Origin of the sequence: Microbacterium hominis NBRC 15708 (assembly GCF_001592125.1) — a bacterium.
GTDB classification, from domain to species: domain Bacteria; phylum Actinomycetota; class Actinomycetes; order Actinomycetales; family Microbacteriaceae; genus Microbacterium; species Microbacterium hominis.
The window spans coordinates 112,212-169,882 of sequence record NZ_BCWI01000006.1 but is presented as its reverse complement, the minus strand read 5'-3'; the positions used below and the strand labels follow the sequence as shown (position 1 = coordinate 169,882).

Annotated in this window: 50 protein-coding genes and 1 pseudogene (2 of these 51 cut by a window edge); 16 read left to right on the top strand and 35 right to left on the bottom strand. The window is 70.4% G+C overall.

All coding sequences use genetic code 11. The features are described 5' to 3' along the window. The 3 genes in view from MHO01S_RS07290 to MHO01S_RS07280 are tightly spaced (at most 52 nt apart) and all read right to left on the bottom strand, a layout consistent with a single transcriptional unit that may run on beyond the window. A protein-coding gene (locus MHO01S_RS07290) for a sensor histidine kinase (protein ID WP_060960909.1) crosses the window boundary here: on the bottom strand, positions 1–120 show its beginning. Its footprint begins 1,374 nt before the window's first position; the window shows 120 of its 1,494 coding nt (coding positions 1–120); its start codon is at positions 118–120; the stop codon falls past the left edge of the window. Between the two features lie 52 nt (positions 121–172). Continuing rightward, positions 173–1,414, bottom strand: a complete 1,242-nt coding sequence (locus MHO01S_RS07285) for a CpaE/TadZ family protein (RefSeq protein WP_061782071.1) — start codon at positions 1,412–1,414, stop codon at positions 173–175. Continuing rightward, positions 1,411–2,040, bottom strand: a complete 630-nt coding sequence (locus MHO01S_RS07280) for a hypothetical protein (RefSeq protein WP_060960910.1) — start codon at positions 2,038–2,040, stop codon at positions 1,411–1,413. The genes MHO01S_RS07285 and MHO01S_RS07280 overlap by 4 nt, the downstream gene beginning before the upstream one ends. A gap of 98 nt (positions 2,041–2,138) precedes the next feature. On the opposite strand from MHO01S_RS07280, the gene MHO01S_RS07275 reads away from it, so the two are divergent. Further along, complete coding sequence (locus MHO01S_RS07275; RefSeq protein WP_060960911.1) at positions 2,139–2,420, top strand: helix-turn-helix domain-containing protein; 282 nt, start codon at positions 2,139–2,141, stop codon at positions 2,418–2,420. Between the two features lie 16 nt (positions 2,421–2,436). On the opposite strand, the gene MHO01S_RS07270 is transcribed toward MHO01S_RS07275, so the two are convergent. Continuing rightward, entirely contained in the window at positions 2,437–3,039 is a 603-nt protein-coding gene (locus MHO01S_RS07270) for a hypothetical protein (RefSeq protein ID WP_061782070.1), read from the bottom strand. Positions 3,040–3,191: 152 nt separating this feature from the next. Here MHO01S_RS07270 and MHO01S_RS07265 point away from each other — a divergent pair, with 152 nt between their 5' ends. Beyond that, positions 3,192–3,632: an Rv3235 family protein gene (locus MHO01S_RS07265; protein WP_060960913.1), complete on the top strand. Its 441-nt coding sequence runs from the start codon at positions 3,192–3,194 to the stop codon at positions 3,630–3,632. A gap of 40 nt (positions 3,633–3,672) precedes the next feature. Here the strand turns inward: MHO01S_RS07265 and MHO01S_RS07260 are convergent, their stop codons facing one another. Together MHO01S_RS07260 and secA are read right to left on the bottom strand one after the other, a co-directional pair. Next, positions 3,673–4,896, bottom strand: a complete 1,224-nt coding sequence (locus MHO01S_RS07260) for a pyridoxal phosphate-dependent aminotransferase (RefSeq protein ID WP_060960914.1) — start codon at positions 4,894–4,896, stop codon at positions 3,673–3,675. A gap of 72 nt (positions 4,897–4,968) precedes the next feature. Then, entirely contained in the window at positions 4,969–7,764 is a 2,796-nt protein-coding gene (gene secA / locus MHO01S_RS07255) for a preprotein translocase subunit SecA (RefSeq protein ID WP_060960915.1), read from the bottom strand. A gap of 143 nt (positions 7,765–7,907) precedes the next feature. Here secA and MHO01S_RS07250 point away from each other — a divergent pair, with 143 nt between their 5' ends. Then, entirely contained in the window at positions 7,908–9,239 is a 1,332-nt protein-coding gene (locus MHO01S_RS07250) for a hypothetical protein (protein ID WP_060960916.1), read from the top strand. A 123-nt stretch (positions 9,240–9,362) separates the two neighbouring features. Here MHO01S_RS07250 and hpf read toward each other — a convergent pair whose 3' ends face one another. The 10 genes from hpf to MHO01S_RS07200 form a co-directional block, all read right to left on the bottom strand. Next, complete coding sequence (gene hpf / locus MHO01S_RS07245; RefSeq protein ID WP_060960917.1) at positions 9,363–10,025, bottom strand: ribosome hibernation-promoting factor, HPF/YfiA family; 663 nt, start codon at positions 10,023–10,025, stop codon at positions 9,363–9,365. A 90-nt stretch (positions 10,026–10,115) separates the two neighbouring features. Beyond that, on the bottom strand, positions 10,116–10,838 hold the full coding sequence (locus tag MHO01S_RS07240; RefSeq protein ID WP_061782069.1) for a ComF family protein: 723 nt from the start codon (positions 10,836–10,838) through the stop codon (positions 10,116–10,118). A gap of 100 nt (positions 10,839–10,938) precedes the next feature. Beyond that, positions 10,939–12,630 (bottom strand): LpqB family beta-propeller domain-containing protein, encoded by a 1,692-nt coding sequence (locus MHO01S_RS07235; RefSeq protein ID WP_060960919.1) that lies wholly within the window; start codon positions 12,628–12,630, stop codon positions 10,939–10,941. Beyond that, entirely contained in the window at positions 12,627–14,297 is a 1,671-nt protein-coding gene (gene mtrB / locus MHO01S_RS07230; RefSeq protein WP_060960920.1) for an MtrAB system histidine kinase MtrB, read from the bottom strand. The genes MHO01S_RS07235 and mtrB overlap by 4 nt, the downstream gene beginning before the upstream one ends. 10 nt (positions 14,298–14,307) lie before the next feature. After that, positions 14,308–14,988 carry an MtrAB system response regulator MtrA gene (gene mtrA, locus MHO01S_RS07225; RefSeq protein WP_061782068.1) on the bottom strand — a complete coding sequence of 227 codons (681 nt, stop codon included), beginning with the start codon at positions 14,986–14,988 and terminating at the stop codon, positions 14,308–14,310. A gap of 164 nt (positions 14,989–15,152) precedes the next feature. Next, positions 15,153–15,797 (bottom strand): MIP/aquaporin family protein, encoded by a 645-nt coding sequence (locus MHO01S_RS07220; RefSeq protein ID WP_060960922.1) that lies wholly within the window; start codon positions 15,795–15,797, stop codon positions 15,153–15,155. A gap of 150 nt (positions 15,798–15,947) precedes the next feature. Continuing rightward, positions 15,948–18,221, bottom strand: coding sequence for a catalase/peroxidase HPI (gene katG / locus MHO01S_RS07215; RefSeq protein ID WP_060960923.1), 2,274 nt, complete (start codon positions 18,219–18,221; stop codon positions 15,948–15,950). Further along, a complete protein-coding gene (locus MHO01S_RS07210; protein WP_060960924.1) occupies positions 18,218–18,688 on the bottom strand; it encodes a Fur family transcriptional regulator in 471 nt (156 codons plus the stop codon). Before MHO01S_RS07210 ends, katG begins: the two co-directional genes overlap by 4 nt. 135 nt (positions 18,689–18,823) lie before the next feature. Continuing rightward, complete coding sequence (gene ahcY / locus MHO01S_RS07205; RefSeq protein WP_060960925.1) at positions 18,824–20,305, bottom strand: adenosylhomocysteinase; 1,482 nt, start codon at positions 20,303–20,305, stop codon at positions 18,824–18,826. 40 nt (positions 20,306–20,345) lie between these two features. After that, complete coding sequence (locus MHO01S_RS07200; RefSeq protein WP_005048283.1) at positions 20,346–20,552, bottom strand: DUF3499 family protein; 207 nt, start codon at positions 20,550–20,552, stop codon at positions 20,346–20,348. Between the two features lie 101 nt (positions 20,553–20,653). On the opposite strand from MHO01S_RS07200, the gene MHO01S_RS07195 reads away from it, so the two are divergent. Beyond that, positions 20,654–21,088: a metallopeptidase family protein gene (locus tag MHO01S_RS07195; protein ID WP_061782067.1), complete on the top strand. Its 435-nt coding sequence runs from the start codon at positions 20,654–20,656 to the stop codon at positions 21,086–21,088. A 30-nt stretch (positions 21,089–21,118) separates the two neighbouring features. Here MHO01S_RS07195 and MHO01S_RS07190 read toward each other — a convergent pair whose 3' ends face one another. The 4 genes from MHO01S_RS07190 to manA form a co-directional block, all read right to left on the bottom strand. After that, on the bottom strand, positions 21,119–22,564 hold the full coding sequence (locus MHO01S_RS07190) for a DUF5719 family protein (RefSeq protein ID WP_061782066.1): 1,446 nt from the start codon (positions 22,562–22,564) through the stop codon (positions 21,119–21,121). Continuing rightward, on the bottom strand, positions 22,561–25,395 hold the full coding sequence (locus MHO01S_RS07185) for a glycosyltransferase (RefSeq protein ID WP_061782065.1): 2,835 nt from the start codon (positions 25,393–25,395) through the stop codon (positions 22,561–22,563). The genes MHO01S_RS07190 and MHO01S_RS07185 overlap by 4 nt, the downstream gene beginning before the upstream one ends. A 66-nt stretch (positions 25,396–25,461) precedes the next feature. After that, a complete protein-coding gene (locus MHO01S_RS07180) occupies positions 25,462–25,779 on the bottom strand; it encodes a WhiB family transcriptional regulator (protein ID WP_082734289.1) in 318 nt (105 codons plus the stop codon). 156 nt (positions 25,780–25,935) lie between these two features. Next, positions 25,936–27,099 (bottom strand): mannose-6-phosphate isomerase, class I, encoded by a 1,164-nt coding sequence (gene manA / locus MHO01S_RS07175; RefSeq protein ID WP_061782064.1) that lies wholly within the window; start codon positions 27,097–27,099, stop codon positions 25,936–25,938. A 42-nt stretch (positions 27,100–27,141) separates the two neighbouring features. Between manA and MHO01S_RS07170 the strand changes: the two genes are divergently transcribed. Together MHO01S_RS07170 and MHO01S_RS07165 are read left to right on the top strand one after the other, a co-directional pair. Continuing rightward, a complete protein-coding gene (locus MHO01S_RS07170) occupies positions 27,142–28,545 on the top strand; it encodes an O-antigen ligase family protein (protein ID WP_060960929.1) in 1,404 nt (467 codons plus the stop codon). After that, complete coding sequence (locus tag MHO01S_RS07165) at positions 28,542–29,870, top strand: O-antigen ligase family protein (RefSeq protein ID WP_061782063.1); 1,329 nt, start codon at positions 28,542–28,544, stop codon at positions 29,868–29,870. Before MHO01S_RS07170 ends, MHO01S_RS07165 begins: the two co-directional genes overlap by 4 nt. A gap of 1 nt (position 29,871) precedes the next feature. On the opposite strand, the gene MHO01S_RS07160 is transcribed toward MHO01S_RS07165, so the two are convergent. Together MHO01S_RS07160 and MHO01S_RS07155 are read right to left on the bottom strand one after the other, a co-directional pair. Next, positions 29,872–30,612, bottom strand: a complete 741-nt coding sequence (locus MHO01S_RS07160; RefSeq protein WP_060960931.1) for an ABC transporter ATP-binding protein — start codon at positions 30,610–30,612, stop codon at positions 29,872–29,874. Beyond that, a complete protein-coding gene (locus tag MHO01S_RS07155) occupies positions 30,612–31,406 on the bottom strand; it encodes an ABC transporter permease (protein WP_060960932.1) in 795 nt (264 codons plus the stop codon). Before MHO01S_RS07155 ends, MHO01S_RS07160 begins: the two co-directional genes overlap by 1 nt. A 95-nt stretch (positions 31,407–31,501) precedes the next feature. On the opposite strand from MHO01S_RS07155, the gene MHO01S_RS07150 reads away from it, so the two are divergent. Next, entirely contained in the window at positions 31,502–32,503 is a 1,002-nt protein-coding gene (locus MHO01S_RS07150) for a glycosyltransferase family 2 protein (RefSeq protein ID WP_060960933.1), read from the top strand. A 36-nt stretch (positions 32,504–32,539) separates the two neighbouring features. After that, positions 32,540–34,462, top strand: a complete 1,923-nt coding sequence (locus MHO01S_RS07145) for a glycosyltransferase (protein ID WP_060960934.1) — start codon at positions 32,540–32,542, stop codon at positions 34,460–34,462. Between the two features lie 39 nt (positions 34,463–34,501). Here the strand turns inward: MHO01S_RS07145 and glf are convergent, their stop codons facing one another. The 4 genes from glf to MHO01S_RS07125 form a co-directional block, all read right to left on the bottom strand. Beyond that, complete coding sequence (gene glf, locus MHO01S_RS07140; RefSeq protein WP_060960935.1) at positions 34,502–35,638, bottom strand: UDP-galactopyranose mutase; 1,137 nt, start codon at positions 35,636–35,638, stop codon at positions 34,502–34,504. A gap of 61 nt (positions 35,639–35,699) precedes the next feature. Continuing rightward, complete coding sequence (locus MHO01S_RS07135; protein WP_060960936.1) at positions 35,700–36,929, bottom strand: lipopolysaccharide biosynthesis protein; 1,230 nt, start codon at positions 36,927–36,929, stop codon at positions 35,700–35,702. Beyond that, positions 36,926–37,828 (bottom strand): glycosyltransferase, encoded by a 903-nt coding sequence (locus MHO01S_RS07130; RefSeq protein WP_060960937.1) that lies wholly within the window; start codon positions 37,826–37,828, stop codon positions 36,926–36,928. The genes MHO01S_RS07135 and MHO01S_RS07130 overlap by 4 nt, the downstream gene beginning before the upstream one ends. Before the next feature lie 50 nt (positions 37,829–37,878). Beyond that, positions 37,879–39,069, bottom strand: a complete 1,191-nt coding sequence (locus MHO01S_RS07125) for a glycosyltransferase family 4 protein (RefSeq protein ID WP_060960938.1) — start codon at positions 39,067–39,069, stop codon at positions 37,879–37,881. Between the two features lie 86 nt (positions 39,070–39,155). Between MHO01S_RS07125 and MHO01S_RS07120 the strand changes: the two genes are divergently transcribed. The 3 genes from MHO01S_RS07120 (at position 39,156) to MHO01S_RS07110 (ending at position 42,209) form a co-directional block, all read left to right on the top strand. After that, entirely contained in the window at positions 39,156–40,022 is an 867-nt protein-coding gene (locus tag MHO01S_RS07120) for a glycosyltransferase family 2 protein (protein ID WP_060960939.1), read from the top strand. Continuing rightward, positions 40,015–40,902 (top strand): glycosyltransferase family 2 protein, encoded by an 888-nt coding sequence (locus MHO01S_RS07115; RefSeq protein ID WP_060961034.1) that lies wholly within the window; start codon positions 40,015–40,017, stop codon positions 40,900–40,902. Before MHO01S_RS07120 ends, MHO01S_RS07115 begins: the two co-directional genes overlap by 8 nt. Positions 40,903–41,072: 170 nt before the next feature. After that, positions 41,073–42,209, top strand: coding sequence for an NAD-dependent epimerase/dehydratase family protein (locus MHO01S_RS07110; protein WP_060960940.1), 1,137 nt, complete (start codon positions 41,073–41,075; stop codon positions 42,207–42,209). On the opposite strand, the gene MHO01S_RS07105 is transcribed toward MHO01S_RS07110, so the two are convergent. Genes MHO01S_RS07105 through MHO01S_RS07095 form a run of 3 tightly spaced genes read right to left on the bottom strand, consistent with a single transcriptional unit; the run spans position 42,202 to position 45,376 of the window. After that, positions 42,202–42,666 carry a DUF2304 domain-containing protein gene (locus MHO01S_RS07105; protein WP_060960941.1) on the bottom strand — a complete coding sequence of 155 codons (465 nt, stop codon included), beginning with the start codon at positions 42,664–42,666 and terminating at the stop codon, positions 42,202–42,204. The genes MHO01S_RS07110 and MHO01S_RS07105 overlap by 8 nt on opposite strands. Beyond that, complete coding sequence (locus tag MHO01S_RS07100; protein WP_060960942.1) at positions 42,663–43,409, bottom strand: glycosyltransferase family 2 protein; 747 nt, start codon at positions 43,407–43,409, stop codon at positions 42,663–42,665. Before MHO01S_RS07100 ends, MHO01S_RS07105 begins: the two co-directional genes overlap by 4 nt. Positions 43,410–43,432: 23 nt before the next feature. Beyond that, positions 43,433–45,376: a DUF6541 family protein gene (locus MHO01S_RS07095; protein ID WP_157553755.1), complete on the bottom strand. Its 1,944-nt coding sequence runs from the start codon at positions 45,374–45,376 to the stop codon at positions 43,433–43,435. 144 nt (positions 45,377–45,520) lie between these two features. Here MHO01S_RS07095 and rfbA point away from each other — a divergent pair, with 144 nt between their 5' ends. From rfbA to MHO01S_RS07070, 5 genes are read left to right on the top strand one after another with little or no spacing between them, the layout of a single operon-like run. Next, complete coding sequence (gene rfbA, locus MHO01S_RS07090) at positions 45,521–46,390, top strand: glucose-1-phosphate thymidylyltransferase RfbA (protein WP_060960944.1); 870 nt, start codon at positions 45,521–45,523, stop codon at positions 46,388–46,390. After that, positions 46,390–47,391 (top strand): dTDP-glucose 4,6-dehydratase, encoded by a 1,002-nt coding sequence (rfbB, locus tag MHO01S_RS07085; RefSeq protein ID WP_060960945.1) that lies wholly within the window; start codon positions 46,390–46,392, stop codon positions 47,389–47,391. Before rfbA ends, rfbB begins: the two co-directional genes overlap by 1 nt. 59 nt (positions 47,392–47,450) lie before the next feature. Beyond that, positions 47,451–48,362, top strand: coding sequence for an ABC transporter permease (locus tag MHO01S_RS07080; protein WP_082734293.1), 912 nt, complete (start codon positions 47,451–47,453; stop codon positions 48,360–48,362). A 7-nt stretch (positions 48,363–48,369) separates the two neighbouring features. Further along, positions 48,370–49,593: an ABC transporter ATP-binding protein gene (locus MHO01S_RS07075; RefSeq protein WP_060960947.1), complete on the top strand. Its 1,224-nt coding sequence runs from the start codon at positions 48,370–48,372 to the stop codon at positions 49,591–49,593. A 38-nt stretch (positions 49,594–49,631) separates the two neighbouring features. Continuing rightward, a complete protein-coding gene (locus MHO01S_RS07070) occupies positions 49,632–51,143 on the top strand; it encodes a polysaccharide pyruvyl transferase family protein (RefSeq protein ID WP_157553754.1) in 1,512 nt (503 codons plus the stop codon). 9 nt (positions 51,144–51,152) lie between these two features. Here the strand turns inward: MHO01S_RS07070 and MHO01S_RS07065 are convergent. The 6 genes and pseudogenes from MHO01S_RS07065 to MHO01S_RS07040 all read right to left on the bottom strand — a co-directional run. Further along, positions 51,153–51,713, bottom strand: a pseudogene (locus MHO01S_RS07065) (dTDP-4-dehydrorhamnose 3,5-epimerase family protein); the annotation flags it as partial. Beyond that, complete coding sequence (locus MHO01S_RS07060; RefSeq protein WP_060960950.1) at positions 51,710–52,579, bottom strand: NAD-dependent epimerase/dehydratase family protein; 870 nt, start codon at positions 52,577–52,579, stop codon at positions 51,710–51,712. The gene MHO01S_RS07060 and the pseudogene MHO01S_RS07065, both read right to left, overlap by 4 nt. Positions 52,580–52,583: 4 nt before the next feature. Further along, entirely contained in the window at positions 52,584–53,816 is a 1,233-nt protein-coding gene (locus MHO01S_RS07055) for an acyltransferase family protein (protein WP_060960951.1), read from the bottom strand. Between the two features lie 7 nt (positions 53,817–53,823). Beyond that, on the bottom strand, positions 53,824–54,951 hold the full coding sequence (locus tag MHO01S_RS16865; RefSeq protein ID WP_060960952.1) for a glycosyltransferase family 2 protein: 1,128 nt from the start codon (positions 54,949–54,951) through the stop codon (positions 53,824–53,826). Further along, entirely contained in the window at positions 54,948–55,214 is a 267-nt protein-coding gene (locus MHO01S_RS07045) for a hypothetical protein (protein WP_060960953.1), read from the bottom strand. Before MHO01S_RS07045 ends, MHO01S_RS16865 begins: the two co-directional genes overlap by 4 nt. Positions 55,215–55,428: 214 nt before the next feature. Further along, a protein-coding gene (locus MHO01S_RS07040; protein WP_060960954.1) for an LGFP repeat-containing protein crosses the window boundary here: on the bottom strand, positions 55,429–57,671 show its 3' portion. It continues 88 nt past the right edge of the window; the window shows 2,243 of its 2,331 coding nt (coding positions 89–2,331); its start codon lies beyond the right edge, outside the window — the gene reads right to left on this strand; its stop codon occupies positions 55,429–55,431.

Sequence of the window (57,671 nt, the reverse complement as noted above, 5' to 3'; positions counted from 1 at the left end):
GATGTCGGCGAAAGCGAGGTCCGCGAGCAGCTGGCCGTCACCGGCGAGCCGGTGCAGCCACTCGATGTCCGCGCCCGTCGAGCGGCCCTGGGCATAGACGAGATCGCTGAGCGTCGACACGCACCCAGCCTAAGCGACAACGACGTGCCGGCCACGCGGCGCCGGCCGCGCCTCAGGCCGCGCCGCGGACGGCCCGTCGCGTCCGCGTGCGACCGCCGCTGTCGTCGACGGCGACGTCCGCACGCGCGTTCGCGCGGGTTCGCGCGGCGGCGGGGCGGGCGGAGGGAGGGGGTTCGATCGCCTCCCCGACGAATCGCCGTACGGCGGAGCAGAGCGCCGAGCGCGGAGCGACGCGACCGACCGGTTGCGCCTGCAGCACCGCGGCATCCGCTGCCTTCGGATCCCAGGGGATGAACCAGCACTCCGCGACGCCGGTGTACCGCGCCAGCGTCCGGCGCATCTGCGTCCGGGCGTCGATGCCGAGGGTCGAGGAGCGCGTCTTGTTCACGACGACATGGATCGGCGCGGCGCCGGCCGTCGCGCGCAGGTCCGGGTAGGCCCGCACGAATCGCGCCACCCCGACCGGATCGGCCGCCACCACGGCGATCACGACGTCGGCCGCGGCCAGCGCGGCGAGCGTCGCCGCGTTTCGCCGGGGTCCGTCCAGGTCGCTGACGATCTCCTCGTCGCGCTCGAGCGGCGCCGCGAGGTCGACGACGAGATCGTCCACCCACGCCCGGCCGCGGCGGAGCGCCTCGTCGACCCTCGTGGCGGTCAGCTCGGGCCAGCGTCCGGGCCGGTTGATGCCGGTGAGCACGCAGACGTCTCCGAGCGGCAGGGAGATGCGTTCGAGTTCGGCGACCGTGAGCGCCCCGCGCTCGGCCGCGCGGCACGCGGCGGCGAACCCCGGCCCCTCGTCGGGCAGGCCCGCGAGCATCGCCAGCGACGGCGCGTGGGTGTCCGCGTCGACGAGGCCGACGCGACGCCCATCGCGGGCGAGCTCCCCCGCGACCTCGATCGCCATCGTCGTGCGCCCCGGCGCGCCGTGCGGACCCCAGACGGCGATGACACGCCCCCGCGGCGGCACGGGCACGGTGCGGGCGCGCGGGGCCAGGATCTCGTGCACGGCATCTGCCGCGTCGACCGCGGTGACGCCGAACATCTCGGCGAGGCGCCTGTCGGCGACGCCGTCGCAGAGCGCGACGATGCGCACGCCGAATCGGTCGCACGCGGCCACCACGCCGGGGGTGAGCGTGCGGCGCCCGGCATCCACCGCCAGCACGTCCGCCCCGGCGAGGGCGCCCCGCACCTCGGCGGGCTCCACTCGGCGCACCTCTGCATCCGCCTCCCGGAGCCGGTCGGCGAGCGCCGCCGCGTCGGCACGGCCGGATGCCAGCACGACGTGGAGCGTCATGAGCGCGGCCCGCCGATCGGGACGATGGCAAGACTCGACCCGTCGGCGATCGCCGCGAGCGCGGCGGCGACGTCGGCGCGCTCGATCACGATCTCCACCGCGGCGCCGGCGGAGCCCATCATCGATCTCTCGCGATCGACCGAGGCCACCGTCGCCGCACCGACGAGGATGCGGGGCGTGTCGAACGTCCCGCGCTCGAGCGGAGACGCGGCCCACACCTCCACGGCCGAGCCGGTCACCACCGCCGCGGGCACCTCGCTCGCGGTGCGGACCACGATCGTCGTCGTCCGGGCGCGCGAGGGCTCCCCCACGGCGTCGCGCGGGACGAGCTCGCCCGCCGCCACCGTCCGCGTGACGACCGCGCCGGGCTGCAGCGTCGCCGGCGACGCGTACGAGTCCTGCACCGCGCCGAGGGCGACCTCCACGACCCGCAGATCGCCGGCGTCGACGTCCTGGCCGGGCACGAGCGTGCTCGCCGCGGCAAAGACCGGCACCGTCTGACGCGCCGCCGCCACGACGAACCACACGCCCGCGACGGAGACGACGATCAGCGCGATGCCGAGCAGGAATCTCAGGTCGGCCCAGAACGCCCGCGGACGGGGTCGGGCGGTGACGAACTCGCTCATCCGGACATGGTGTCCGAACGCTCCGCGGCCCCGCGCGGGTTATCCACAGCCCGGCGTGGGCCGGTGAGTCGCCCACGAACGGAACGCATAATGTCCTCATGCCCGAATCGCCCCTCGACGGCGCACGCCTGCTCGCCCCCGCACAGGTGGCGGAGATGCTGCAGCTCGCCGTCGACGAGGTCATCGCGCTCGTCATCGACGGGCGGCTGCGCGGGGTCAGGGCGGGCGCGCCCCCGCGCTGGCGCGTCGACGCCGACAGCGTGGCGGAGTATCTCGACGACCAAGCCGAGGACGCCCGCCGGATGGCGCTGTGGCGGGAGTCGAACGCCGCGAGCTTCCCCGAGCTGTGGGGACGGGGAACGGTCCGAAACCCCGACTGACCGCGGCCGTCCGCGCTCAGATCAGGTCGGCGACGGCATCCAGCCGCACCGCGGCGACCGCCGCGAACGGCACGAGCCGGAAGCCGCGCACCTGGTCGGCCCGCCGCGGCGCGCCGAGGTCGTGGACGGCGAGGTCGAGGTGGTCGGCCCCGGCTCGATCCACCGTTCCCGACAGCGCCTGACCCGACACGAGCCGCACCGTGACCGGCACCCGGCGACGCACGAGATCGCGCAGCAGGAAGCCGAGCGGCATCCGCTGACCGAGCGCGCCGCCCGGACCCGCGTCGCGCACGGTGGACAGCACCTCCTCCGCGTCCAGGACGATCATCGCCACCGCGGGCAGCGGGACGATCCACACGGTCGGGCCCTCACCGGCATCCGTGCGCAACGCCGCCCAGTCGGCGCCCACCCGTCCGACGGCCCCGACGAGCACGGTCCCCTCGACGAGGTGGACGGCGCACCGCGCAGCGTCGGCGTCGGCGAGGGCGACGAGGCGGTCGCGCAACGGCACCCGCGACAGGCGCAGTCGCTCCGCCTCGGTGTCCAGGGCCGCACGCTCGGCCTCCCATTCGGAGTCGAGTTGGTCTTCCAGATCCTCGAAGAAGCGGTCCCAGCGCACGCCGCGACCCTAGGAGAGGGATGCCGCGACGCGCGGGATCTGTCCACAGGCGACCTGTCCACACGTTGGAGGATTCTCATCCACGCCTCGTGACCGCTGTGCTGTACTCGTCAGACGCCCGCCCGGGCCGACGCCGCCAGAGGAGGTACAGCATGGTCCCCACCTCCGCCGACGCTCCCCGGCCGGCGTCACGGCTCGGCTCGGCGCTCGAGGTCGCCGACTACTTCGCCCCGCAGCGCACCGGCACCGACGCGCTGCCCGAACCGGAACCGCTGCTGAAGAACCTGACGATCGGCGTCCTCGAGGTGCTCGCGGGGGTCCGCGAAGTGGACCAGCTGGCCCGGTGGTTCGGCGAAGACGCCTTCCGCGCCCTGCTCACCCGCTCCAACCTGTCCGCCCGCGCCCGCAGCGCCCGCGGGGTGCCCCCGGCCCGGCCGGTGCACCGCATCCTGTCCACCCGGTACTCCTCCCCCGCCGACGGCGTGGTCGAAGGCGTCGTCGTGGTCGCAGGACCCGCCCGCACGCGCGCCGTCGCGATGCGTCTCGAGGGCTGGGACGGACGCTGGCGCGCGACCTCGCTGGGACTGCTCTGACCGCGGCGACGGCGCCGGCCGGGGCATCCCTGCCCTATCGCTACTGGCGGTAGGAGGACAGGAAGTTGCCGAGCCGCTCGATGGCCTCGGTCAGCACACGCGCCTCGGGCAGCGTCACGATGCGGAAGTGGTCGGGCGTGGGCCAGTTGAAGCCCGTCCCCTGCACCAGCAGCACGTGCTCGGCCACGAGGAAGTCGTAGACGAACTTGGCGTCGTCGTGGATCTCGTACACCTCGGGATCCAGCCGCGGGAACGCGTACAGCGCGCCGCGCGGCTTGTGGCACTGCACACCGGGAATGGCCGTCAGGGCGTCGAAGGCGGCATCCCGCTGCTCGTGCAGGCGACCGGTGGGGGCGATCAACGCGTCGATCGACTGCACCCCGGACAGCGCCGCCTGGACGGCGTGCTGGGCCGGGACGTTGGGGCACAGCCGCGTCGAGGCCAGCAGCTGGATGCCCTCGAGGAAGCCGGCGGCGTGCTTCTTCGGACCGGTGATGACCATCCAGCCCGAACGGTAGCCCGCCACGCGATACGTCTTCGACAGCCCGTTGAAAGTCAGGCAGAGCAGATCGGGTGCCAGGGTCGCGAGCGGGATGTGAACGGCATCGTCGAAGAGGATGCGGTCGTAGATCTCGTCGCTGAGCAGCAGGAGGGAGTGCTCGCGCGCGATCTCGACGATGCCCTCCAGGACCTCACGGGAGTAGACCGCGCCGGTGGGGTTGTTGGGGTTGATCACGACGATCGCCTTCGTCGCCGGGGTCACCTTGGCGCGGATGTCGTCGAGGTCGGGCTGCCAGCCGTTCTCGTTATCGCAGAGATAGTGCACCGGAGTCCCGCCGGCGAGGCTCGTCATCGCCGTCCACAGCGGATAGTCCGGCGCGGGGATCAGGACCTCGTCGCCGCTGTCGAGCAGCGCTTGCATGGTCATGGTGATCAGCTCGGACACGCCGTTTCCGAGGTAGACGTCGTCCGGGTCGAACTTCGGGAAGCCGGGCACCTGCTCGTACCGGGAGACGACGGCGCGGCGCGCCGACATGATGCCGCGGCTGTCGCTGTAGCCGTGCGCGTGCGGGATCGCCTCGATCATGTCGCGCACGATCTGGTACGGCGCCTCGAACCCGAAGACGGCGGGGTTGCCCGTGTTGAGCTTCAGGATGCGGTGCCCGTCGGCCTCGAGCCGGTCGGCCTCCACCAGGGCGGCTCCACGGATCTCGTAGAGGACGTCCTTGAGCTTGGATGACTGGTCGAGGATGCGGGGACTCATCGGATCAGGATATCGCCGCCCGGGCAGGGCCAATCGACGGCCGGTGGCCCGACCGTCCCGCGCCCGATCGACCTACTTCTTCTTGCCGGCGGCGCGACGGTCGGCACGGTTCTGCGGCGCGGGAGCGGATGCCGCGGCATCCGTCCGCTGTCCGAACGCCCCGCGCGGGGCCTCGGCGGCGGGCTGCGCCGGAGCCTGCGCAGCGGACTGCTGACGGACCTTGTTGGTCGCCGCCTGCTGCACCTGCCCGCGCTCGTTGCGCACCTCGACCTCGCCCGCGTCGTTCGCCGCGGTGTACTGGAGCTTCTGGGCCTCGACGGCGGGCGCCGCCTGCAGTCCCTTCGCCTCGACCTCGCCGTCGCCCGACGCGCGCACCTCGACCTCGAGGTTGTAGAGGAAGCCGACCGACTCCTCCTTGATCTGGCCCATCATCGACTGGAACATCTGGTAGCCCTCGCGCTGATACTCGATCAGCGGGTCGCGCTGGGCCATCGCCCGCAGGCCGATGCCGTCCTTGAGGTAGTCCATCTCGTACAGGTGGTCGCGCCAACGACGGTCCAGCACCTGCAGCACGACACGGCGCTCGAGCTCGCGCATCGCGGCCTCGCCCAGCTTGTCCTCGCGCGCGGCGTAGGCGATCTTGGCATCGGAGAGGATCTCGCGCTTGAGCACCTCCGGCGTCACCCGGCCCTTGCTGCCGCTCTCGGCGACGACCTCGTCGATCGTGACGGAGACGGGGTAGAGCGTCTTCAGCTCGGTCCAGAGGGCGTCGAAGTCCCAGCTCTCGTTGTGGCCGCTGCCGGTGTGGTCGTCGATGATCGCGCCGATCGCGTCCTCGATGAAGTGGTGCACGCGGTCGGAGAGGTCGTCGCCCTCGAGCATCTGCCGGCGGTCGGCGTAGATGGCCTCGCGCTGGCGGTTGAGGACGTCGTCGTACTTCAGCACGTTCTTGCGGATCTCCGCGTTGCGCGCCTCGACCTGCGACTGCGCGCTCTTGATCGCGCGAGAGACCATGGTCGACTCGATCGCCACGTCGTCGGGGAAGTTCGTCCGGGCGAGGATCGCCTCGGCGGCTCCCGACTGGAACAGGCGCATGAGGTCGTCGGTCAGCGACAGGTAGAAGCGGCTCTCGCCGGGGTCGCCCTGTCGACCGGAACGGCCGCGCAGCTGGTTGTCGATGCGGCGCGACTCGTGCCGCTCGGTGCCGAGCACGTAGAGCCCGCCGGCCTCGACGACCTTCGCCGCCTCCTCGGCCACGACGTCGCGCATCGCGGTGTAGGTCTCGCTCCAGGCGGCGTCGTACTCGTCGGGGGTCTCGACGGGGTCCAGCCCCTTCGCCTTGACCTCCTGCACGGCGAGGAACTCGGCGTTGCCGCCGAGCATGATGTCGGTGCCGCGGCCGGCCATGTTGGTGGCCACGGTCACGGCCCCCAGGCGCCCGGCGCGGGCGACGATCTCGGCCTCGCGCGCGTGGTTCTTCGCGTTGAGGACCTCGTGCTTGATGCCCTTCTTGGCCAGCAGTCGCGAGAGGTACTCGCTCTTCTCGACGCTGACCGTGCCGACGAGCACCGGCTGCCCAGTCTCGTGGCGACGCGCGATGTCCTCCACGACCTGGGCGAACTTCGCCTGCTCGTTCTTGTAGACGAGGTCGGGCTGGTCCTTGCGGATCATCGGCTTGTTGGTCGGGATGGGCACGACGCCGAGCTTGTACGTCGACATGAACTCGGCCGCCTCGGTCTCGGCGGTACCGGTCATGCCGGCCAGCTTCTCGTAGAGACGGAAGTAGTTCTGCAGCGTGACGGTCGCGAGCGTCTGGTTCTCGGCCTTGACCGGGACGCTCTCCTTGGCCTCGATGGCCTGGTGGATGCCCTCGTTGTAGCGGCGTCCGACGAGGATGCGACCCGTGTGCTCGTCGACGATCATCACCTCGTCGTTCATGACGACGTAGTCGGTGTCGCGCTTGAACAGCGCGAGCGCCTTGATCGAGTTGTTCAGGAACGAGATGAGCGGGGTGTTGGCCGACTCGTACAGGTTGTCGATGCCGAGGTAGTCCTCGACCTTCTCGATGCCGGGCTCGAGCACGCCGATCGTGCGCTTCTTCTCGTCGACCTCGTAGTCGACGCCGGCCTCGAGCGTCTTCGCGATCTTCGCGAACTCGACGAACCAGCGGTTCGCCTCTCCCGACGACGGTCCCGAGATGATGAGCGGCGTGCGCGCCTCGTCGATGAGGATCGAGTCGACCTCGTCGACGATCGCGAAGAAGTGGCCGCGCTGGACGAGATCCTGCTTCTGCCACGCCATGTTGTCGCGCAGGTAGTCGAAGCCGAACTCGTTGTTCGTGCCGTACGTGATGTCGGCGTTGTACTGCTCGCGGCGCACCTCGGGCGTCTGGCCCGCGATGATCGTGCCGGTCGTCATGCCGAGGGCACGGTAGACGCGCCCCATCAGCTCGGACTGGTACGACGCGAGGAAGTCGTTCACGGTGATGACGTGCACGCCCTTGCCGGCGATCGCGTTGAGGTACACGGCGAAGGTCGCGGTCAGGGTCTTGCCCTCACCGGTCTTCATCTCGGCGATGTTGCCGAGATGAAGCGCCGCTCCACCCATGATCTGCACGTCGTACGGACGCTGTCCGAGCGTGCGCTTGGCCGCTTCCCGGACGGCCGCGAACGCCTCCGGCATGAGCTTGTCGAGGCTCTCGCCCGCCGCGTGCCGGGCACGCAGTTCGGCCGTCTCGCCGCGCAGTTCCTCGTCGGTGAGCTGTGCGTAGTCCTCTTCGAGGGCCCCGACCGCTTTCACGACCTGCTGAAGCCGCCGCAGGATGCGTCCTTCGCCGGCGCGGAGCAGTTTCTCGAGAGGGTTGGCCACGGAGCATCTCCATCTATCGTGTGCGGGTGACGCGCGACGCCACCGGAGCCGCGCACGGGGGCACGGCATACGGGGCCATGTTACCTGGCTGTGACTTTGCTTACCTGCGCGAGTCCTCGAAAGGGCACGCATAGGATCGTGGCATGGCGGGATTCTGGGGCGCACGCAAGCAGGAGCGGCAGCAGAAGGCCGCGGAGGACGCCGAACTCGGCCGCCGCGCCGACGCCGCCCTCGTCTCGATCGACGAGCGGCTGCGCACGACCGAGGACGAACTCGTGTTCGCCGAGATCGAACTCGGCCGCGAGGCGACCTCGGGTCTGCGCGATGCCCTGGCGGCCGTCCGCAGCCACATGGGCGAGGCCTTCCAGCTCAATCAGCTCAACCACGACCACATCCCCGACACGGCGGAGGAGCTGCGCACCCGCAACGCGCGCATCATCCAGCTGTGCGACTGGGCCGAGGATCTGCTGGACGACCGGCTGCAGGCGCTCGCCGAGCCGGTGGAGCGCGCCCGGCGGGCTCCCGAGATCATCGACGGCATCCGCGCCGACGTCGCGCGCGGCGAGCAGCGCCTGGCCCGGGCCGAGGCGACCCTCGACCGCGTGCGCGCACGCTACTCGCCCGACGCGGTGCGCCGCATCGAGAAGAACGCCGCGGAGGCCGCGCAGCTGTTCGCGTTCGCCACCCACGGGGCCGACGTGTCGACGGCGCGGCGCGAATCGGGTCAGCGCGAACAGGCGAACCTCGCCCTGGAGACCGCGATGGAGGCCGTGCGACGCGGGACCACGCTGCTGGACGCCGTCGACGCGTTCGAGGTCGAGGCCCTGCGTGCGGAGTCGACGCTCGACGCGATCGTGGAGGACTCGCGCGACGATCTCGTCGTCGCCCGCGACCTCGCGCACGTCCCCGCCGTCGCGGCGGCGATGTCGACCCTCGAGAAGGAGCTGATGGCCCTCACCCCGGCCGGCGGCCTCCCCGATCCCTTCGGCGAGCTCACCCGGCTGCGCGAGGCGAACGCCGCGCTGGATGCCGCGGTCGCGAAGGCCCGCGCCCGGCTGGCCAATCCGGCGCCGCCCGAGACGCACGTGCGGCATGCGATCGACGACGCGGACCGCCAGCTCGGGGTGGCGCGCAGCGTCATCTCCGGCCACCGCGGATGGATCGGCGCCGATGCGCGCACCCGCCTGGCCGAGGCCGAGCGCATCCGCCTGGACCTCGCCGCGCTCGCCGCCCAGCCCATCGCCGAGGACGATCGCGAGCAGGCACTGGCCGACGCGCGGCGCTGCGGTCAGCTCGCCGCCGAGGCCCTGCAGCTCGCTCAGCGCGACATCGACTCGTCGCGTCCCAACGACGGCGGCTGGGGCAACGGCGGCGGGTGGGGCGGCGGACGGCGCGGCGGAGGCGGCGGCGACATGGTCGGCGGCATCCTGGGCGGTCTCGTCATCGGCAGCATCCTGGACGGCATGTTCGACTGACCCCGCGCCCGCGGCGCGCCCGCGCCCGCCGCAGATTCGGTCCGCGCAAACAGAATCGGATGCCGCGCGTCGCGGCATCCGATTCTGTTCACTCCCTCCGATTCCGGGAGTCGATGGCGTCGCTCAGGACGCGAGCTCTCGCGCCGGCGGCGCACTGGCCGTCAGCGAGATGACGCCGTAGTCCCAGCCCTTGCGGCGGTAGACGACGCTCGGGTGATCGGTGCGCGCGTCGATGAAGAGGAAGAAGTCGTGGCCCACGAGCTCCATCCGGTCCACGGCCTCCTCGACCGTCATCCACTCGGCGTCGAAGTTCTTCGTGCGGATGACGACGGGGGTGTAGTCGTCCTCGCCCTCGTCGCCCACGGCGATCGGGATCTCGCCGGTCGCGACGGCACGCAGCGTCTCGACCGAGGCCGGCTGCAGATCGATGCCGGAGAGCGCGCCGCTGCCCTTGTCCAGCTTGGCTCCCCGCGGGTGGTTACGGGCATCCACCCTCTTGTCCTTGGCACGCCGCAACTGCTCGGCGAGCTTGTCGACGGCCATGTCCAGCGCCGTGAACTTGTCGCCGTCGGTGGCCTCCGCACGCACCAGCGGGCCCTTGCCGGTGACGGTGAGCTCGACGGTCTCCTCCTCGCGACTGCCGTTGTGATAGGCGCGGTGAGTGACCTTGACGTCGAGCCGCTGCGCCCGCGGCGCCAGCGTTCCGATGCGAACGGACTTCTCTTCGGTGACGGTGCGGAAACGATCGGAGATGCTCACGCCCACGCCGACGATGCTAGTTTCCATCCTGACCTCCTTGTTCCGGGTCCGGCCGGTCAAGGGCGGACCCTGAGTTCGCCTTGGTCCCTCCCACGCTATCGGGGTGCCGCGCCCGTGTCACCTGCGAATCGCCGTCGCGATCCGTGAGCATCCGCGATGAATCCGGGCTAACCGGGCGTGTCGGGCCGTGGCGGCCACCGTCGCCGCTCCCACGACCCGCGCGCCGGCGTCGGTGAGGGCCCGCGCGGCCTCGCGCAGGGTCGCTCCCGTGGTGACGACGTCGTCGACGATCAGCACCGGAGCCCCCTCGACGCCGCGGGCGCACATCGTGCCCGAGACGTTCTGCGCACGGGCCGCCCTTCCCAGACCGCGCTGATCCGCCACCGCGCCGACCGTCCGCAGCGCCCGCAGCGGTCGGAGTCCGCCGCGGCGCGCGATCAGCCCCGCCACCTCGTGGCCGCGACGCCGGAACGCGGCCCGGGACGAGGGGACGGGAACCACCAGGACGTCCTCGACCGGGCCCCCGGCGGCGGCCTCTGCCGCGGCCGCGAGGGCGGCCCCCAGCGGTCGTGCGAGTGCGGTGCGGCCCTCTTCCTTGAGCGCGCGCAGGACACGCGCGGGCACGCCCGAGAACTCCCGCGCCGAGAAGACGGCCAGGCCCGCGTCGAGCCGGCCGCGACGGACGCGCGGAGCGAGCTCGTCGCGGCAGGCCGGGCACAGTCCGACGTCCGGGACGTCGCAGCCGGCGCACCGGGTCGGCAGCAGCAGGCTCAGCGCCTCGGCACCCGCATCGCGGAGGACCGCGCCCAGCCCGCCCGGTGCTCGTGGGGATGCGCTCACGCCCCTCAGCCTCGCCGTCGCGTGCGCGCCGCGGGGCCCGGAGCGCACCATCGGGGGGATGCCGCGCGCCCGCGCTCCGTGGGGAGGAGCCGGCGCGGGATCAGCGGGGCGCGCCCTGCTGGATCGCGAGCACGCGGACGTCGCCGACCAGCTGCTGCCAGTTGGCGCCGCGCTGGGCGTACACCTCGCCGTCGGCATCCCGCACGCGCGCGCTGTCTTTCTGCCCGGCGACGGTCGTGGTGTCGCCCGGGGTGCGGCTCGCTGAGGCGAACCCGCCCACGGTGAGCGTCTCGAGGTACTGGTCCTCGCCGTCGCTCGTGAGCACCCCGAGCGTGCTGCCGTCGAGCCAGGTGAGGGCCGTCGCCGGTCCGGGCAGGGTGTCGAGCACCTTCTCGGGCGACTCGATCGAGGTCGGCACACCGTTGCGATCGCGCTGGATCCCCGCGCCCCAGATCGCGTAGCGGTCGCCGTCGCGGACCGCCGCGACCAGGCGCGTGCCGTCGCGGGACACGCGCTGCGCGAGGATCTGCGAGGCGCCCGACCACCCGCCGGCGACCGTGACGATCGTGCCGTCGGGGGCGTAGGCCCGCACGGCGCTCGGGGCGTCGGTGGGCACCGTCCAGATGTACCCCGACGGGTCGATCGAGGGCGCGATGAGGCCGGCGCGCTGGTCCAGCCGCTGGGTGGGCGCATCGGCGTGCACCGCGAGCACGGCGCCCGACACGTCGCGGACCGCGGCCGTCGTACGATCCGCATTGACCTCGATGTCGGTCGTCGCGATGTTGAGGATCGCGTCGGACAGCCCGGCGATCGGCGTCACCGTCGAGCCCGACGCGAATCCGAAGGCCGCCTCCGTGCGGACGACCGGGTTGGAGGCGACGGCGGTCGAGCGCACGTCGACCTTCTGCGCCATCAGCGCCTGCCCTCCCGGCAGGATCATGTCGACACCGCTGATACCGGCCGTGTCGAGACTCGCCTCGAGTTGCGTCTGCATGCGGTCCAGCGCCACCTGGTCGAGGTTCCGCGCGCCGTCCTGCAGCGTCACCTGCGCGACGTTCGACTGACGCGGCACCGAGGTCAGCTCCAGGCGGGCGCCTTCGGTGAAGGCGCTCACGACCGCACCGCGCAGCCAGGGCGCCGGTGAGCCGTCGACCAGTCCCTCCGCGATGTTCGTGGCGGCGTAGTAGCGGGGGAACCACCGCACGTCGGGGACCAGGTAGGTCCACGTGGGGTCGAAGTACATGAGCGAGTACGCGTCGAACACCGTCGCGAACCGCGTCTGGTCGAGGACGATGCCGTCCGGCGCCTGCGTGATGCGCCACTGGCCGTCCGTCTGCTGCGCCAGTTTGAACGACAGGGGGATGTCGCCGTCGTCGGATGCCGGGGTCAGCTCGCCCGTGGCATCCACCGTCGCCACCGGCGCGACGGTCAGCACGAACTCCGCGGCGCCCGTCTGCTGCAGCGTCCGCTGCCCGGCCGCGTACACGGTGACACCGGCCTGCGGCTTCCACGTGCCCTTGAAGCTCGGCGCGAGGAACTGCTGGGCCGTCTCCCAGTTGTTGCTGGGACCGGTGCCGGCGGCGATGAAGCCCTCGACGATCTGCTGGGGCGTCGCATCCTGCACGGGCCCCTTGGGGATGAACGCGAAGTCAGCGGAACCGTCGTCGTCGACGATGCGCACGCCCGGGTTGACCGGGCCCGAGGTCGGCAGGCCGGCGCACGCGACGAGCGCCGTCAAGAGCAGAGCGGCGAGGAGGGCGGCGACGCCGCCGCGCAGGCGGATACGCATCATGGGCGACTCCCCCGGTCGAACACGGTGATCGGCTGCGTGAGCCCGAGGTCGTCCAGCGAGACCCCGTCCTCGACGGGATCGACCGGGATCGGCGAGGCCCCGTCGAGCGGCTGGCCCTGACGCGGCAGCGTGAGCACGAAGTTCGTCCCGCGGCCGAGCTCGGACCAGACCGCCAGGCTGCCGCCGTGCAGCTTGGCGTCGCCGAGCGCGATCGACAGGCCGAGGCCCGTGCCGCCGATGGTGCGCTTGCGCGACGGGTCGGCGCGCCAGAACCGATCGAACACCCGCTCCGCATCGGCCGCGCTCATCCCGAGACCGTAGTCGCGCACGCCGATCGCCACGGCCCGCTGATTGCTGTCCACCGTCACGACGATGGGGCGTCCCTCGCCGTGCTCGATCGCGTTGCCGAGGAGGTTGCGGACGACGCGGCGTACCCGCCGCGGATCCATCTCGACGGGCGAGTACCCGCCGGGGGCGACCAGCCGCACGTCGGTGCCGTGCTGCTCCGCGAGCTGCTGCATCGATGCGATGACGTCCTCCGCGAGGTGGGCCAGGCTCGTGGGCTCGTACTCGAGCTGCACGGAGCCGGCGTCGTATCGGCTGATCTCCAGGAGGTCGGTCAGCAGCGTCTCGAAGCGCTGCACCTGCGCGTGCAACAGCTCGGCGGCGCGGGCGGTCGTCGGATCGAAGCTCTCCCGCTGGTCGTTGAGCATGTCGCTGGCCAGACGGATGGTCGTCAGCGGGGTGCGCAGCTCGTGGGAGACGTCGGAGACGAAGCGCTGCTGGACGAGGGACAGCTCCGCCAGCTCCTTGATCTGCGCCTCGATGCTGTCGGCCATCGCGTTGAAGGACCGGCCCAGCGTCGCGAACTCGTCCTCGCCGCGAACCGGCAGCCGTACGGCCAGGTCGCCGGCGGCGAGCGTGGCGCTCGTCTCCGCCGCCTCGGCGATCGGCACCGTCACGGAGCGCAGGACGAACCACGAGATGGCGGCGATGAGGACGACCAGTCCCGCGCCGACCAGCCAGAGCGTCACCTGCACGAACTGGAGGGTCTGCTGCTCGGGGGCGAAGTCGTACGCGAAGTAGAACTCGTAGGCTCCGACCTCGGGGAACACGAGCTGCTGGCCGATCACGACGCCGGGCACCGTGCTGCCGTCGGACTCGGCGAGCCCGACCGACTGCCACCAGCGCTTCTCGGCATCCCCCTGCACGGCGCTGCGCAGCCCCGGCGTGATGAGACCGACGTTGAGGCCGCCCTTCTGGAAGTCCTGGGGCGCGATCGTCGACGGGGCGTCCGAGATGCGGAAGGCGGCGATCATGTCGGTGCCGGCCTGTCGCGCGATCGAGTCGGTCACGTTGTTCCACAGGGACTGGAGCGCGGCGCCGTCCCCGTCGACCTGCGCGGCGTTGAGGGTCTGCTGCGTGGACTGCGTCGCCCGCTGCACCGACTCCTGCACCTGCTGGACGCGCGACTCGAAGAGGTCGTTCTGGATCGCGAGGGCCATCGCGACGAACGCGATCAGGATCGCGAACGCCGTGGCGCCGATCGTGATGACGAGCGTCCGGAACCGCAGCGAACGCGTCCAGGCGTAGGCCACGCGACGCGGCCAGGTGCGCCAGTCGCGCCACCCGGTCATCGTCGGCACGGTCGCCGTCTGCGGCGTCATCGTGGGCCGATCAGACCACCGCGCCGGCGCGGTAGCCGACCCCGCGCACCGTCATGACGATCCGCGGGTTGTCGGGGTCGATCTCGACCTTGGCGCGCAGACGCTGCACGTGCACGTTCACGAGGCGCGTGTCCGCCTTGTAGTGGTAGCCCCACACCTGCTCGAGGAGCATCTCGCGGGAGAACACCTGCTGCGGCTTGGAGGCCAGTGCCACCAGCAGCTCGAACTCGAGCGGGGTGAGCGCGATCACCTCGTTCCCCCGGCGCACCTCGTGCGCGGCCACGTCGACGACGACGTCGCCGATGCGCAGGTCGCCGCCCGCCGGCTCGGCGGCGGGGCGCAGCCGCGTGCGGATGCGTGCGACGAGCTCCTTCGGGTTGAACGGCTTGACGATGTAGTCGTCCGCGCCCGATTCGAGCCCGCGGACGACGTCGGCGGTGTCGGTGCGCGCGGTCAGCATGATGATCGGAACGCCCGACTCGGAGCGGATGCGCGTGCAGATCTCGATGCCGTCCATGCCGGGAAGCATGAGGTCGAGCAGCACGAGGTCGGGGCGCTCCTCGCGCCACACGTCGACGGCGACGGTGCCATCGGCGCAGAACAGCGGTTCGAAGCCCTCGGTGCGCAGCACGATGCCGATCATCTCGGCGAGCGCGACGTCGTCGTCGACAACGAGGATGCGGGAAGTCATATGGCCTGGTTCGTCCTTCGGGTGGGCCGGATGCCGCCGACGCGGCAGGGCGCAGGAACACAGTATCGGACGCTCCTGGGATGGCACCGAGTGCCGCGCAGACGATGACGGGTCCGGGACGCTGTCCCGGACCCGTCATCGTCGACGTCCCGCCGCGGCGACCGCTACTGCAGAGCGGGCAGCTTGTCGTCGCTGTTGAGGGCGCGGAACAGGAGCGCGGCCAACGCGCCGCCGACCAGCGGGGCCAGGAAGTACAGCCAGTAGGCGCCGATGTCGAAGATGCCCGTGATGGACAGCCCCAGCGCGACGGCCGGGTTGAAGCCGCCGCCGGAGATGCCTCCCACGGCCACGGCGCCGACGAAGACCGTCGAGCCGATCGCGAGACCGTAGAACGAGTTGTGGACGTTGGACTTGGTGGTCGCGACGTTGAGCACGACGTACACGAGCACGAAGGTCCAGAGCGCCTCGACGAGGAACGCGGGGCCGATCTCGATCTTGGCGGGCTCGTCCGCGACGGGCCAGAGTGCGAAGCTGACGGCCGCCGCGAGCGCTCCGGCCGCGAGCTGGGCCACGACGTACGAGACGAACCGCGTCAGGCTGATGGCGCCGCGCAGCCAGGCGCCGAGCGAGACCGCCGGGTTCAGGTGGGCGCCGGAGATGTGGCCGGTCGCGAACACCATGATCATGAGTGCGAAGCCGATGGCGAGGGGGGTCAGGGCGCTGCCGCTGTTGACGGCGCCGATGATGGCGAACACGAAGATGAACGTGCCGATGAACTCGGCGAGGGGGTTGCGCAACGAATCCTTCATGATGAGCTCCTGTGGTCATCGCCGGTCCCTTCCGGCTCAGCACGACCATAGTGCACTCCCAGCGCTTTCCCAGGCAGCCGCGCGAGAACTCCCTCCACGCCGAACCGGGCCCCCTCCGATCGGAGAGGGCCCGGCATGCGCGCAGCGCGGTCAGCGGTGCAGGTCGAACCGGTCCAGCTCGGTGACCTTGCCCCACGCGGCGGCGAAGTCGCGCACGAACTTCTCGGTGGCGTCGTCCGAGGCGTACACCTCGGCCAGCGCGCGCAGCTCGGAATTCGAGCTGAACAGCAGGTCGACGCGGGTGCCGACGCCGACCTTCTCGCCGCTGCCGTCCTTCGTCCCCGCGAACGCGTGGGCTCCGGGATCCAGCGGCTTCCAGGTCGTGCCGAGATCGAGCAGCGTGACGAAGTAGTCGTTCGTCAGCACGCCGACGCGGTCGGTGAACACGCCGTAGGGCGAGCCGTCCCAGTTGGCCCCGAGCACGCGCAGACCGCCGACGAGGACCGTCATCTCCGGCGCCGTGAGGGTGAGCAGGTTCGCCTTGTCGAGGAGGTGGTACTCGGCGGGCATCGCCGCCAGCGGACCCTGGTAGTTGCGGAACCCGTCGGCCGCGGGCTCCAGGTAGCCGAAGGACTCGACGTCGGTCTGCTCCTGCGACGCGTCGGTGCGCCCCGCGTGGAACGGGATCTCCACCTCCACGCCCGCGTCGGCGGCCGCCTTCTCGACCGCCGCGTTGCCCGCGATGACGATCAGATCGGCGAGGGAGACCTCGATGCCCGCCTGTGCGGCGTCGGCCGCGATGCCCCCGAGCACGCCCAGGACGCGGTGCAGCTGCGCGGGGTTGTTGACCTCCCAGTCCTTCTGCGGGGCGAGGCGGATGCGGGCGCCGTTGACGCCGCCGCGCTTGTCGCTGCCGCGGAAGGAGGATGCCGCGGCCCACGTCGTGGCGACCAGCTCGGACACCGTGAGGCCGGAGGCGAGCACCCGAGCTTTGAGGTCGGCGACCTGGTCGGCCCCGAGCGGGGCGCCGGTCGGCGCGGGGACGGGGTCCTGCCACAGCAGTTCCTCGCCGGGGACCTCGGCGCCCAGGTAGCGGGCGACCGGACCCATGTCGCGATGCGTCAGCTTGAACCAGGCGCGCGCGAACGCGTCGGCGAAGGCGTCCGGGTCGTCCTTGAACCTGCGCGAGATCTTGTCGTAGGCGGGGTCCACGCGCAGCGCGAGGTCGCTGGTGAGCATGCGGGGCTCGCGCTTGCCGTCGCTGTGGGCGAGCGGCACCATGTCGGCGCCGTGGCCGCCCGTCGGCCGCCACTGGTGCGCGCCGGCCGGGCTCTTCATGAGCTCCCACTCGTACGCGTAGAGGATGTGGAAGAACTCGTTGTCCCACCGGGTCGGGTGGTAGGTCCACGTCACCTCCAGGCCCGACGTGATCGTGTCGTCGCCGCGGCCGGTGGCGTGGTTGTTCTTCCACCCGAGGCCCTGCATCTCCAGCCCCGCGGCCTCGGGGTTGTCCTCGAGGTTGGCGTCGGGGGCGGCGCCGTGCGTCTTGCCGAAGGTGTGGCCGCCGGCGATGAGGGCCACGGTCTCCTCGTCGTCCATCGCCATCCGGGCGAACGTCTCGCGGATGTCGCGGGCCGAGGCGAGCGGGTCGGGGTTGCCGTTGGGCCCCTCGGGGTTGACGTAGATGAGGCCCATCTGCACGGCCGCGAGAGGCTTCTCGAGCTCGCGGTCGCCCGAGTAGCGCTCGTCGCCGAGCCACGTGGTCTCGGGGCCCCAGTACACGTCGTCGTCCGGCTCCCACACGTCGGTGCGTCCGCCGGCGTAGCCGAAGGTGCGGAAGCCCATCGACTCCAGCGCGACGTTGCCGGCCAGGATCATGAGGTCGGCCCAGGAGATCGACTGCCCGTACTTCTTCTTGACGGGCCAGAGCAGGCGCCGGGCCTTGTCGAGGTTGACGTTGTCGGGCCAGCTGTTCAGCGGAGCGAAGCGCTGCTGTCCCGCTCCCGCGCCGCCGCGGCCGTCCGTCACGCGGTAGGTGCCGGCGGAGTGCCAGGCCATGCGGATCATGAGGGGCCCGTAGTGGCCGAAGTCGGCGGGCCACCAGTCCTGGCTCGTGGTGAGGAGCTCCGCGATGTCCGCCTTGACGGCGGCGAGGTCGAGCGACTCGAAGGCCGCCGCGTAGTCGAAGTCGTCATCCAGGGGGTTACGGACGCTCGGGTTCTTCGCGAGGATCTTGAGGTTGAGCTGGTTCGGCCACCACACCCGGTTCGCCGAGCCGCTGGTGGGATGCGGCTGCGCATGGATGACCGGGCAAGTCGCCGCCTCCTCCGCGCGCGCCTCGTCGGTGTCGCTGACGGTGAGGGACTGGTCGATCTCGGTCGCGTCAGCGCCGATACCGGCGGTGGTCGGGTCGTGGTCGGTCATGGTGTTCCTTCCGTTGGGGTGGGTCCGGCGGCGGCCGCGCACGAGGGGCAGAGCCCCCAGTACGTGACCTCCGCCGTGGTGAGGGTGAAGCCGTGCGCGTCGGACGGTTGCAGACAGGGCGCGGCGCCGATGGCGCAGTCCACATCGACGACCGTGCCGCAGGAGGTGCACACGAGATGGTGGTGGTTGTCGCGCACCCGAAGCTCGAACAGCATGGGGCGCCCCGCGGGCTCGATGCGGCGGACCAGCCCGGCGTCGACGAAGTCGCCCAGCGCGTTGTACACGGACTGGCGGCTCGTCCGCGGCATCCGCTGGACGATTCGCAGGAAGACGTCGTCGGCGCTCGCGTGCGGCATGTCGCGCAGGGCGTCGTAGACGGCCGTCCGCGACTCGGTGACCTTGAGTCCGGCCGCCCGCAGCGCGGCCGGGGCCGCCGCCTCGCCGTGCGGGGTGTCGATATCGGTCATGTCTCCACCCTACCCAATTTTGACAGAGTCAAAATTACTCACGGGTGATCCATAGGCCGTCGCGGCCGCGCTCCGAACGCCGCAACGCCGCCCCCGCTGGCGGGGACGGCGTTGCGAAGACGCGGAGGGCGCGGCTCAGTAGCGGTAGTGCTCGAGCTTGTAGGGACCCTCGACGGGCACGCCGATGTAGGCGGCCTGCTCGGGGGTCAGCTCCGTGAGCTCCACGCCCAGGGCGGCCAGGTGCAGGCGCGCGACCTTCTCGTCGAGGATCTTCGGCAGCACGTACACGCCGACGGGGTACAGCTCGGGCTTCGTGTACAGCTCGATCTGGGCGAGCACCTGGTTGGTGAACGACGCGCTCATGACGAACGAGGGATGCCCGGTCGCGTTGCCGAGGTTCATCAGGCGCCCCTCGCTCATCACCAGGATGCTGCGGGGCGCGCCGTCGGCGGCCGCCGGCAGCCGGTACTCGTGCACCTGAGGCTTGATCTCGATCTTCTCGACGCCCGGCAGCGCCTCCAGACCGGCCATGTCGATCTCGTCGTCGAAGTGGCCGACGTTGCCGACGATCGCGAGGTGCTTCAGCTTCGTGAGGTGCTCGACGGTCACGACGCGGGTGTTGCCGGTGCCGGTGATGAGGATGTCGACGTCGCCGACGACGGACTCGAGCCGGGCGACCTGGAAGCCGTCCATCGCCGCCTGCAGCGCGCAGATCGGGTCGACCTCGCCGATGATGACGCGCGCGCCCTGACCCCGCAGGGCCTCGGCCGCGCCCTTGCCCACGTCGCCGTAGCCCACGACGAACGCGACCTTGCCGCCGATCAGCACGTCGGTGCCGCGGTTGAGCCCGTCGGGCAGCGAGTGACGGATGCCGTACTTGTTGTCGAACTTGCTCTTGGTGACCGAGTCGTTGACGTTGATGCCCGGGAACAGGAGCTTCCCGGCGGCGGCGAGCTCGTACAGGCGGTGCACGCCGGTCGTGGTCTCCTCGGTGACGCCGACGATCTGCGACGCCATGCGGGTGAAGCGCTGCGGGTCGCGGGCGAGACTGGCGCGCAGCGTGTCGAGCACGATGCGGTACTCGAGGGAGTCGTTCTCGGATGCCGCGGGCACCGCGCCGGCCGCCTCGAACTCGACGCCCTTGTGCACGAGGAGCGTCGCGTCGCCGCCGTCGTCCAGGATGAGGTTGGGGCCGTCGAAGCCCTCCGCCGACCAGTCGAAGATGCGGTCGGCCAGCTGCCAGTACTCCTCGAGCGTCTCGCCCTTGAACGCGAAGACGGGAACCCCAGCGGGCTCGTCCACGGTGCCCGTGGGGCCGACGGCGACCGCGGCGGCGGCCTCGTCCTGCGTGGAGAAGATGTTGCAGCTCGCCCAGCGCACCTGTGCTCCGAGCGCGACGAGCGTCTCGATGAGCACGGCGGTCTGCACGGTCATGTGCAGCGAGCCCGCGATGCGGGCGCCGGCGAGGGGCTGCGAGGGCCCGTACTCCTCGCGCAGTGCCATGAGCCCGGGCATCTCGTTCTCGGCGAGGCGGAGCTGGTGACGACCGGCCTCGGCGAGGCTCAGATCGGCGACGACGAAGTCGTGGAGGCGGGCGGGGGCGGCAGTGGTCGGCATCCGACCATTCTCGCATCCCACGCCCGGGGACGGCTGTGCGTCAGACCCGCAGCGTCTCGTGGCGCACGACGACCCAGCCCTTCGGCACGGACAGCCGATCGGTGTGGATCGCGCAGAGGTCGTGCGCGTGCGGGTCGGTCGCCGCGCCGAGGGGGCCGAGCGCCGCCATCTGGTCGCCGTAGTCGTAGGTCAGGGTCGTCACAGCCTCGCGGGCACAGCCCACCTTCGAGCACAGTCGGGTACGCATCGCCCTCACGGTACCCGTCCGCGGTGCTCCCCGAGCGGATGCCGCGCCGCCGCGGGGCGATCGGCCCGGCCGATCGGCGCACGCTGACCTAGACTCGGACCATGATGAGGCGGCGCGCGAGCAGTGCCCCGCGCGTGCGCGCCTCGCGCCACGGCCGCCACGGCCGCGAGGACCGCAGCCCCGTCGTCCGCCCGCCCCTGCCGGCGCAGGAGACCCGGGAGGAACGCTTCGACTTCACCGTGGGCACGGCGGCGGAGTTCCTGCGCAGCGCCTGGCCCGAGCTGCGCGACGTCGCCTTCGAGGTCGCGGCGATGCCTCCGGCGCCCGACGCCGACGGCATCCCGCGCTGGACGGTGTCGACGGGCGACCGGCGCATCGTGCTCTACCGGCTGCCGATCGAGCGTCTCGGGTCGCTGCACCGCGAGGACGACCTGCACCGGCGGATGGCGATCGAGAGCTGCGTCTTCCGTGCGGCCGCGGAGTACCTCGACCGCGATCCGTGGGACCTCGGCCCCGAGCGCTTCCGCTACTTCTGAGGGCGCCGCCGGCGGCGGCCCTCAGCGGGCTCAGCGGGGATACACCGTGACCGCCGACGCCGCCGCCGCGCTCGGCGCCACCGGATAGCCCGCGAGAGCCGACGCCCCCGCGTAGGTCACGCCCGCGCGCACGGCGCCCGTGCCGGGATCGACGCGGTAGACCTCTCCGGGGCGGACGGGGACCGTCACCGCCCCCGACGCCGGCACCGTCACATCCGTCGCCGTGCCCGCGCCGGCCGCCGCGGTCAGCACCACGGTCGTCGCCCGCCCGTCGGAGGAGGCGAGCGTCAGCGTGGGCTCCGGCGCGCCGGACCCGCCGGCGGCGACCGCGACGAGCGCGGGAGCCGAGATCTCCTCGGCCGCGACGAACCAGCCGAAGTCGCTCCCGGCGCCGAACCCCGAGGTCGCCCACACCGCGCCCGTGACCGGGGCCGTCGCGCTCACGCGCACGGCGTAGGTGCCGGTGGCGAGGCCGCCGAGGTCGAGCTTCAGCGGCACACCCGCCGTCAACGGCACCGTCTGCGCGGTGCCCACCTGCGTCGCGCCCTGGAAGACGGTCACCGTCGCCTGAGCGTCGCTGCCCGGCGAGAGGAGCCGCAGCGCGGTGGGCACGTTGCTCTCACCCGCGCCGCCCTGGGTCGTGACGACCGGGACGCCCGGGATGACGAGATCGGTGTCCGGCACGGCGGCGGCCCCCACCTGGTCGACGCCGCCGGCGACGAGCACGCGCGTGAGGCTCGCCTGCAGCGCGGCACGGACCGGCGCCTGGGACGAGGTGATCCGCAGGACGGGATTCTCCTCGCCGATGGCCAGCGAGGCGAGGGGGATGACGCGCTGCGTGCCGGCGGGAACCACGATGCCGTTGCCCGCCACGGGCACGGCGCCGCCGTCGGCGCCGTAGACGGTGACGGTGACCCGCGCCGCGACCGCGCCGGGGTTGGAGAGCACGACGAGATCCGACGCCCCCGTCGCGGCGGAGCCCGCGACGAGCCACGACTCCATCTCCGGTCGGGCGCACGCCGCGGCGGCGAACCCGCTGAGGTCCTCGGCGGCCGCCCGGGCAGCCGAGGCGGCCGCGATGTCGGTCGGCTCCCCGCCGACCGGGGCGGCGCGAAGCGTCGTCGGGCCGGTTCCCCCCGTGACATCGGGGGTGAGCAGCGTCGAGGTCGTCGCCGCGGCGGGCGTGCCCGCGGAGGCGGCGGCGGAGGTGACGGCGGCGGGCGCGGCATCCGTGAGCTGGGAGGCGATCGACGCGTCGCGCCCCGTGGCGAGGATCGGTCCCACGCACGTCGCGACGGAGGCGGATGCGGGGGTGTGCGCCGTGACCGAGACGGCCTCGCGCGCGAGGGTCGGCAGCGGCGTCACGACGAGGGCGACGGCCGCGGCGATCGCGACCGCGGCGACGGCGCCGCCGACGGCCAGCCGCACGCCGGCGATGCCGCGCGGACCGCGGGCCTGGGAGACTCCGTCGCTCACGCTGCCCCTCCTCGTTCGAGACCGACGGTGCGCGGGCGACGCCGGTTCAGGCGGAGCGAGCGCCGCGTCGGAAGCGCCAGCAGGAGCGCGACGACGATCACCCCGATCTGCAGGACGGCGACCTCCGCACCGGCGGCGGCGCCGGTCTGCTGCCGATCGACGACCGTGCCGGTGACGCGCCACAGCTTGCCGCGGCCCGTGTCGCCGACGATCTCGAGGTCGTCGCGCTGGTCCAGCGCCGTCTCCGCCCCGATGCGCACGGCCCGTGCGACATCGCTCTCGCCGTCACCGCCGCCGCTGAGCAGGACGAAGGCCACGCCGTGGGCGGCGAGGTCGGCCACGGCGCTCCCCGAGGGCGCGGCGAGCAGCTCGGCGGTCAGTCGCGCCGCCTCGGCGTCGCCGGCGTCGGGGCTCCGGCGCGCCGAGCGGAGCGTCGTCTGTCCGCCGAGGGCCGAGGTCTCGCCCCACACGACGTCGGTGACGACGGCGCCGTCGGATGCCGGTGTCAACACGAACGTCGCGTTGCCGAGCCCGGCGCGGCCCTCCGCCTCGACGTAGGCGGGCAGCGTGCTGCTCGGCCCGTCGGTGAGGGCGGAGGTCCCCCGGGGAAGCGCGGTGAGGGCGGGCACGGCGCTGACGGCGAGCGCGGCCATGGCCAGGACCGCCAGCGGCATCCGCACCCGGGCGGCGTCGGGGATCGCATCGACGGCGAGCGCCGCCGCGCCCAGCAGCGCCAGCCAGTACAGGCTCAACGCCGCCCCGGGCCACACGGCGATGCCCACGGACGCATCCGTGGTGACCTCGATGCCGATGACGGCCATCGCGGTCGCGAGGGCGCTGACGGCCACGACGAGCGCGACGGCCGCCGGCACGACCCGCGACAGGAGCGGTGCGGCGACGGCGAGACCCAGCAGCGGGACGACCAGCAGCAGCGCCCACGGTCCGATCCCGGCGACGAGCTGATCCCATCCCGCGCCGTCGGTCGTCGGGAATCCGAAGGCGATCGCGATGCGGCGCGCGAGGTCGACCTGCTCGCCGCTCGCGAGGGGGACGCCGGGGTCGGCCAGGAGCGCCCACGGGTCGCCCGTGTCGAGACGATGCCAGACCATCGGCGCCCAGACGGCCACCGCGGGCACGAGGAGCCAGATGACGCGGGCGATGCCGCGGCCTCGTCCGAGGCTCGCCGTGAGCACGATGGCCACGACCCACAGCAGCACGACGGCGGGGGCCAGCGAGGGCGCGCAGGCCAGGACGGCGACCGCGATGACCGACCCCATGCCGGCCGCGCTCCACGAGCGGTGCGCGACGGCGGCGGTCCACAGCAGCCACGGCAGCAGCAGGTGCGCGATCACGACGGTGGGTCGACCGGTGGCGAGCGCCCCCAGCAGGCTCGGCGCCAGCGCGTAGCCGACGGCGACGAGGGCGCGCGCGAGGGGGCGCTCCGTGACGCGGGTCGCCGCGAACCACGCCCCGAGCGCCGCCAGCGGCAGCGCCAGCACCCACACGACGACGAGGACGCGCGAGGGCGCCGCGGGCCACAGCGAGCCGAGCACGGCGATGACCGCACTGAACGGATCCGCCGGACCGCTGGTGTCCCAGCCGAGCGGACGCAGTCCCGACGCGGCATCCGCCCACAGCTGCGCGACCGTCGCCCGCAGCGGGACGAGCGCTCCCCCGCCGAGCACCGGCCACGCCAGCAGCGAGAGGAAGGCGAGCACGGAGACCAGCAGCGCGCCGAGCACGATCCAGGCCCCGCCGCCCGAGAAGAAGCGCAGTTCCCCGCGCGCGGCACCGTCCACCACGTCGTCGTCGAGGCGTTGGCGCAGTTCGGCGCGGGTGATCCGCAGCGGCGCGAGCTGCGCCCACGAGACGCTGCGCCCGGCCCGGATGCCGCGTCGCGCCCGGGCGACCGCACCCGGGCGGGCCATCACCGTGACGGTGGCCCCCCACTCGGGGCCGATGAGCGCGGGGCGTTTGCCCAGCAGCAGCGCCACCGACCGCAGCAGGGCCAGCGGGAGGTACGACAGCCAGTGCAGCGGGACCGCGGCCGCCGGGGCGTAGGCGAGGCGGCGGTGCAGCTGTGCGGTGCGCTGGGCGTAGGCGCGGCGCACGCCCTCCGGCTCGAAGCGGTCGCCGAGCGCCGGCGGGTCGCTGCGGTCGGCGTCGGCGATGGCGACGATCGCCTGCGGTGCGAGCACGACGCGCCCGCCGCGCAGCCGGGCGCGGACGCCGAGGTCGAGGCCCTCGTCCGCGCCGGCGAGCGCGGTGTCGAGTCCGCCCAGCGCCCGCCAGGCGTCCGTGCGCACGAGGATGCCGCGGACGTCGGCGCCGAGGACGTCGTCGCCCGCGTCGTGCTGGCCCTGGTCGTGCTCGCCGTCGGCGAGCCCGACCGTGCGCCCCCCGTGGGTCAGGGAGACGCCGAGGGAGACGATGCGGTCGTTGTCGTCGGCGCGCACGAGCTTCGGGGCGGCGAAGGCGACCGACGGCGAGGTCTCGAGCGCCCCGAGAAGGCGCATGAGGGCGTCGGGCGCGGGGGTGGTGTCCTGGGCGAGGATCCACACCGCCTCGCCGTCGAGTCGGCGGCTGGCCAGATCGAGGGCGTCGGCGAAAGAGGTGCCGCGATCGGCCGTGATGACCCCTTCGGCGCCCGACTCCCCCGCGATGCGCTGCAGTTCACGGTCACCGGCGTGCACGCCGCAGAGCACGATCGTGAGCGTGTCCACGGGGCGCGACTGCGCCGCGAGCGCGGACAGGACGCGTTCGAGGCGGATGTCGGTGGCCACGCGCGCATCGGGGCGCACGACCAGCAGTGCGTGAACTCGGGCGGGCATGACGTCGTCAGCCTAGGCGCGGACGGCTCGGGCCCGCGCACGTCGCCCGCGAGTCTCGGGAACTCGTCAGGCGCGGCGCTTGAGCTTGCGGCGCTCGCGCTCGCTCAGCCCACCCCAGATACCGAAGCGCTCATCGTTCTGCAGGGCGTACTCGAGGCACTCCCCGCGCACGTCGCACGAGGTGCAGATGCGTTTGGCGTCTCGCGTCGAGCCGCCCTTCTCCGGGAAGAACGCCTCGGGATCGGTCTGGGCGCACAGGGCGTCGGCCTGCCAGGCGAGGGCGGTGTCCTCGCCGGTCGCCGCGGCCCGGCGCACGCCCGGCACGCCGAGATTGACCGGGTCGACGAACCAGTTGTCGGGGACGCCGGAGCGGTAACCCGTCATATCGTTCTCCCCACGTTTTCCCGATGCGCCGATGCGCGTGTTGGGAATAATTACACCCTTGTCATTCGCCGTGGTCAAGTCGCAGATCGTAAACCCTCAATGAGGGATTGAACCTTCATCTCGACGCATCGGCGTGTCGCGCGCGATGTCGCGGGCTCACGCCCCCGGCTGAGCGAGGAAGATCTCACCGGATCCGGCGACGGCGATGACCCCTTCGTCGGCGACGTGCACGGCGGCCCCGGGGCGGAGGGCGACCTCATGGCCGGATGCCGAGACGACGACCTCGCCCCGCGTGCACAGCGCGATCGCGGGGCCACGCAGCGTCAGGCGTGCGTCGGCGCCGGGGGCGACGCTCACGCAGGACAGGGCGAAGTCGTCGACCGGTGTGTCGTAGTCGACCACGCCGTCGCCGACGGCGCGGGGGTGCACGACGGGGGCGGGTCCGGGGGTGACGTCCACGACGCGCATCAGTTCGGGCACGTCGACGTGCTTAGGGGTCAGACCGCCGCGCATGACGTTGTCGCTCGCGGCCATCAGCTCGACGCCGAGACCCGACTGGTAGGCGTGCAGGACGCCGGCGGGCGCGAACAGCCCCTCCCCGCGCCGCAGCGTGACGAGGTTCATGAGGAGGGCGACGATCAGACCGGGATCTCCCGGGAAATCCGCGGCGGCCGCACGCAGCACAGCGATCTCGTCGGAGAACTCGGCGCTGTCGGCACGGCCGAGGGCGGCGGTCAGGTCGGCGACGATCGCAGCATCCGCCTCGTCGAGGGCCCACGCGAGCGTGCCCCGCAGCGCGGACCGGGCGTCGACGCCGGTGTCGGCGTCGCCGAGCCGTTCGCGGATCTCGGCGACGGCGCCGCTCGCCGAAGGCGCGTCCAGGGCGTCCAGCAGCCGTCGGGTCTCGGCGAGCGGACGCAGTCCCACGAGGGCGCGGAAGCGCTCGCTCAGCGCGACGATGATCTCGGGCTTGTGGTTGTCGTCGCGGTACAGACGCTCCGGTGCGTCGCGCGGGACGCCGGCGCCCTCCTCCCGCGCGAAGCCCTCCCGCGCCTGGTCCCGCGTGGGGTGCGCCTGGATCGACAGCGAGGATGCCGCGGCCAGCAGTTTCAGCAGGAACGGCAACGGCGGGCGCCCGGCCTCGGAGAGGGCGACGTCGAGCGTGCGTCCGTCCGGCGTCCGCGACGGGCAGCCGGGGTGGTCGCCGTACCAGATCTCGGCCTCCGGAGCCCCCGTCGGCGGACGCCCCTCCAGTCCCGCGATCAGCGTCGTGGAGCCCCAGGAGTAGTCGCGCGGCTCGTTGGAGATCGGCGTCAGCATGCCCCCAGCCTAGAACCGCCGCCGCGATAGCCTGATCACACCATGGCCGTCTTCACCACGCACCCCGTCGCCGCGCCGCCGACCGCGCCGGTGCGCGCGACGACGGCCCATCTGCTGCTGCGGGGCTGGTGCATTTTCGTGATCGCCGCGGCGCTCGCGGGCACGTCGTGGCTGATGCTGCTCGGGGCGCCCGGCGCGGCGGTCGTGGCGATCGCGACCGGAGTGGTCTCCGCGGTGCTGTGGGCCCTGCTCCGCCCGCCCGTGCAGTGGCGCCGGCTCCCGTGGTTCGCGATGGGCTACGTCATCTGGGCGATCGCCTCGCTCCTGTGGAGCGCGCATCCGACCACGACGGCCGTCACCCTGCTGCTCCTGCTGATCACGACGCTGCAGGCGATGTTCGTCGGCGCCGTGCTCACCTGGCGCGAACTCGTCCGCGCGATCGCGTCGGCCCTGAAATGGGTGCTGGGGCTGTCGATCGTGTTCGAGCTCTGGGTCTCGCTCGTCTGGGGCGGCCCGATCCTGCCGCAGTTCGTGCGGCCCGACGGGCCGGTCGCCGATCCGATCGTCTACTGGTCGCGCGACAACCTCTTCGACGGGGGCCGCATCCAGGGCGTCTTCGGCAACGCCAACCCCCTCGCCTACGTCGCCCTGCTCGGCATGATCGTGTTCGCGATCCGCTTCGCCACGCGCGCCCCCCGGCGCTCGCTGCTCGTCGCCTGGTTCGCCCTCGCGGCCTACCTGTTCGTGCGCGCGGGATCGGCGACCGCCTGGCTCGCCGCCGGCGCGGTCGTGGTGGTCCTGCTCACCGTGCTCGCGATGCGCACCACCCGCCGCGCCGGCGAGCGCACACGCTACTACCTCGTCTACGCCGTCGTGGCCGTCGGCGGACTGGTCGCGCTCTGGCTCGGCCGCGAACGGGTGTTCTCGGTGCTGGGCCGCTCGTCCGACCTGACCGGCCGGGAGGGCATCTGGTCGATCGTCGGGGCGAAGGCCGTCGAGCGCCCCGTCGTGGGCTGGGGCTTCGCCACGCCCTGGCTGCCCGACGACCCCGCGTTCGACGGATGGATCGTCGACCACGGCCAGACCGTGATGCAGGCCCACAACATGTGGCTCGACGTGTTCTTCCAGCTCGGCGCCGTCGGGCTCGCCCTCATCGCCCTGACCTTCTTCGCCTACGTATGGCGGTCGTGGTTCTTCGCCGTCGACCGCCCGCGCTGGGATCTCGTCGCCGACCGCCCCTACTCCCCGGTCACTCTCCTGCCGACCCTCGTCGGCGCGGTGCTGCTGGTGCAGGGCCTGGCCGAGTCGGGGCCGCTCCTCGGCTGGGGCTGGCTGTTCGTCGTCATGCTCGCCTTCAAGATCAAACAGGCGCCGCTGCTCGGCCGAGGCGCCTCCGAGCAGCGACTGGTCGGCGAACAGGGCGAGCCGGAGCGGATGCCGCGATGACGCGCGCCGGGCGCGGCGACGGGTCGCTGCTCGGCGCCGGCAGCCCCCTGCAGCGCATGCTCGCCTCGGCGGATCTGGCGCGGGCGTACACGCTCGCCGCCGTCGCCACCCTGGTCGGTTCGCACCTGATCGCACGGCTCGCCGGCGTCGTCACCCTCCGCAGCATCATCGCCGGGCTGTGCGCCCTCGCGATCGGCATCCTCATCGCCCGTCGCGAGGAGCTGACGCCGCTGCGCCTGGTCCCCCTCACGCTGCTGCTGTGGGTCACCTGGGCGTTCGCGAGCGTCTTCTGGAGCACCGACCCGCTCGGCAGCCTCGCCCGCTGGCTCGCGATGGCGGCGATCGCGCTGATCGCGGTGACGATCGGCCACGTGCGCGACCCGCTCCAGACGGTCCGCGCGCTCGGCGACGTCCTGCGCGTCGCGCTCGGCCTGTCGCTCGGCCTCGAGATCCTCTCGGGGCTCCTGCTCGACATGCCGCTGCGTTTCCTCGGCATCCAGGGAAACATCGCCGCGCTCGGGCCGGTGCAGGGGATCTTCGGCACCCGCAACATGCTCGGCTTCGTGGCGGTCGTCGCGATGGTCACCTTCGCCGTGGAGCTGCGCACGCATTCGGTGCGCACCGGTGTCGGCGTCGGATCGCTCGCCCTCGCCGCCGCGCTCGGCATCCTCTCGGCCTCCCCCACGGTGCTCGTGCTGGCCGTCGCGGTCGGTGCGGCCACCGGGGCGCTCACGCTGGTGCGCACCGTGCCGCCCGCCCGGCGCGCCGCCGTGCAGTGGTCGCTGGCGATCGTCGTCGTGGTGGCCGCGCTCGTCGGATACGCGCAGCGCACGCGCCTGCTCGATGCCCTGGGAGCGACCGACGACCTCGACATGCGCACGCGCCTGTGGTCGCTCGCGGAGTTCTTCGTGCAGCTGCGTCCCGTGCTGGGGTGGGGCTGGTTCGGGCCGTGGGACCGCTCCGGCCAGCCGTTCCTGACCATCAATCAGCTGCTGGCCGAGCACCACTCCAGCGCCCTGAACGCCTACGTCGACGCGCTGGTGCAGCTCGGCTGGGTCGGCGGGCTGCTGCTGTGCCTGCTCGGCGGCGTGGCGCTCGTGAGATCGTGGAGCGTCGCCAGCCGGCGCCGGTCGATCATGCACGCCTGGACGCCGCTGATCGTGGTGACGCTGGCGGTCACGAGCATCTTCGAGTCCGTCGCGCTCGTCGGCTTCGGGTGGATGCTCCTGTGCCTGTGCGCCGTGCGCGCGGGACAGTCGCGGTCGTGGCGCGACCGGCTGCGCGTCGGCGCCGTGCCCACGTCGGGGCTGCCCGAGGGAGGGTAGCTCACCCCGCGTGGTCGGCGTTGTACGCGTCGAGGACGTCGCCGATCGCGGCATCCATCACGAGAACGCCGTTGTCGAGGTAGAGGCCGCGCGTGCAGAACCGACGCAGGTCCCGCTCGTTGTGGCTGACGAAGAAGAGCGTCCGCCCCTCGGCGAGGAGCTCGTCGATGCGGCGGTAGCACTTCTCCCGGAACGCCTTGTCGCCGACGGCGAGCACCTCGTCCACGAGGAGCGTGGGCTCGTCCAGCTGCGACACCACCGAGAATGCCAGCCGCACCTTCATGCCGTTCGAGAGGTGTTTGTAGGGCATGTCGACGAAGTCGCCGATCTCGGCGAAGGCGATGATGTCGTCGAAGCGGCGGGAGGTCTCCGCCTTCGACATGCCGTGCAGCCCGGCCATCAGCCGCACGTTCTCCCGCACGGTGAGATCGCCCACGAACCCGCCGGTGATCTCGATGAGCGGCGCCACTCCCCCCTCGACCCGGACGGACCCCTCGTCGGGGAGCAGGACCCCGGCGACGAGCTTGAGGAGCGTGGACTTGCCCTGACCGTTGCGGCCGACGACACCGATCGCCTCGCCGCGGCGAACGTCGAAGGACACGCCCCGCAGGGCCCAGAACTCGCCCGGCCGGCTGCGCCGCGCCGAGCCCGCGAAGAGGTCCTTCAGGCTGCGGCGACCGCGGCGGTTGCGGCGGAAGCGCACCCCCAGGCCGTCGACGCGGATCGCGATGTCCTCGCCCATCACAGCTCCTTCAGCACGGCGGGCTCCAGGCGCCGGAAGACGACGACGCCGAGGGCGAGGATGCCGAGGCTGACGACGGCCGCGACCAGCACGGCCGTGACGTCCGCCTCGCCGGGGAACAGGCCCACGCGGTACAGGGTGAAGATGCCCGACAGCGGGTTGAGCAGCGCCAGGTCGCGGAAGATCCCGGGAAGGTCGTTCACGCCGTAGATGATCGGCGAGGCGTAGAACAGGGCCCGCAGGATCAGCCGGGTCGTGCGCTCCAGGTCGCCCCAGAGGACGCACAGCGGCGCGACGAGCAGACCGAGCCCGACCAGCAGGATCGCCTGCAGCGCGACGGCCACCGGGAACAGGAGCAGCCCCCAGCCCACGGTCACCCCCGAGAAGACCGCGAACAGCACGAGCACGGGCAGCGAGAAGACGAACTCGACGCCCTTGCTGAGCACGATGCGGTTGACCCAGATCGAACGCGGGATCGCGGTCGAGCGCACGAGGCGCGCGTCCTTGTTGAAGGCGCGGGTGAGGTCGCCGACCGCCGCGTTGAACCACACCCACGGCAGCAGGCCCGACAGGAGGAACACGATGTAGGGCTGGGCGCCGATGTCTCCGCGTTGGAACACCTGGGTGAAGACGAACCAGTAGATCGCGCTCATCACGAGCGGATCCAGCACCGACCACAGGTAGCCGAGGGCACTCGTCGCGTAGCGCACGCGCAGGTCGCGCGCCGACAGCAGCCACAGCGAGTGCAGGTAACGCCGCGGAGAGCCGGCGGCGCCGACGACGGCGGTGGTCACGCGTCCGAGTCTAGGAGGTGAGCGTGCGCACGCGAGTGAGCCTGCGCCGTCCCGCACAGGGGACGCGGGGCGCACCGGGGTAGACTCGTGAGGCCATGGCCTCCATTCCTTCGCGCCACGACGCGGCCCCGAACGACACGTTCACGCCCGCCAGCGCGACGATCGCGATCGTCACCTTCAACCGTTCCGGACTGCTGACGAGGCTGCTCGAGAGCATCACCGCGATGGACCCGAAACCGGGCCATGTCGTCATCGTCGACAATGCGTCGACCGACGACACCACCGCGGTCGTCGAGTCGTTCCGCGATCGCCTGGGCACCGAGCTCGTGTACCGCCGGCTCGACGAGAACACCGGCGGCTCGGGCGGGTTCAGCGAGGGGATGCGCGTCGCGTACGAGCTCGGATCGACCTGGATCTGGCTCATGGACGACGACGTCGAGGTGCTGCCCGACGGCCTGGCGAGGATGGGGGCGTGGGCGCCGCGCTTCAAGTCGATCCAGGGGCGGCGCTACGACTTCGACGGCAGCGAGTTCTACTGGCAGTACCGCGTGGCCGAGCCGCTGGCCATCCCGATCCCGTTCGCGCCCAGCCGCTTCGACGACTCCGGCTACAAGGAGATGAACTCCGGCTGCTTCGAGGGCATGTTCATCCACCGCGACATCGTCGAGCGGATCGGCCTGCCCGACCCGCGCTTCTTCATCTACTGGGACGACCAGACCTACGGTTGGCTCGCGTCGCGGGTGACGACGTCGGTCATCGTCAACGAGTTCGTGCTCCGCCGCACCCGCGAGATCAAGCAGTGGGACATGGGCATCCGACACATGAACGCGTCGAGCAACGCGTACCGCTACTACATCATGCGCAACCGCGCCATCATCCAGCGCTACTACCGCAGCCTCGGGGTCTACAACCCGGTGCTGTTCGGCGTCGGCACCGCGCTGACGTTCGGCAAGGAGCTGATCCGGCTCCTCTTCGTGGAGCGCACCGTCCGGGGGACCTCGAACCTGTTCCGCGGGCTGCGCGACGGCAGGAAGATCGCGCGGGATGCGGAGTGGAAGCCGATGCCGCCGCTGGTCGCGGCACCCGCGGCATCCTGAACTCCCCTTCATCGCTCGCAACGCTCGGAGACTCTCGTGGCCCACATCCTGCAGAACACCGTCCTCCCGACCGAGCGCGACCCCGATCTGCTTCCGCTCTACGTGGACCCCGAGACCTGGACCTCCATCGACGAGGAGCCCGTGCGGGTGTCCAGCCGTGCCCAGCTCGGCAACATCCTGGGCCGCACGACGGCGCGCATCGTCGCCGGGCGGCGCGTCTCCTTCGGCACCTACTTCAACGCGTTCCCCGCGTCGTACTGGCAGCACTGGACGACGGTGCGCGCCGTGACGCTCACGGTGCGCACCACCGGTCCGGCCACGATCCTCGTGTACCGCTCGACCGGCAGCGGTGTGCGCCAGCGGATCGACACGCGCGAAGTGGAGGGCCAGGCCACCACGACGTTCGAGCTCACACTCAATCAGTACAGCGACGGGGGCTGGATCTGGTTCGACGTCGCCGCGGATGAGAAGTCGGCGACGTTCGAAGGCGCCACGTGGTCGACCGAGACGGAGCCGCGTCGCCAGGGCAAGGCGAGCATCGGCATCACGACCTACAACAAGCCCGATTACTGCATCGGAACCCTGCGCGCGCTGGCGGCGAGTCCCGAGGTCCTTCCCCTGTTGGACCGCGTGTTCGTGATCGATCAAGGCGATCGGCTCGTCTCGGCGGAGCCCGGCTACGACGACGTCGCCCGCACGCTCGGCGACACGCTGCAGATCGTGACGCAGCCGAACCTCGGCGGTTCCGGAGGCTTCGCCCGGGCGATGACGGAGACCCTTCAGCGGCCGGAGAGCGACTTCGTGCAGCTGCTGGACGACGACGTCCGCATCGAACCGGAGTCGATCCGGCGATCCATCATGTTCGCGCGGTTCGCCACGATTCCGACGATCGTCGGCGCCCACATGTTCGATCTGCTCGACCGCCCCAAACTGCACGCGTGGGCGGAGGTCGTGGACGACATGCCGTTCATGTGGCGCACCCTCAACCAGGAGCGGATGCCCCATGACTTCTCCGTCGCGAATCTCCGCCAGTCGCCGTCGCTGCACTCGCGCCTCGATGCGGACTACAACGGGTGGTGGATGTGTCTGATCCCGACCGACGTCATCCGTGAGGTCGGGCTCGCCCTCCCGGCGTTCATCAAGTGGGACGACGCCGAGTATTCACTGCGCGCGCGCGAGGCGGGTTTCCCCACGGTCTCCGTGCCGGGCGTCGCCCTCTGGCATGTGTCGTGGGTGGGCAAGGACGACTCCATCGACTGGCAGGCGTACTTCCACGCGCGCAACCGCATCGTCGCCGGGCTGCTGCACTCTCGTGCACCGCAGGGGGGCACCCTGATGAAGCACAGCCGCCGGCTGGACCTCAAGCACCTCATGATGATGCAGTACTACCCCGTGGCCCTGCGCCACCGGGCACTGCGTGACGTCCTGTCCGGTCCCGCGCACATGAGGGCCACCCTCGCGACCGCGATGCCGGAAGCCCGCGCACTGTCGTCGGGGTTCCCCGAGACCGTCGTGCACCGGGAGACGGACACGCCCCTGCGGTCGCGGCGCGGGCGGCTGGTATTCCCGCAGCGCAAGCGCCATCAGATCGACAGCCCCACGGGCCTGCGGCTGCGATGGTTCACGGCATCCACTCTTGCGGCGCACTGGCTCCGTGCACCCCGCCCCGAGAACGTGGCGCAGCCCGAGGTCGAGTTCGGCAAGGACGACGCCCACTGGTGGCGCGTCCCGCTCTTCGACAGCGCCCTGGTCAACGCCGCGGACGGGTCGGGCAAGAACGTCTACACCCGCGATCGTGCGCAGTTCCGTCGGATGCTCATCGACAGCATCCGCCTGCACCGCACGTTGCGTCGGCGATGGGACCGACTGTCCGACGAGTACCGCCGAGCGCTGCCGGAGCTGACCGCGGAGTCGGCCTGGCGCCGGACGTTCGACCTCGACGGCGACGCGGGCCGCTGAGCCCGGGTCGCTCGCTCGGGGCGACAGGCGCCATCGCCGTCAGGCGAGGTGGTTGTTCCAGAGGGAGAGCGCGGCCCCGATCGCCATGTGCATGTCGAGGTACTGGTAAGTGCCGAGTCGCCCGCCGAAATGGACGTCGCGCTCACCCTTCGCGAGTTCGCGATAGGCGAGAAGACCGGCACGATCGTCCGGGGTGTTCACCGGGTAGTACGGCTCGTCGTCGCGCGTCGCGAAGCGGGAGAACTCTCGCATGATGACGGTCTTGTCCGTCGGGTAGCGGTCGGCACGCTCCGGGTGGAAGTGCTTGAACTCATGGATGCGCGTGTAGGGCACGTCCGCATCGGCGTAATTCATGACGCTCGTGCCCTGGAAGTCGCCGATATCGAGCACTTCCTCCTCGAAGTCGAGCGTCCGCCACGACAGCTCGCCCTCCGCGTAGTCGAAGTACCGATCGACCGGGCCGGTGTAGACGACGGGGACCTGACCGACGGTCGACTTCTTGTTCAACGGCTGCGACTCGTCGAAGTAATCCGTCGACAGCTTCACCTCGATGTTGGGGTGGTCCGCCATCCTCTCGAGCCACGCCGTGTAGCCATCGGTCGGCAGGCCTTCCCAGGTGTCGTTGAAGTAGCGGTTGTCGTAGGTGTATCGCACGGGCAGGCGGCTGATGATCTCTGCCGGCAACTCCTTCGGATCGGTCTGCCACTGCTTGGCGGTGTAGTCCCGGATGAAGGCTTCGTAGAGCGGGCGTCCGATCAGGCCGATGCCGCGCTCCTCGAGGTTCTGGGCGGATTTCGGGTCGAACTCCCCCGCCAGCTCGTGCACGAGCGCACGCGCCTCATCGGGCGTGTAGGCCGCCTGGAAGAACTGGTTGATCGTGCCCAGATTGATCGGGAGGGGGAAGACGACGCCCTTGTGAGTGGTGTACACGCGGTGGACGTAGTCGGTGAACGTCGTGAACCGGTTCACGTACTCCCACACGGTCGCGTTCGAGGTGTGGAACAGGTGCGCGCCGTAGCGGTGCACCTCGATGCCGGTCAGCGCTTCGTCCTCGCTGTAGGCGTTGCCACCGATGTGGTGGCGGCGATCGATCACCACGACCTTGCGGCCCGCGGCCGCGGCCCGCTCGGCGATCGTGAGTCCGAAGAAGCCCGAGCCGACGATGAGAAGATCCATGACATCCAATCCCGAGCGCGATGGCGCTCACTTTCCCAGGGTACCGAGCCGACCGGTGAGGTCAGACGTACCGTCTTGCGTAACGTCGGACGTGCACCGCCCGATAGACGGCGAGCGCCGCGGCGACGATCAGGATGCCGAGGATGGCACCGTAGAGTCCGAGCCAGATCACCAGCGCCGCGATGACGGGGATGCCGACCACCGCGGACGCGATCGACGAGAGCGCCAGCTGGCGAGAGCCTCCGAGCGCGACGAGGCCCGAGAGACCGGCGATCTGAGCCACGCATTCGAAGGCGAAGGCGGCGCCGGCGATGACGGCGACCGTCCACGGCACCACGGCTTCGCCCAGACTCAGCAGCGACGACACCGGGGTCGACAGCACCGCCAGCGCCACACCCCCGAGGAGGCCGACTCCGGTTGCGACCTTCACTCCGGTCACCGCTCGGGCGCCCACGGTCGCTCGCCCGGATTCCGGCACCCACCCCTGGATGGCCTGCAGGATCGGGGCGAGGGCGAGGACTCCGTACTTCATCAGCCGATCGATCATGGCGAAGACCGGAACGGCGGCGGGCGCGAAGGCCTGAACGAGCACCGTCGGCGCAGCCGTCCACATGCTGGCCGAGATCGTGCTCGACACTCCTGCGGACTGGGAGCGCAGGATCTCGCGCCACGGAGTCGGGTGCGCGGCCCGACGCGGGCCGTCCTGAGGACGGGTGACGACGTAGACCACGGATGCCGCCACTCCGACGACGGTCAGCGCCGCCGTGCACGCGAGGTACGCGGTCAGCTCTCCGGTGATCGAGACGGCGAACAGGCCGAGCACCTGGCCCACGATGGAGGGCGTCGCGTCGAGGAGGAAGAGCGGGATCGGCCGATTCGTGCCCACGAAGTACCAGGCGGCACTCAGTCCGGCGAACGTGTAGGTTCCGGCGGCGAGCACCGCATTGGTCCACGACTGGCCCGTGAGCTGAGCGCAGAGGATCACGGTGGGCAGGAGCACCACCGCGAACAGCGTCCCGCGGACGGAGAGCGACTGCATGAACACCGCTTTGCGCTCCCGGGGTGCGATGGCCGACACCATGCTCGGGCCCGTCGCCCCCCAGCCGAAGGCGACGATCACCGACGCGAACTGGGTGATGGCCTGCATGACGGCGAGATGCCCCCACTGCTCGGCGCCGACCGTGGCGATCAGGATGGGTAGCGAGAAGACCCCGACGAGCGTCGAAGCGACGATCGAGAGGGAGAACAGAGCGCTCCGGCGCAGCAGCTCGTGGCGGAACAGGCGCCTCATGGGCGTCGCCGGCTCCCCCGGATGGCACGCAGCCGCTCCTCGCTGATGCGACCCGTCACGCCGCGCAGCCCGTCCGAGAGCCCCGCCACGGCAGCCCGCCACTGCGCGCCGCGATCCGGTGACAGCACGACGCATCCGACGACCATCTCCGCCATCTTGCGGGTGCGGAACAGCATCCAGCGCCGGCGGCGACGACCGAACACGCGGACGAGGATGGTGCTGTTGCGCACCATGTAATAGGTGCGGAACGGAGCGTGGTACAGGACGTGTCGGGGCTTCCCGGCGATCACGAGGTGACGGCCGAAGACCGTCAGGGGCACCAGCTCACCCAGTTCGTGGGCGATCTGCGCACCCGCCGCCACCACGAAGTGCAGGCCGTGCTCTTCGGCCCGGATGGAGAACTCGGAGTCGACCGCGTCGATGAACAGATCGGAGCGGTACGGTCCGACCTCGTCGAGGACCGACATCGGGATCAGCTGGCCGGCCTGGATCGGATCGAAAGCGAACCCGTCACGGAGCAGGACGCGCTGGCCGCCGACGAACTCGGGCACGACGGCCGCGACCTCCACCCCGGACGCCGCTGATGCCGCGAGGATGCGCAGTGCGCCCTCGACGTACCCGTCGGGGGCGGACGAGTCCTGATCGAGGGTGAGCACGTGGGTGGCACCGAGCTCGCGTGCGCGCTGCACCCCCTCGTTCAGAGCGTTGCCGATGCCCGAGTTCTCGGCGATCTCGACGATGTGCAACGAGGGGAGCTCGAGGCCGAGCGCCGCCGTCGAATGGGTCCCGTCATCCACGAGGACGACCGCATCGACCTGCTCCCGGAGGGCGGTCACGCGAGCAGCGAGGGCCGGCGGCGCGTGGAACACGGGGATGACGGCGATGACGAAGTGGGACACAGGACTCCTCGGCCGCTCTCACTGGAAAGGAGCGGGATTTTCATCGTAGATCAGCGTGTTCGTGGGAACCCTGCGTACAGGCCGCGGAGGCGTCGGTCGAACGCGGTCACTCCGTAGCGGCTCTCCGCCCACTGCTGCGCGCGACGGGTGCGGGCCGAGCCGTCCGCTGCGAGGGCGCCCACGACGGAGGCGGCGAACTCGTCGGCATCGTCCGTCAGCCCGGCGAACAGGTCCGCGTCGCCGATGCCCTCCGCGCCGACGGGCGTCGCCACGACGGGCACTCCCCGCACCATCGCGTCGATCGTCTTGAACTTCACGCCGGCGCCGGTGAACAGCGGGGCGATGAAGACCGACGCCTCGGCATAGGACGGCTCGAGGGACTCGAGATACCCCGTGAGCGCTGCTCGATCCGCGCGCGCGACCATGCGCTCGAGCCCCGGCCGGGCGTGCGCGCCCGCGACGACGAGCCGCGCAGACGGCACGGCACGCAGCACCGCGGGCCACACCCGTTGCAGGAACCACTCGATGCCGTTGTGATTGTCCGCGCGGTTGAGCGCCCCGGTGAACAGCACGATCGGCTCCGCCGCGTGCGGCGCGCGGGCCGGAGCGGTCCCTTCCGGCCCCAGGCCCGGGAGAACGACCTCCACGGGAGTGCCCGGTGAGAGCTCGCGGGCCAGATCGGCGTCCTTCTGACTGAAGACGATCACGACGTCGAGCTGCGCCAGCGACCGCTGCTCGCGGCCTCTGCTGCGGGCGGCTGCGACCCGGTACGCACTGCTCAGCGGAGCTCGTGCGGCCGCTGCGGCGCGCTCCCAGCGCTGCGTGATCACGTCGTGCGCGATCCCCACCAGGAATCCGTCCGGCATCCGGCGCCGTACCGGCTCGGCGAGGGCGAACATCTCCGACCACTGGAACTCGATGACGTCGGCCCGGTGCAGCCGATCCCACACCGCGGCATCCGGTCGGCGGAACTCGTTGCGCACGTTTCGCGTGACCGCGCTTCCCGCCCAGGCGGCCTCGACGTCGGCGACGGGCTTCAGCCGGCCTCCGGCGAACAGTCCACGGCCGCGCATCAGAGCCACCGATGCGACGTCCTCGACGCGTCGAGACGCGTCCGCGTTGTCCGTCGTCAGCGGAGCGGTCGCATCGATCGCCCACTCCGACGCGAGGGCGCGGTAATGCGCACCGACGTAGCGGCCTCCCGCATGGGCGATACCCGGGTACGGGATATACTTCGTCAAGCTCGCAAGACGCGGAGGCTGCGCCTCGCTCGACTCCGAAACCACGCTTCACCTCTCCCACGACGCGCTCTGACAGCGACCACTTTATGGAACAGTACGCGACGATTGTCATCAGCTACCGACGCCCTGATCTCCTGCGTTCGGTGCTGGCGAAGCTGGCGGAGCAGACGGTCCCGCCCGAGCTCGTCATCGTCGTCGACAACGCCGGCGACCTCGACGAGGACGTGCTCCGCGAGAGCCCTCTGGCCCTGCGCACGCACCTCATCCGACGACCGGACAATCCCGGCTACTCCGCGGCGGTCAACGAATCTCGCCCGTTCGTGCGTGCCGCCGACATCGCTCGGCTGCTCGTTCTCACGCACGACGCGGAGTTCTCGCCGGAGCTGGCGGCCGAACTGCTGGTCGCGGCGGCCTCGCCGGCGGTCGGCGCCGCAGGACCGTTGCTGCGCCGGGCGTCGAACCCGTCGACCGTCTTCTCGGCGGGCGGGCGGCTCACGCGCAACGGGCGGGCATGGAACACCGTGGCTCCGGCCGCGGACGCGCCCTACCCGGTGGACTGGGTGGACGGCGCGATCGTCATGTACAGGACCGATGCGCTCGATCTCATCGACTGGCTCGACGAGCGCTACTTCCTCTACTTCGAAGACGTCGACACGGCATGGCGGATGCGGCGTGCGGGACGCCAGACCGTCGTGGTGCCGTCGGCGCTCGCCGCCCAGGATCCCGGCGCGCATCCGATGTATCTCGGCATCCGCAACATGGTGCTCTTCGCACGCCGCGCCGGCATTCCCGGGTGGCGCTCGGCGCTGGGCGTGGCGCGCCGCGTCGCCGAGGAGAGCGCCTTCCGCGTGCTGCACGGCCGCCGCCCGGATGTGCTCGATGCGTGGCGCGGGTGGCGCGACGGCCGTCGCGGACGGACCGGACACCCCCCGGCGAGGTCCCGCCGTGGCTGAGTTCGACATCCTGCTGCCGTTCTACGGGCCGTCGGATCAGTTCGAAGAAGCGGTGCGCAGCGTCCTCGCCCAATCGCACGGCGACTTCCGCCTCCTGTGCGTCGACGACCACTACCCCTCCCTGGAACCGCGCGACTGGTTGTTGTCGCTGGGCGACCCGCGCATCGAGTACGTGCGCAACGACCACAACCTCGGCGTCGCCGGCAACTTCTCGCGCTGTCTGGAGCTCGCGGAGGCGGACTGGTTCGTCATGATGGGCGGCGACGACATCATGCTGCCCGGGTACCTGGAAACGATGTCACGACAGCTGCACGCTCATCCCGGTGTCGACATCATCCAGCTCGGCGTGGAGGTCATCGATGCCGGCGGCCGGCCGAGCCGACCCCTGGGCGACGTCGTGAAGGCGGTGCTGCGCCCGCGTACGCGCGGCGCATCCGTTGTCATCGAGGGAGAAGCGATGGCCAAGAGTCTCGCGCGGGCGGATTGGGCCTACTTCCCGTCCCTCCTCTGGCGCACCTCGACGGCACGGCGGATCGGGTTCGACACCACGTTCGCGATCGCTCTGGACCTCTCCCTGCTGCTGGACATCGCGCTGGACGGCGGGCGGATGCTCATCGCCGACGACCTGGTGTTCCGATATCGGCGGCACGCGGCGTCGGCGTCCGCGGCGGGGACGCACGGGGATGTGCGCTTCACCCAGGAGGCGATGCTGCTCGACGCGTATGCGCGCCGGTTCGCCGCACGGGGATGGCACGGCGCCGCGCGGACCGCACGGGCGCGACTCATCCCGCGGCTGAATGCCCTCGTGTCGGCCGCGGCGGCGCTCGCCCGCGGACGAGGTTCACAGGCACGGCGCTACCTTCGCCACGTCTTCGCGTAGCCGGCGGCATCTCGCCGCCTCGCGAACGGGCAGGGAGGGGTCGGGCCCGCGATGCGGTGACGATTCAGCGGTGACGATACAATCGAGACTCGCGCACGTGTTCGCGTATCGAGCCGACGCCCGCTCCCGCGCCGCTCGGCGGCATCCGTCCTCGCCCAGGAGAACCACACATGCCCGACCACGTCCTCATCACCGGCGGCGCCGGTTTCATCGGCTCGCATCTGGCACGCTCCTTCGTGCGGGCCGGGTGCACGGTCACCGTGCTCGACTCGCTCATCGAGCAGGTGCACGGGCCGGATCCGGAGACCACCTCACCGCTGCTGCGCTCGCTGGACGGTGTCGCGGAGGTTCGCCGTGGATCGGTCACCTCGATCGAGGATCTGCGCGACGCTCTGCGCGGCGCGACGATCGTGGTCCACCTCGCCGCGGAGACCGGCACCGGACAGTCGATGTACGAGATCGACCGCTACGTCGACGCCAACGTCGGCGGGACCGCGAAACTCCTCGACCTTCTCGCCAACGAACCGCACGATGTGCGGCGCATCGTCATCGCCTCGTCCCGCTCGGTGTACGGCGAGGGCTCGTACCTGACACAGGACGGGCGCGTGGTCTATCCGCCGCACCGCGCCGAGGCCGATATGGCGGCGGGCGACTTCGAGGTGCACCTGGCCGGCGAAGGTCCTCTGCGCATGGTCCCGACGGACGAGAACGCGCGTCTGCACCCGTCGAGCGTGTACGGCATCACGAAGCAGATGCAGGAATCGCTGGTCATGACCGTCGCGCCCACGCTCGGGATCGAGCCGGTGTCGGTGCGCTATCAGAACGTGTACGGCCCCGGCCAGTCACTGACCAACCCCTACACCGGCATCCTCTCGATCTTCTCGACCCTTATCAGGCAGGGCAAGGAGATCAACATCTTCGAGGACGGTGCGGAGAGCCGCGACTTCGTGTACATCGACGACGTCGTGGAGGCGACCTTCCTCGCCGCCACGCACGCCGACGCGGCCGGAGGCGTCTACAACGTCGGCTCCGGGGTGGCGACGACCGTGATCGACGTCGTTCAGGCCCTGTTCTCCGCGTTCGGCACGGAGGTGCCGGTGCGGGTGTCCGGGAACTACCGACTCGGCGACATCCGCCACAACGTGGCCGACACGAGCGCTCTACGAGACCGACTCGGTTTCACACCGTCCGTGCCCTTCGCCGACGGTGTCCGCCGCTTCGTCGACTGGGTTCGTGCCGAACCGACGACGGACGACGCCTACGAGCAGTCGCTCGAGGAGATGGCTCGCCGGAAGCTCCTCAAGTAGTCGAGCCGTCGAGACCCCGACGATCACCCGGACCGGGTGATTCGTCGTCCCTCGCCGCGGCGGCCGACCCGTCGCCCCGTGTCCCGAGGTCGGCGCGTTCACGCTCGAGGAGAGCGAGGCGCGCGGCGAGGCCCTGGATCTCGGCGCGGGCGATGGCGGCTTCCTCGGCGAGCCGACGGATCTCGTCCTCGGCCTGAGACAGCTCCCACGACAGGTGGAGCGAGACACCGAGGAGAAGGACGATGCCGAGCGCGAAGATGAGGTTCGCCGGCACCTGGACTCCGAGCACGCCCGCAAGCCCCAGGAGCAGCTGGGGGAAGACGCCGAGGATGAGGACGGCGAAACCGATCACCAGCCACATCGCCGCATACTTCTCACGCAGACGACGAGCGAGCAGCATCCACACCACGATGACGAGGATGAGGACGGCGAGGACGATCCCGACGAGCACGATCATGCCGCAGCCTCCCCGACGGGACGACCTCGCGTCGGCGACGGACGGCGTGTGATCGCCAACGCGAGCGCGAACACCGACCGCAACAGGTACATGCTGGCCCCGATGGGCCCCTGGCTCGGAGTTCCATGAGCTCGGGGCCTCATGGCGACGGGCACCTGCGTGACCGTCAGCCCCGCGTGACAGGCCGCCACCAGCGAGTCGAGCGTGTCGCCGAGGTACTCCGCGGGGTAGTACTTCACGTATTGATCGATGGCGCGCGCGTTCGCGGCACGGAAACCGCTCGTGACGTCCGTGAGTCGGGTCTTCGCCACCCCGGACACGACGCGCGCGAGGACGATCATCGCCCAGCGCCGCGGGCCGCGCACCTGGTAGTCACCGACGTCGGCGAACCGCGCGCCGATGGAGATGTCCGCGTGCTCCAGTCCCTGCAGCACCCGGGCGATGTCGGCGGGATTGTGCTGCCCGTCGGCGTCGACCTGAATGGCGCGCGCGTAGCCCCGGCGCTGCGCGTAGGTGAAGCCGGTGCGCATCGCACCGCCCACCCCGAGGTTGAAGGGAAGAGTCAGCACCGTCGCTCCCGCGGCTCGCGCCTGCGCGGCCGTGTCGTCGGTCGACCCGTCATCGATGACGGCAACATCGAACGACGTGTCGCTCGCGCGGATCTCGCGCACGGTGGGGCCGACGCTTCGAGCTTCATTCCATGCCGGCACAATGACGAGCACGCGTCCCTCGGTCGAGCCCATACCCGCGATTCTATCCACGGACCTCACGGGCCCTCCTGTCCCTCGCACGCCACGATCTCGTAGAGACGCGCGTCACCTTGCTCGTCGACCAGACGCACCGCGGGCGACGTGGCGAGATCCTCGAACCCGGGGTAGCTGTGCGTTCCCGGAAGGATCTCGCGGGTACCGAAATCCAGCACGAAGCGCGTGTGCGTGCGATCGAGGGCCGCGCAGACGGCGTCGCCCGCGCGAGCCGAACGGAGACCGTCCTGGATCGTGCGGATGTCCGGGGACACCTCGGACAGTGTGTGCGGCTGCAGCACCTGACGCCCCGCGAGCGCGTAGGCGAGCGCGGTGCCGGTCCAGGGGTTTCCTGCGATCACCGCCCCCTCCGGCACCCGGTCGCCGAGCCGCTCGAGAAGCGCGTACTCGTCCGAACTGATCAGCAGGGAGTCGGGCGCGATGCGGTACACGGTGTTGACGAAGGACGAGACCGTCGCGACGGGGCCCGTGAGGACCAGGGCGATCGCGGCGACGCCCGCCACGCTCCCCACGGCGCGCACGGCGCGTCCGACGCGCACCCCCGAGGCATCGGCCGGCCGCTTGAGCATCCTCCAGACCCACTCCGTTCCGAGGGCCGCCAGCGGCACCATCGTCATCGGAACGATCGCGGCGAGACGCGGGATGTTGTTGTACCAGCTCCCTGTGAGGACGTCTCGCAGCGGTTGATAGGTGAACGATGAGACCACGACGAACAGCCCGGCCGCGACCACGTACATCGACAGCGCGACGAAAGCCTCCGGACGGCGCGACACGGCCGTGGCGACGATCCCGGCGAGCACCGCGACCGCCACGACGACGGAGGGCGACGCGTACCACATCGATGCCGTCAGCACTTGGCCGACGGCATCCGGGATCGACAGCGTCGGGGGCCATCCACGGGCGTCTGCCGGCGGTCGCAGCACCTTGAGCAGCAGGAGACCGACGCCTGCATAGGCCACGAAGCCGAGCACGACCAGGATGCGCCGACGCCCCGCGGTCCGCCGGAAGAGCCGCCACGCGAAGAGGGTGACCATGGGCAGGGTCAGCGCCAGGACGACGACGAACGCACCGGGGTGCGCCAGTGACAGCCCCGGGAGCGTGCCGAGGAAAATGAGCGACCACCAGGTCCGCGGCATCGTCGTCCGCGCACCGAAGCCGAGCGCCTGCACGGCCGCCGCGAGCGCCACCGGCACGAGAGCGAGACCCAGCTGGAAGGGGAAGAGGACGCCGTAGTCCATCAGCAGGAAGGGGAAGGCGGGCACCCCCACGGCGGCGACCACCGCGGCGACAGACAGCACCCGCCCCGTCCCCAGGAGCGTGCGGGTGAGCAGGAGGGCGCCGAGCGGCCAGATGACGGCCGAGACGACCAGGGTGACGGCGTTCACGCCGATCGGGATGGCCACACCGGTCAGCGTGATCACGAGCGAGACGAGAGCGTGCCACGCCGCCGGATAGAACGGCAGCGTGCCCCCCGGGTTCGTCATCCGTCCGAGGTTGAACGACGAAGCGTTTCCCGTGTCCAGGACATATCGGACACCGTTGAGATGGAAGATGTTGTCGAAGGTCTGCGAGAAGTTGGTCGGCTCCCCGATCGCGACGCAGACCCGCCAGACGAGAAAGCCGCTGCCCAGCACGATCGCGGCCAGCACCCAGAAGTCGGGGCGCGAACCCCCCGCCTCCGTCGACGGTCGCACCCACCTCCGGCGGATCAGCGTCAGTGCAACGGCCAGAATCGCAGTGAGCAGGATGAGGGGGACGGGCGACCAGACCAACCCGACCCACGGCGCGGTGACGGAGGCGAGCGCGATCGCCGTCAGGGCGAATGCCGGAGCCGCGGCACACGCCCACAGTCCGCGCAGGCCCACCGCCCAGGAGAGCACGCCGCCGACGACGGCGAGGACGGCGAGGGCAGCGAGCACGGCAACAGCGAGCAAAAGCCAGGTCACGGGGTGAAGTCCTCGGGAGTCGTGTCCGCTCGATTCTCGCGGATCCCATCCACACTAATCGTGCGGCCTGGAAGAACACCGACGCGCGCCGCGTCCGCACGTTCTGCGGAGAGAGACGACCGCCGTCTGGCAGGATGGGAGACCATGAAGGGCATTATCCTGGCGGGCGGCTCCGGCACCCGGCTGCACCCCATCACCCTCGGGGTGTCGAAGCAGCTGGTTCCTGTGTACGACAAGCCGATGGTCTACTACCCGCTGTCGACGCTGATGCTCGCGGGCATCCGGGACATCCTCGTCGTGACCACCCCCCATGACGCGCCCTTCTTCGAGCGGCTCCTGGGCGACGGTTCCCAGTTCGGGGTGAACATCTCCTTCGCTCAGCAGCCGTCGCCCGACGGCCTCGCCCAGGCGTTCACGATCGGCGCCGACTTCATCGGCACCGACAAGGTCGCGCTCGTCCTCGGCGACAACCTCCTCTACGGCCCCGGACTGGGCACGCAGCTCAAGCGGTACACGGACGTCGACGGCGGCGCCGTCTTCGCCTACTGGGTCGCCGAGCCCTCCGCGTACGGTGTCGTCGAGTTCGACGCCGAAGGCAGAGCCGTCTCGTTGGAGGAGAAGCCCGTCGCGCCGCGCAGCAACTACGCGGTACCGGGTCTCTACTTCTACGACAACGACGTCGTGGACATCGCCCGGAACCTGCGGCCGTCGGCGCGCGGCGAGTACGAGATCACCGACATCAACAAGGCCTACCTGGAGGCGGGAAAGCTGCAGGTGGAGGTGCTGCCGCGCGGAACCGCGTGGCTGGACACGGGTACCTTCGACCAGATGACGGATGCCGCGGACTACGTGCGGACGATCGAGCGCCGCACCGGTTTGCGGATCGGGGTGCCGGAGGAGGTCGCGTGGCGGCAGGGGTTCCTGTCCGACGCGCAGTTGAACGAGCGGGCGCAGAAGCTCGTGAAATCGGGCTACGGCACCTACCTGCTCAGCATTCTGGAACGAGGACTCTGATGGCGCGCAAACTCCTGGTCACCGGTGGTGCCGGTTTCATCGGTTCGAACTTCGTCCACCACGTGATCGCGCACACCGACGATCACGTCACGGTCCTGGACAAGCTCACCTACGCGGGCAACCTGGCGTCGCTGGCGGGCCTGCCGGCGGACCGCTTCTCTTTCGTGGAGGGCGACATCGCCGATGCGGCGCTGGTCGACGACCTGTTCGCCGGGGCGGATGCGGTCGTCCACTACGCCGCGGAATCGCACAACGACAACAGCCTGAACGATCCGCGTCCGTTCCTGGACACGAACATCATCGGCACGTACACGCTGCTGGAGGCCGCGCGTAAGCACGGGACGCGCGTGCATCACATCTCGACCGATGAGGTGTACGGGGACCTCGAGCTGGACGACCCGGAACGGTTCACCGAGAACACCCCCTACAACCCCTCGTCGCCGTACTCGTCGACGAAGGCGGGCTCCGACCTCCTCGTGCGCGCCTGGGTGCGCTCCTTCGGCGTGCAGGCGACCATCAGCAACTGCTCGAACAACTACGGCCCGTACCAGCACGTCGAGAAGTTCATCCCGCGCCAGATCACGAACGTGATCCGCGGCATCCGTCCGAAGCTGTACGGCAAGGGCGAGAACGTGCGCGACTGGATCCACGCCGACGACCACTCCTCGGCCGTGCTCACGATCCTCGACAAGGGTGTCATCGGCGAGACGTACCTCATCGGCGCAGACGGCGAGAAGGACAACAAGACCGTGGTCGAGCTGATCCTCGAGCTCATGGGTCAGCCCGCCGACGCCTACGGCCACGTGACCGACCGTGCCGGCCACGACCTGCGCTACGCGATCGACTCCACGAAGCTGCGCACCGAGCTGGGCTGGACGCCGCAGTACCGCGACTTCGAAGCGGGGCTCGCCGCGACGATCGACTGGTACCGCACCAACGAAGCATGGTGGGCAGCCGCCAAAGACGGCGTCGAAGCGTTCTACGCCAGCAAAGGACAGTGACCCGCGGACGGCCTCGTTCTCAGGCTGGCGCACAGGCCCCACCAGGTAGACTCGCAAGGATGTTTGCTTCAGACCGGGATGCTGGTGAGCGGATGCGCCGCCTCGCGGCGATGCCGCTCGAGGAGGTCGGCGGATCCCACGGCCGCCGCTCATCCGTCGGAGCCCTGCGCAACGTGCTGTCCCGGCGTGAGATGCTCGGTCTGCTCATTCGCCGCGACCTCAAGGCCCGCTACAAGGACTCGACCCTCGGCTTCTTCTGGTCGACCGCCCGGCCCCTCATCCAGCTCGCGATCTACTTCGTCGTCATGGGGCAGTTCCTCCAGGCGGCCAAGAGCATCCCCGATTTCGCCGTGTACGTCTTCGCCGGCCTGTCGGCCATCGGACTGTTCACGGAGATCATCACCGGAGCGACGAGCTCGATCCTGAACAATGGCGGCCTGGTGAAGAAGGTCTACCTGCCGCGAGAGATCTTCCCGCTCTCGAGCGTCGGATCGGCGTTGTTCAACTTCGGCATCCAGCTGGTGATCCTCCTCGGCGCGACCCTGCTCGTGGCGAAGCCGCCGCTGCACCTCCAGTTCCTCTACTTCTTCCCCGCTCTCCTGGTCCTCGTCGTCTACGCGACCGCGTTCGGGCTGCTGTTCAGCGCGGTCAACGTGTACCTGCGCGACACGCAGTACCTCGTCGAGGTCGTGACGATGCTGCTGTTCTGGGCGAGCCCGGTCGTGTACTCGTGGGAGATGGTGCGCAACCTGATCTCGAGCCCGCTGCTCCTCGAGGTGTACACCAACAACCCGCTGACGCTCGCCGTCCTCGGATTCCAGCGCGCGTTCTGGGTCGCCGGTGAAGCGCACGTGTGGCCCGGCGAACTCATGCTGCGCCTCCTCGTCGCGCTCGGGATCGGGCTCGTCCTCCTCGTCTTCTGTCACCGCACCTTCGTTCGCCTGCAGGGCAACTTCGCCCAGGAGCTCTGAGCCGGCCATGCCTTCCTCATCCCGCGACCAGGACGACGTCACGCCTCCCGTGGTGGCATCCGTCGAGCACGTCTCGAAGCGATTCGTCATCCGCAAGGACTCCTCCATCAAGGAGCGCATCGTCACACTCGGCAGGGCGGGCAGGCGCCATCGGCAGAGCTTCTGGGCCCTCGACGACGTGACGCTCGACATCCGCGCCGGCGAGACGATCGGACTGATCGGTCACAACGGGTCCGGCAAGAGCACACTGCTGAAGATGATCGGCGGGATCATCGAACCGACATCGGGAACGGTGCGCGAACGGGGTCGCCTCGCGGCGCTGCTCGAGCTGGGCGCCGGCTTCCATCCGGATCTCACCGGCCGCGAGAACGTCTTCCTCAACGCCTCGGTGCTGGGGCTGAGCCGTGAGGAGACCGAGGCGCAGTTCGACGACATCGTCGCTTTCGCCAACATCGGCGATTTCATCGATACGCAGGTCAAGTTCTACTCATCGGGCATGTACGTGCGTCTGGCGTTCGCCGTGGCGGTGCACACCGACCCCGACATCCTGCTCGTCGACGAGGTGTTGGCCGTCGGGGATGAGGCCTTCCAGCGCAAGTGCATGGACCGCATCCGGCAGTTCCAGCACGAGGGACGCACGATCATCCTCGTCAGCCACTCGTTGGATCAGGTGGTGGATCTGTGCGGACGCTCCGTCCTGCTGGATCACGGGAAGATCGTCTACGACGGCAACCCCACCATCGCGGTCGCCAAGTTCCGAGACCTCCTCGAGGAACGGCGTCTGGAGGAACGGGCGACGGATGCGGCCAACGCGCGGACGGGTGGCGCAGCCGTCACGACGGTCGTCGCACGTGCGGGCGATCCCCGCTCCGGAGGAGCGCTGCGGCGCGGTGACGACCTGGAGATCGTGGTCACGGTCGCCGCCGACCACCTCGACGACTGGGCCTGCCGAATTCAGATCGACGACAAGATGGGCCAGAAGGTCTATGTCACCGGAACGGACTGGCTGGGAGTGGCGCAGGAGCCGCTGTCCGGGGAGCGGGAGGTGCGCTTCCTCCTGCGCGCACCCGCGTTCGGCGGTGGAAAGTACTTCGTCAACGCGGCGCTGCTGAACGACCAGGGTCAGACCCTGCACAACGTGATGCAGGCGACGTCGTTCAACGTCGAAGCCGACCCCCACGCCATCGGATTCTTGAGCATCCCCGTGGAGGCATCGGCTGCAGGTCGGTGAGGCCGATGCCCCGCCGAGGAAACGGATAGGGTAGGTCGATGTCCCTCTCGCCAGCCACCACCCGGCGCCGCATGCTGCATTTCGTCAGCCGAGTCGACGACAGCAACGCCGGTGACCGCGTGGCGAGCCCGCTCACCCACTACGCCGAGCGGTTCGCCGCCTTCCCCTTCCGACGCCATGACATCCGCTACATCGACTGGGACGCCATCCGCGACGACGACGTCGTGATCCTCGGCGGCGGCGGCATGTTCGACCACACCGAGTTCATGAACCGCGCGATCAATCGGCTCCTTCGCGTCGGTGCGCCCGTCATCGCGTGGGCGCCGGGGTTCAACACGCACTTCGGCCTGTCCCCCTCGTTCCGGACGCCGATCGACTTCGATCGATTCACGATCCTCACGGTCCGCGACTTCGAGAACGAGCACGGCATCCCCTACCTCCCGGATGTGACGTGCGTGATGCCGCAGCTGCGGACGACGCACGAGATCCGCAGGCGGTTCGGAGTCGCGCACCACAAGGACTTCCCGCTGGACTTCCCCGGCCATGACGCGATCTCCAATGAGGCGAGCGTGGAGGAGATCCTCACCTTCATCGGTGAGAGCGAGATCGTCGTGTCCAACAGCTATCACATGATCTACTGGGCGACCTTGATGGGCAAGCGCTGCCTGAGCCCCGGAGGCTTCTCCACGAAGTTCGACGGGTTCGAGTACCCGCCGACGTTCATCGATCCGGGCGAGGATCTCGAGGATGCGGCGAGGAGAGCGCGCCCCTACGACGTCCTGGACGCCTGCATCGAGAAGACCGATCTCTTCCTGGAGGAGGTCCTCGCCGTCGTCCGCGCACACGTGCCCGAGGGCGTCACACCTTGGGACGCCTACGATCTGGCGACGCGGGCGGCCGAGGCCGAGCAGCGCGCACGCGATCTCCGGCTTCTGCCGGGGGACATGGTGGCCTCCAAGCTGTTGATCGACACCGGAGCCGGATTCACGGACGACCAGCGTATCGACGCCACGAACAACGTGTTCGGCGACGACCGGATGACGGTGACGTTCGATCTCTCCGCCTACACGAACATCGACAGCGTCCGCTTCCACCCCCTGGACGGATGGGTCAGCCGGATCTCGGTGCTCTCCGCGGTGTCGGACCTCGGCGACGCAGCGCTCGTTGCCGAGGGCGCGTCGTCCGCGGACGGCGTCGACACCTTCCTCACGACGAACCCGTGGTACCTGTCGTCGGCGCCGGTGGCGGGAACCCTGGAGATCTCGTTCCATCTGGAGCTGGTCCCGAAAGCGGAGACGGAGTGGAACATCCTGCAGCTGGACCGCCTGGCCCGCATCCGCACGGCAGAGCGCGACGCCGCCACCGCGGAGTTCACCGAGACGTATGAGCAGTTGATGGGCACGGCCCGCGAGCTCGACGATGCGCGATCGGAGCTGCGGGAGACCCGGTCACGACTCCAGCGCATCGAGCAGAGCCGCGCATGGCGGGCGACGAGGCCCGTCCGGGCCGTCGCGCGCCGTCTGCGCGCTCTTCGAGATCGCCGTCGGTGATCTCGCTCAGAGGGGCGTGACCTCCCCCAACCGGGGGTGCTGTCGGTCCTTGTCGGACAACTCGACGTCCGCGAGCGGAATCGGCCACGGGATGTCGGCGGTCTCATCGGCGAGGTTCACGAAGGAGTATTCGCCGAGCTTCTCGGGGCTCCAATGGTCGTTCACGAGGTAGGTGTAGACCGTGTTGGGCTCGAGCGTCTGGTAGGAGTTGCCCACCCCGCGCGGAACGAAGATCGCGGTCGACGGGTCGAGCTCCGCCGTGAAGACGGTGCCGAAGCTCTCACCGGCGCGAAGATCCACCCACGCGCCGAAGACGGATCCGAAGCCGATCGAGATGAACTTGTCCCACGGTTCGGCATGGATGCCGCGCGTCGTGCCGACGGCGTCGTTGAACGAGATGTTGTTCTGCACCGGACCGAAGTCCGGAATACCCAGCTCCATCATCTTCTCGCGCTGCCAGTTCTCCTTGAACCATCCGCGGTTGTCGCCGTGGACGGGCAGATCGACGAGGAGGAGCCCGGGTATCGGCGTGGTGCGGGCGGCGAGCGATTTGCCGTACTCGATGGTCACGAATTCTCCTTGGCGAAGGGGGAGGCGGACATGAGCGCAGATATGGCTTCTGCATCGGCCCACGTTCCGGGGGAATCATAGGGGCGGTCGGGAAAGGCTCCGTACTCGAGCGTGAGCCCCAGACCGTTGTCGGCGATGAACCTCTCCACTCGGCTCGCCAGCGACTCCGGGGCGCCGCTCGCGACGTTGAGAACCCCGGTGACACCGGGAGAGACGGCGGCGACGGCGATCTGCCGGCCGAGCTCCACCACATCGATGAAGTCGTACAGGGTCTTTCCGGTCGTGAACGGGAAGACCGTCTCCCCTCGATCTGCCGCCTCGAGCAGTTTGGCGAAGATCGAACGGTTTCGTCGATCATCACCCAGGATGTAATAGGCCCGCAGCCAGACGTACTCGGAACGCTCACCGATGGCGATGGTCGTCGAGCGTCGCAGGGCATCCTTCGCGACGCCGTACAGCGTGAGCGGATTGGTGGGGGTGTCGGCGGTCACCGGCCCCTCCCAGTAGCCGATCTCGTGCATGGTCCCGAGCGCGGCGATGCGCGGAACACCGGCATCGGCGAGGCCCGTCAGAAACGCGTAGTGACGTGACAGTTGCGCCATGTGGGACGGCGCGTTGTGCACGAAACCGTCCTGCCACGCGAGGTGGATGACCGCCGCGACGTCGCCGACCCCGACGGCCCGGAGCACATCCGCACCCTCTGTGAGGATGTCTGCCTCGAAGACACGTGCCCGGGGGTCGATGGCCGCGTCGGAGCCGGGTCGCACGACGGCGATCGGCTCGAAGCCGAGGTCGGCGACCGCCGTGACGACATGCCTTCCGACGTATCCAGCCGCTCCGGTGATGATGACCGATGATCCCGCCATAGTCCTAGATCGCTCCTCTCAGGGCCCCGACAATGACCAGCGCTCCCGTCACGAGGAGCAGAAGCACGAGCGGCGTCATCCTGAGCCACGAGGGGACGCTCGACGAGCTCGCCTTCGGCGGCACCGGCTTCCAGCCTCCCAGGACGGCGACGCCGCGCGGCATCCAGTGCTTCAAGTCCAACGCCGGCTTCTCGATGAGCATGTAGCTCGCGAGCGCATACAGGTGCACGACCACGATGACCACGGCGAGGTACGCCACCGTTCCCCACTTCTCGACGCCGAAGACCGCCGCAAGGAACATGACGGGCCATCCGGCGATGTAGATGCCGTACGAGAGGTCCGCCCTCCGGTCCCAGTTGGCAAGGACCTTCACCCGACTGCCGAACCAGATCAGACCGTAGGCGAAGGCGTACTGGCCGACGACGAACCATCCACCGCGCCACCAGCACAACGCGGCCAGAACGAGCATCCCGATCCCGAGCCGATCATCGAAGGGGACATTGTCGATGAAGAGCTGGACCAGTGTGCCGAAGGCGAACGGGGCGGCGAGCTGCAGAACCTGCGGGTTGCCGAGCAGCTGGAACGTCGACGCCAGGTCGCCGACGTGCAGAGCCTGCAGCATGCTGAGCGCGAGAATCAGCACCGCGAAGGCCGCACCCACGATGCGCCCGGCCAGGGCGCCCACGACGCCGAGCGCCAGGACCCCCAGGTAGCAGCCGAACTCCCACATCAGGGTCCATGCGGAGCCGTTCCAGGTGTTGTACCCCTCCAGCACCGCGTGAACGCCGGAGCCCGTGCCGGCGATCGACCACTGTCCGAGGATCAAGGTGAAGTTGCGCGCCACGTAATCCCACGGGGAATCCGATGCGACGGAGAAGAAGCCGCGAACGGTCCCGCGCTCGTGCCACCACGCCAGGGGCGCGAACACGAATGCCGTGATGACGAGGACGAGGAACCAGGCCGGGAAGATGCGGACGACGCGATGCCACAGGAAGCGCACCGGGGAGGAGCTGTTCATCATGCTGCGGGTGATGAGCATTCCCGACAGGAAGAAGAAGCCCGTGACGGCCACTCCGCCCAGCGACGTCTCCGCGCCCCACTGGGCGCCGATGTCCACGCCGCCGAAGAGACCGGCGACGGGTCCCGCGTGCGAGAAGATGACCATGAAGGCCATCAGCCAGCGAAGAAAGCCGATGGAGTTCTTACGGGTGTCGAAGGCGACAGCGAGACTCGTCAATCCGCGCTCACAATCCGACGGGATAGCCGAACGTGTCGGCGCCCTCCCAGATCGCCGGGCGGAGGTTGGTCGCAACAGGGCGCTGCCCGCCGAAGTAGGCGACCACCGCGTCGACGACGTCGATCTGATCGGTGTCGATCTCCGTCGTGAAGCCGCACCACTGAGCCATGCACATCTCATCGGCCTCGGACCGCAGGGTCACGGTCACCACCCGCGGGTCGACATCGTCCCAGTCGGATGCCGCGTTGACGAGCGCATAGCCGTTGACAGCGGCAGCGTGCGCGATGATCGCCGCCACCGCCTCCGGGCGCGCGTCGTCCATGACCCCGGAGCGCATGAAGGCATCGACGCTCCAGCGGAACATCGGTGAGCGGTGCTCGACGATCGCTTGATTCGTCCAGTCGGCGATATCGGACTGCGACACCACCCCGGCCGCGAGAGTCGAGCCACGTCCGGCGTGGTAGACGTACGCCCCCTGGACGAGAAGGTGCCGATACCCGGCGCTCGTCGCCCGTGCGGACCAGTCCGACTCCTCGCCGTAGCCCCGCCCGAAGACGGGATCCATGAGTCCGACGACCTCCAGTCGCGGCACGGGCACCATCATGGCGAACGAGATGCCCGCGGGGATGTCGATCGCCTCCGTCCCGAAACGGTTGTGGAGGGCGGTTCCGATGAGATCGGCGACGTCCTGCTCCTCCGGATACAGCTCCACACCGCAGGGCAACGAGTACGGCTCGACGTTGGTCGACCATGCCGTCGCCGATGCGACGTCGTCGTGCCCGCGCAGCGCCTCCAGCAGCACGCTCACCGAGTTCTTGGAGTAGATGACGTCGGAGTTGGAGATCACGACGTAGTCGTACTGCAGCTTCTGCGCCGTCGCGAGGCCCAGGTTCACGTTCCGCGGGATGCCGAGGTTGCGCGTGGCGCGGTAGTACGTCGCGCCCTTGCGATCCGAGATCTCCGCCAGATGGTCGCTGAAGCCCGGCTCCGGGCTCGCGTCGTCGAGCACGAGCACATCGAGATCGAAGCCATCGTGCTCTATGGCCGCGATCGAGTCCATCGTCCGCTCGGCGAAATCGCGGCCGTTGTAGAAGGTGACCGCCAGGAGGACGCGCGGCCTCGTGGGCGCGCTCACCGGCCCATCATCCGCTTGGCGCGACGACCGATGACGTACAGGGTGTGGTTCTTGCGGAACACGTGCTCGATCTTGCGCCGCGGATCCAGCATGAGCTTGAGCTGGACGACTTCGGCCTCGAGCTCGGTGATCCGCTTCTCGCGCTCCAGCATGCCGCGAGTCAGCTCGATGACCCGTGCGTTCGCGACCTCGACGTCCTTGAGCGCACGCTCGAGCGAGACGGAATCGACGGCATCCGCGGACAGCACACGGTCATCGGTCATCTGGAATCCTCTCGTCAGTACCCTCGGCGAGGGGACGTGGGGCCGGGTTCTCACCGGGGAGCACGACCGGCCTCAGATGAGCCCGCCCCGGCAGGCGCTGCAGCGGACTCGGTGGCGATCAGGACGCCGCGGGTTCGATATCGCCCGCCGGCGATCTCCCCCGCCCCCAGCAGATTAGCATCCATCGCCGTGGACTCTTCGCGACGACCGACCGTCACGGCCCCACCGAGATCGTGCCGAACTGGAAGTCCTGAGCCGTGCCCCCCGAAACGTTCTTGGCCGCGCGCAACGGAAGTCCGTAACGCCCGTTCGCTCCCCCGGCGGCGATCCACCGGCTGTAGATCGGCGCCGACACGACGTTGGCACCCGTTGCCGGCGACCAGACGATGGATCCGTTGTCGAAGTCGACCCCGCACCATTTCCCGTTGCAGGTGGCGGCGGCGAGCACGCGCCCGAGCGTGCCGGTGGGACCACCCGCCGCCATCCAGAGATCACGGTATTCGCCGAGGACGGCGATCACGCCGTTGGAGGGAGACCCCGAGAGCACACCGCCCTGGAACGACTGCGAACACGTCACCGCCGTGCACACCGCCGCCGCCGTCGGCGCACCCAACGCCCCGCCGCCCGCACCCTGCGCCTGCCACGGCTGCAGGAACCAGCCCGACACCGTCACCATCCCGTACGTCGGCGTCCACGCCAGGACACCGCGCTGGAAAGCCTGCGAACAGCTCTTGCCGTCACACGAGTCGTTGCCCAGCGGCAGACCCAGCGAGCCCGTGACGCCGCCCGTCGCGAGCCACACGTCACGGTACTGTCCCGTCACGGCGACGACGCCGTTCGACGGCGAACCGACCAGCAGACCGCCCTGGAACGACTGCGAACACGTCACCGCCGTGCACACCGCCGCCGCCGTCGGCGCACCCAGAACACCCTGGTCATAGCCGCGGGCCGCCCAGGCGGAGAGGAACAGCCCGGTGGTGATGATCGTGCCCCGCGCCGTGGAGACGTCGATGCGCGCCCGCTCGAACAGCTGCGAGCAGGAGGTGCCTGCGCCGCACGTTGCGGGAGCGACCGGTGCGCCCAGGGCGGCATATCCCCCCGCCGCGAGGTACGGTGTCGCGATCGCGGTCGGAATCGCCTGGGCGTTCGAACCGGCCGCCACGATGAGGCCGCCGTCGAACCGCTGCGTGCACCCGCCGCCGGCGCACACCGCATCGCTCTGGGGATACCCCATCGCGCCCGCCGACATGCCGTTCGCGCTCCACGCCTGGAAGATCCCGCCCACGACCGCAGTCGCACCCCCGCCGGAGAAGAACGCCGCCCGGGCGAAGGTCTGGGCGCACTTGTCACCGGCCGAGCAGACCTCCGGGCCGCGCGCGCCGCCGAGGGCGACACCGCCCGCCGCCAGCCAGGTGTACTGGATGTGCTGTCCCACCAGCGACCCGCCGACCGAGTCCGCCGCGATCACCCCGCCGTCGAACGACTGCGCGCAGGTCGAGTCAGCGGCACAGACCGGCACGCCCGTCGGCAATCCCGGCTTGCCATCGATGAACCCGAGGTTCCGCCACATCGACTCGACGACCGACGGGACACCGAACACGCCCCGCGAGGGGAACCAGAAGATCGTCCCGCCGGCGAACGACTGCTGGCAGTAGCGGTTGTCAATGCAGACGACGACGCTCCTCGGCGCGCCGAGGATTCCGGAAGCTCCGCCGAGGGACTTCCACACCGCGGCGTACTCCCCCGTGACCTGCTCTGCGGTCGGGTCGCCGAACCAGTCGGTGTACAGACGCCAGAAGTTGCGGTTGCCGTAGGACGAGCAGAAGTCACCGGTGCTGTAGAGGTTGTCGAGCGCGGCCTGATTGGGTGTGTACGGCGTGTAGACGTACAGCGCGCGCGTGGCATCGTTCTGGATGTAGACGCGCTTGGTTCCGCAGATGCCCTTCGTGTCCGGAGGGTTGGCCTGATACAGGATGTTGTTCCACCCCAGCTGGTAGCCGAACCAACTCGGGTTCTTGATGTAGATCTGCATCTGCCGAGCCGCGCCGTACAGCTGGTAGAAGAAGCCCGCATAGTCGGGGTCGCAGGCGGCCCCGTCGGGGCATCCCTGCCCGAGCGCCGCACTGTACTGCACCTCGTACGGCGACGGGTCCGTGACGAGGCTCTGCTCCTTCTGCAGCATCACGAGAATCACCTTGGGGTTGATTCCGCACGACTGGGCGACGGCCGAGATCAACTGGGCGGCGGTCATCGAGCCGCCCGGGAACGCACTGCAGTAGGCGTTCGCCGCGAGCGCCGGCGTCGACTGCGCGACATAGTCGCGCATGCACGGCATGCCGTACAACGGCCGACAGTTCGACACCTTCGAGTTCAGGAAGCTCTGGATGTCGGATGCCGAGAGCGACCCCGAATCGAAGAAGTTGCTGTCGGAGATCAGATAGCCGGCCTGGAAGCTGC

Coding starts and splice junctions, on each gene's coding strand:
- MHO01S_RS07285 (WP_061782071.1), bottom strand. CDS start 1,414: ATGACGCTCCACGTCGTGCTGGCATCCGGCCGTGCCGACGCGGCGGCG.
- MHO01S_RS07280 (WP_060960910.1), bottom strand. CDS start 2,040: ATGAGCGAGTTCGTCACCGCCCGACCCCGTCCGCGGGCGTTCTGGGCC.
- MHO01S_RS07275 (WP_060960911.1), top strand. CDS start 2,139: ATGCCCGAATCGCCCCTCGACGGCGCACGCCTGCTCGCCCCCGCACAG.
- MHO01S_RS07265 (WP_060960913.1), top strand. CDS start 3,192: ATGGTCCCCACCTCCGCCGACGCTCCCCGGCCGGCGTCACGGCTCGGC.
- MHO01S_RS07260 (WP_060960914.1), bottom strand. CDS start 4,896: ATGAGTCCCCGCATCCTCGACCAGTCATCCAAGCTCAAGGACGTCCTC.
- MHO01S_RS07250 (WP_060960916.1), top strand. CDS start 7,908: ATGGCGGGATTCTGGGGCGCACGCAAGCAGGAGCGGCAGCAGAAGGCC.
- hpf (WP_060960917.1), bottom strand. CDS start 10,025: ATGGAAACTAGCATCGTCGGCGTGGGCGTGAGCATCTCCGATCGTTTC.
- MHO01S_RS07235 (WP_060960919.1), bottom strand. CDS start 12,630: ATGATGCGTATCCGCCTGCGCGGCGGCGTCGCCGCCCTCCTCGCCGCT.
- mtrB (WP_060960920.1), bottom strand. CDS start 14,297: ATGACGCCGCAGACGGCGACCGTGCCGACGATGACCGGGTGGCGCGAC.
- mtrA (WP_061782068.1), bottom strand. CDS start 14,988: ATGACTTCCCGCATCCTCGTTGTCGACGACGACGTCGCGCTCGCCGAG.
- MHO01S_RS07220 (WP_060960922.1), bottom strand. CDS start 15,797: ATGAAGGATTCGTTGCGCAACCCCCTCGCCGAGTTCATCGGCACGTTC.
- katG (WP_060960923.1), bottom strand. CDS start 18,221: ATGACCGACCACGACCCGACCACCGCCGGTATCGGCGCTGACGCGACC.
- MHO01S_RS07210 (WP_060960924.1), bottom strand. CDS start 18,688: ATGACCGATATCGACACCCCGCACGGCGAGGCGGCGGCCCCGGCCGCG.
- ahcY (WP_060960925.1), bottom strand. CDS start 20,305: ATGCCGACCACTGCCGCCCCCGCCCGCCTCCACGACTTCGTCGTCGCC.
- MHO01S_RS07200 (WP_005048283.1), bottom strand. CDS start 20,552: ATGCGTACCCGACTGTGCTCGAAGGTGGGCTGTGCCCGCGAGGCTGTG.
- MHO01S_RS07195 (WP_061782067.1), top strand. CDS start 20,654: ATGATGAGGCGGCGCGCGAGCAGTGCCCCGCGCGTGCGCGCCTCGCGC.
- MHO01S_RS07185 (WP_061782065.1), bottom strand. CDS start 25,395: ATGCCCGCCCGAGTTCACGCACTGCTGGTCGTGCGCCCCGATGCGCGC.
- MHO01S_RS07180 (WP_082734289.1), bottom strand. CDS start 25,779: ATGACGGGTTACCGCTCCGGCGTCCCCGACAACTGGTTCGTCGACCCG.
- manA (WP_061782064.1), bottom strand. CDS start 27,099: ATGCTGACGCCGATCTCCAACGAGCCGCGCGACTACTCCTGGGGCTCC.
- MHO01S_RS07170 (WP_060960929.1), top strand. CDS start 27,142: ATGGCCGTCTTCACCACGCACCCCGTCGCCGCGCCGCCGACCGCGCCG.
- MHO01S_RS07165 (WP_061782063.1), top strand. CDS start 28,542: ATGACGCGCGCCGGGCGCGGCGACGGGTCGCTGCTCGGCGCCGGCAGC.
- MHO01S_RS07160 (WP_060960931.1), bottom strand. CDS start 30,612: ATGGGCGAGGACATCGCGATCCGCGTCGACGGCCTGGGGGTGCGCTTC.
- MHO01S_RS07150 (WP_060960933.1), top strand. CDS start 31,502: ATGGCCTCCATTCCTTCGCGCCACGACGCGGCCCCGAACGACACGTTC.
- glf (WP_060960935.1), bottom strand. CDS start 35,638: ATGGATCTTCTCATCGTCGGCTCGGGCTTCTTCGGACTCACGATCGCC.
- MHO01S_RS07135 (WP_060960936.1), bottom strand. CDS start 36,929: ATGAGGCGCCTGTTCCGCCACGAGCTGCTGCGCCGGAGCGCTCTGTTC.
- MHO01S_RS07120 (WP_060960939.1), top strand. CDS start 39,156: ATGGAACAGTACGCGACGATTGTCATCAGCTACCGACGCCCTGATCTC.
- MHO01S_RS07110 (WP_060960940.1), top strand. CDS start 41,073: ATGCCCGACCACGTCCTCATCACCGGCGGCGCCGGTTTCATCGGCTCG.
- MHO01S_RS07105 (WP_060960941.1), bottom strand. CDS start 42,666: ATGATCGTGCTCGTCGGGATCGTCCTCGCCGTCCTCATCCTCGTCATC.
- MHO01S_RS07100 (WP_060960942.1), bottom strand. CDS start 43,409: ATGGGCTCGACCGAGGGACGCGTGCTCGTCATTGTGCCGGCATGGAAT.
- rfbA (WP_060960944.1), top strand. CDS start 45,521: ATGAAGGGCATTATCCTGGCGGGCGGCTCCGGCACCCGGCTGCACCCC.
- rfbB (WP_060960945.1), top strand. CDS start 46,390: ATGGCGCGCAAACTCCTGGTCACCGGTGGTGCCGGTTTCATCGGTTCG.
- MHO01S_RS07080 (WP_082734293.1), top strand. CDS start 47,451: ATGTTTGCTTCAGACCGGGATGCTGGTGAGCGGATGCGCCGCCTCGCG.
- MHO01S_RS07075 (WP_060960947.1), top strand. CDS start 48,370: ATGCCTTCCTCATCCCGCGACCAGGACGACGTCACGCCTCCCGTGGTG.
- MHO01S_RS07070 (WP_157553754.1), top strand. CDS start 49,632: ATGTCCCTCTCGCCAGCCACCACCCGGCGCCGCATGCTGCATTTCGTC.
- MHO01S_RS07060 (WP_060960950.1), bottom strand. CDS start 52,579: ATGGCGGGATCATCGGTCATCATCACCGGAGCGGCTGGATACGTCGGA.
- MHO01S_RS07045 (WP_060960953.1), bottom strand. CDS start 55,214: ATGACCGATGACCGTGTGCTGTCCGCGGATGCCGTCGATTCCGTCTCG.